This window comes from Oerskovia sp. NPDC060287 (genome assembly GCF_042726775.1).
GTDB classification, from domain to species: domain Bacteria; phylum Actinomycetota; class Actinomycetes; order Actinomycetales; family Cellulomonadaceae; genus Oerskovia; species Oerskovia merdavium.
Map to the genome: position 1 here is coordinate 1 of NZ_JBHXBO010000009.1, position 41,800 is coordinate 41,800.

Genomic DNA, 41,800 nt, shown 5'->3' on the forward strand with positions numbered 1-41,800 from the left:
TTATACCCGCCGGGGGGGGCGGGCCCCCCCCCCCCCCCCACCCCTCCTGTGCGAGAGGACGACCTCCCGGGAACCGTCGAGAAGGACTACTTCTCGACGTCCTCGTCGACCCAGTCGAGGGTCTTGCTGACGGCCTTCTTCCAGTTGCGGTAGAGGCGCTCGCGCTCGCCCTCGTCCATCGACGGGGTCCAGCGCTTGTCCTCGGCCCAGTTCGCGATGACGTCCTGCTCGCCCTGCCAGAACCCGACCGCGATGCCCGCGGCGTACGCGGCGCCGAGCGCGGTGGTCTCGGCGACCTTGGGCCGCACGACGTCCACGCCCAGCTGGTCCGCCTGGAACTGCATGAGCAGCTCGTTCTGGACCATGCCGCCGTCGACGCGCAGCTCGGTGAGGTCGACGCCCGAGTCGGCGTTCATGGCGTCCAGGACCTCGCGGGTCTGGAACGCCACGGCCTCGAGCGCCGCGCGCGCGATGTGGTTCTTGTTGACGTAGCGGGTGAGGCCCACGAGGGCGCCACGCGCGTCGGAGCGCCAGTGCGGCGCGAACAGGCCCGAGAACGCGGGCACGAAGTACGCGCCACCGTTGTCGTCGACCTTGCGGGCGAGCCACTCGACGTCGGGTGCGTCCGAGAACATGCCGAGGTTGTCGCGCAGCCACTGGATGAGCGAGCCCGTGACGGCGATCGAGCCCTCGAGCGCGTAGCGGGCGGGCTGGTCGCCGATCTTGTAGCAGACCGTGGTGAGCAGGCCGTTCTCGCTCATGACCTTCTCGGTGCCCGTGTTGAGCAGCATGAAGTTGCCCGTGCCGTACGTGTTCTTGGCCTGCCCGACCTCGAAGCAGGCCTGGCCGAACGTCGCGGCCTGCTGGTCACCCAGGATGCCCGCGATCGGGACACCCGGGAGAAGCCCGCCGGGGCGTCCCTTCCCGTAGACCTCGGAGGACGACTTGATCTCCGGGAGCATCGAGAGCGGGATGCCCATGTCGGCCGCGATGTCCTCGCGCCAGCTCAGGGTGTCGAGGTCCATGAGCATGGTGCGCGAGGCGTTGGTCACGTCGGTGACGTGCACGCCGCCGTCGACGCCGCCCGTCATGTTCCACAGGACCCAGGTGTCGGTGTTGCCGAACACGAGGTCGCCGGCGTCGGCCGCCTCGCGGGCGCCCTCGACGTTGTCGAGGATCCACTTGACCTTGGGGCCGGAGAAGTACGTCGCGAGGGGCAGACCGACGATCGCCTTGTACTTCTCGGGGCCCGCGTCGCCGCCGAGCTCGTCGGCGATCTTCTGCGTGCGGGTGTCCTGCCAGACGATCGCGTTGTAGACGGGCTTGCCGGTCCTGCGGTTCCACACGACCGCGGTCTCGCGCTGGTTGGTGATGCCCACCGCGGCGATGTCGGTGTAGGTCACGTTCGCGCGGGTCAGCGCGAGGCCCACGGCCTCGCGGACGTTGTTCCAGATCTGCTCGGGGTTGTGCTCGACCCAGCCGGCCCGCGGGAAGATCTGGTCGTGCTCGAGCTGGCCGGAGGAGACGATCTCCCCGGCGTGGTTGAAGACGATGGCCCGGGAGCTGGTGGTTCCCTGGTCGATGGCGAGAACGTAGTCGGCCATGGTGTGTCAGTCCTTCACGTCGGTGTGGTTGAGCGGGTGCCGCGCTGCGCGGCAGGAGTTCACGAGAGGTCGCCGTGCCCGACGGCGGGTGGTCGCGTGACCGGGGCGGGTCGCCCTCGTCCCGGTCACGCGGGTGGAGCCGGTCAGCCCCAGGCTGCCCCGAGGAGGCCGGCGAGCACGCCACCGACGAGGGGACCTGCGACCGGGACCCACGAGTAGGCCCAGTCGCTCGAGCCCTTGCCCTTGATGGGCAGGAGGGCGTGGGCGATGCGCGGGCCGAGGTCACGAGCAGGGTTGATCGCGTACCCGGTGGGACCACCGAGGGACGCGCCGATGCCGACCACGACCAGTGCGACCGCGAGCGGGCCGAGGCCCGAGGGGGTGTTGCCGGAGGCCACGACGAAGAACACGAGCACGAACGTCGCGATGACCTCGGTGATGAAGTTCCAGGCGTACGAGCGGAGCTCGGGGCCGGTCGAGAAGACCGCGAGCTTGGTGGCGGCAGGCGCCTCCTCGTCGAAGTGCTTCTTGTACGCGAGGAACGCGAGCACGGCACCGAGGATCGCACCGATCATCTGCGCGCCGAAGTACATGAACATGTTGCTCACGGTCGGCTCGATGGTCGCGGTGACCATCCCCTCGGGCCCGGTGACCGAGTAGAAGGGCCGGTCTGCGGTGAACAGACCGATCGTCACGGCCGGGTTGAGGTGCGCGCCGGACTTGTAGGCGACGTACACGCCGGTGAAGACGGCAAGGCCCCATCCGAAGTTGATGAGGAGCCAGCCGCCGTTGAAGCCCTTGGTCTTGGGGAGGATCACGTTGGCTACGACGCCGGCGCCCAGCAGGATCAGGGTCGCGGTGCCGAGTATCTCGGACCAGAAGGCGTTGAGGAGGAGTGTGTCCATCAGCTTCTCTCTTTCTTGGTGGACTTCGTTGTCGCAACCACCCCGGCGCATCCGTGCGGCGGGGCCCCGGTGTACGCCGCGAGGTGCGCACCCGTGAGGTTGAGGGGGGTGCCGGCCCCGACGTCGCCCGGCGCGAGCCGAGCGGGCCGGGGACCGGCGGATGAAGTTGTTCTCGGGGAGCCCCTGGGGGCTCCGGTGGTCAGGAGGACAGGTTCGTCAGGAGGCGTCGAGCGGCTTGAGCGGTGCGACGTCGTCGGCCGAGAGGCGCGTGCGCTCGGCCGAGGCGTCGTCGGGCTCCTGCTCGGCGGCCTCCTCGGCTCCGGCGCGTGCCGTGTAGGACGCGATCTCCGCGGCCTTCTGCTCGTCGGTCCAGCCGAGGAGCGGGGCGGCGATGTCGGCGATCTCGGGGAGGGCGCCGAGCCCGCGGTCGAGCACCTCGTAGTTGAGCCGCGTGCGGTGCAGCAGGAGGTCCTCCAGGTGGAGGGCGCCCTCGTGGGTCACGCCGTAGCTGATCTCGGCCCGCAGGTAGGCGGGCGCGTGCTCGAGCGGCTTGGCGAGCGAGGGGTCGGACTGGCACAGCGCGACGATGTCGCGCAGGTTCGAGCCGTAGCGGTGCAGCAGGTGGTCGACCATCTGCGGGGTCCACCCGAACTTCGAGGCCCACGGCCGGGCCTGGCGCCGCACGGCGTCGAGACCGACGGCGCCGAGCAGCGGGATCTTGTCCGTGATCGAGGGGAGGGCCGCGGCGCGCTGACCGATCGCGAAGTCGACCGCGTCCTTGGCCATGACCCGGTACGTCGTGAGCTTGCCGCCCGCGATGACCGTGAGGCCCGGCGTGGGCGACGCCGTGGTGTGCTCGCGCGAGACCTTGGCCGAGCTGGTGCCCTCCTTGGTGCCGGGCTGGAGCAGCGGACGCAGGCCTGCGTAGGTCCCGATGATGTCGTCGCGCGTCAGGGGCTGGGCGAGGACCGCGTTGGCGTGCTCGAGGATGTACTCGATGTCCGCCGAGGTCGCGACCGGGTGCGTGAGCTCCTGCTCCCACGGGGTGTCGGTCGTGCCGATCACCCAGTAGCGGGACCAGGGGATGATGAAGAGGACCGACTTCTCGGTCTGCAGGATCAGGCCGACCTGGCCCTTGATGCGCTCGCGCGGGACGACGATGTGGACGCCCTTCGACGCCAGGACGCGCAGCCCGCCGTCGGTGCCCGCGAGGGCCTCGGTGTCCTCGGTCCACACGCCCGTCGCGTTGATGACGGCGCGGGCGCGGACCGTGATGCGCTTGCCCGTCTCGAGGTCCTCGAGGATCGCGCCGTTGACGGCTCCGGTCGACCCCTTGGTCAGCTCGACGACCTGGGTGCGGGACGCGGCGTGGGCCCCGTAGGAGGCCGCGGTGCGGATCAGGGTGGAGACCAGGCGTGCGTCGTCGACCGAGGCGTCCCAGTACTGGACGGCGCCGATCGCGGCGTCGTGCGCGAGGTCGGGGAACTTGCGCTCCATCTGCTTGCGCGACAGGTGGCGGTGCAGGGGCAGTGCGCGCTTGCCGGGGGCCATGCTCGCGAGCGTGTCGTACAGCGCGATCCCGGCGCCGACGTAGGCCCGCTCCCACACGCGGTGCTCGAGCGGGTACAGGAACGGGACCGGGCGCACGAGGTGGGGGGCGAGGTCCTTGATGAGGAGGTCGCGCTCGGTCAGCGCCTCGTGGACCAGGTGGAAGTCGAGCATCTGCAGGTAGCGCAGCCCGCCGTGCACCAGCTTGCTCGACCGGCTCGAGGTCCCGGAGGCCCAGTCCTGGGCCTCGACGATCGCGGTCGAGAGGCCGCGGGTCACCGAGTCGAGGGCGATGCCGGCTCCGGTCACGCCTCCGCCGATCACGAGGACGTCGAGCTCCTGGTCCGCGCTGGTGCTCGCCTCGAGCGCTGACAGCGCCTGCTGGCGAGACTCTGCGGTGAGTCTGCTGGAAGTCATCCGATGGCCTTCTCTCGTCGTCGAACTGGTGCGTCCCCGGTGGGAGGCGCAGGAGGAGTACCTCCTGTGACATTCCCACGGGTCCGCTTCACGCGCTAGCGGTACGACACGGTTCCCGTCCGGGCACCGTTCCGTGGCACAGCGCTGTTGAAATGCCGCTGCACGTATTAACGTCAACATGTCAGGAACGTTCGCGCAAGCGCAGTGCACAAACGTGCAACAGAGGTGGGAGACCGGCAGATGGCGGATCGGGAGCAGGACGTCCTGCGGGCGGCCTCGATGTACTACCTCCAGGACATGAAGATGGAGGCGATCGCGAAGCACCTGAGGACCTCGCGGTCGACCGTCTCGCGACTGGTCAAGAAGGCCCGTGAGACAGGTCTGGTGGAGATCACGCTCCGGCCAACGCAGAGTCGGGCGCCGGGTCTGGGGGCGCACATCTCGGCCACGTACGGCATCGACGCCTACGTGGTGCCCGTCCCTGACTCGACACAGCAGGTGGACCGGCTCGACCAGGTCGCCCTGACGACCGCACGGCTGCTCGGCTCGTGGTTCGACTCCGACATGATCCTCGGCATCGCCTGGGGAACGACGCTCGCGGCGATCTCCCGGCACCTGAGCCGCAAGCCGACCCGCGGCTCCGCCGTCGTGCAGCTCAACGGGGCGGCGAACACGCGCACCTCGGGCGTCCACTATGCGGGCGACCTGATCGCGGGGTTCGGCGAGGCGTTCGACGCGCACGTGCACCATTTCCCAGTCCCGGCGTTCTTCGACTTCGCCGAGACCAAGCAGGCGATGTGGCGCGAGCGGTCGGTCCGGCGTGTGCTGGACGTCCAACGCAGGGCCGACGTCGCGCTGTTCTCCGTCGGGGCCGTCTCGGGCGGCGTGCCCAGCCACGTGTACTCGGCGGGCTACCTCGAGCCCGAGGACATCGCGGTGCTCGACGCCGAGGGCGTGGTGGGGGACGTGTGCACGGTGTTCCTGCGGGCCGACGGCACGTACCGCGACATCGCGCTCAACGAGCGCGCCACGGGCCCGGGGCCCGACGAGCTCCGGCGGATCCCGCAGCGCATCTGCGCGGTCGCGGGGGACAACAAGGTCGCGCCGCTGCGGGCCGCGCTGCGCGCCGGGGTCGTCACGCACCTGGTCGTCGACGAGATCACGGCGTCGCACCTGATCGAGCAGGAGACGGGGCGGATCTCGGTCGCGCGCACGCGCAATGAGAGTATGCATTCGGGTGCATGATTACGCATCAGGCCGTCTCGCGGCGTAGATTGGGCGCGTGACGAGCACCTCCACCCCCACCCTCACGCTCCGCCCTGCCCTCCCGGCGGACGTGCGGGCCATCCGCGGGCTCGTCGAGCCCTACGCGCAGGCCCGCATCCTCCTGGCCAAGGAGATGGTCGGCTACTACGAGGCCGTCCAGGAGTTCGTCGTCGCTGACGTCGGCGAGCCCGGTGCGCCCGAGGTCGTCGGGTGCGGCGCGCTGCACGTCATGTGGGACGACCTCGCCGAGATCCGCACGCTCGCGGTCGACCAGGCCTGGCGCGGGCACAGGGTCGGGCACCAGCTCGTGGTCGAGCTCCTCGACCGCGCCCGCGCCCTGGGGCTCCAGCGGGTCTTCTGCCTGACGTTCGAGGTCGACTTCTTCCGCGCGCACGGGTTCGAGGCGATCGACGGGACCCCCGTGTCGCCCGACGTCTACGCCGAGCTCCTGCGCTCGCACGACGACGGCGTGGCCGAGTTCCTCGACCTCGCCCGCGTGAAGCCCAACACGCTCGGCAACACGCGCATGCTCATCACGCTCTGAGGAGTCTCGCTCAGGCCGGCAGCCGGTAGACGTCGCCGTCCTGCTCGAGCAGCCCGTCCTCGACGAGGCTCGCGACGCACCGCCCGAGCTGGGCCGCGTCGGGCCACAGCCCCGCGACCACCTCGCGGTGCACGGGGCCGTCCGCCCCGCGCAGCGCGGCCATGACCCGGCCCCGTGCCTGGCGGTCGGTACCCTCCCAGGCCTGGGTCCGTCGTCGGGCGGCGTGCTCGTCCGGCGGGCTGCCCGCAGCCCGCCACGCGCACAGGTCCGCGACCGGGCACTCGCCGCAGCGCGGCGAGCGCGCCGTGCACACGAGCGCGCCCAGCTCCATCGAGGCGGCGGCCCACAGGGCGGCGTCGGCGTCCTCGGGCGGCGCGACCAGCGTCGCGAGCCGGCGCTCGGCCGCGGTGTACGACGGCGCGGGCAGCGCGGTCCCCGACACCGCACGCGCCAGCACGCGCCGCACGTTCGTGTCGACGACGACCGCGCGCCGCCCGTGCGCGAACGCCGTCACGGCCGCGGCCGTGTACTCCCCGACGCCCGGCAGTGCGAGCAGCTCACCCGCGTCCTGCGGCACGAGCCCCGCGTGCCGATCGACGATCGCCCGTGCGCAGTCCTGCAGGCGCAGCGCGCGCCGCGGGTAGCCGAGGCGCCCCCAGGCGCGCAGGACGTCGGCCGTCGAGGCCGCGGCCAGGTCCGCCGGCTCGGGCCAGCGGTCCATCCAGGCGCGCCACGCGGGCTCGACGCGGACCACGGGCGTCTGCTGGAGCATGACCTCGCTGACCAGGACGCCCCAGGGGGAGCAGTCGTCGCGCCGCCACGGCAGGTCGCGTGCACTCCGGGCGAACCACCGCCCGACGGCGTCACGCAGGTCCGCGTGCGGGTCCGGGGCCGGGAGGCTCGCCAGGGCGGTACGGGTGTCGGTGCGAGCGTCGGCGGCGCCGGGCGCGATGGGGGAGAGCGGCATGGTCCGACCATTCTCGCCGATGCGCGAGGGCGCGGTGTGGCAGTGACGGAAGCGTCCCGTCGGGGACGTACCGTTGCCCCAGCGCAGGACTGTCCAGCGCAGACCGTCGAACGGAGCCGCACGTGAGCACGCCGCGAGGCACCCGGCCACCGACCGGGGCGACCCCGGTCCCAGGGCGCCCGGGCGCCGGGTCCGGCGGCGCGTCGTCGGGCAGACCCACGTCCCGGACCCTGCGCGTGCGGCGCATCCTGGCGCTCGTCCTGCTCGCGGTGATCGTCGTGGGCGTCGTGATGCTCGTCAAGGCGGCCATCGCGTTCGGGAGCGGCCTGCTCGCCGACGCACCCGAGGGCAAGGTGGCTCCGCCCCCGCCGCAGGAGGCCGCCGTCGGCGGGTACAAGAAGTGCGAGGTCAAGGACCTCACGCTCGGGCTCACGGCGTCGAAGTCCGCGTACGCCGACGGAGAGAACCCGTCCTTCGCGCTCACGCTCACACACGTCGGACGCCGCCCCTGCTTCGTCGACTCCTCGCCCGCCTCGCTCGAGCTCGTCGTGACCTCGGGACAGGACCGCATCTGGTCGTCGGTCGACTGCCCGCCCGCCAAGAAGGTGCTGCTCATGGCCCCCGGCGATGCGTACCCCCAGACCGTGGACTGGGCGCGTGCACGATCTGCCGCAGAGTGCCCCGCAGACCTGCCCGCACCCGGGGCGGGCGACTACAGCGCGGTCGTGACGTCGACCGAGGTGAGCGGCCTGGCGAGCGCACCCGTGGTGTTCACGCTCCAGGCTCCGCCCCCACCGCCCGTCGAGACGCCGCCCGCGACCGAGGCACCTGCCGACGGGACAGTACCTCCCGCTGAGGGGGACGCAGCCGCCACGGACGAGACGGCTCCCGCCGACGGGGCGGTTCCTCCGGCGGACGGGGCCGAGACCACGACCGACGGCGCGACTCCGTAGACCGAGCCGGGGTCGCCGCTCGGAGGATGCTGCACGTGGGGGTGCTGGACGGGCCCTCGGGCCTAGACGTACCGCTCGAGGATGCTGGACTCCGCGAGCCGTGAGAGCCCCTCACGGACCGCGCGGGCTCGCTGCTCGCCCACGCCGTCGACTGCCATGAGGTCGTCGATGCTGGCTGCGAGGAGCTTCTGCAGCCCGCCGAAGTGCGTGACCAGGCGGTCGATGATGGCGCCCGGCAGGCGGGGGACCTTGGAGAGCAGCCGGTACCCGTGCGGTGCGACCGCGGCGTCGAGCGCCTCGCCGCCTCCGGGGAGCTCGAGGACTCGGCCGATGATCGTGAGATCGAGCAGCTGGGTCTGGTCGAGGGCGGCGAGCGCGTTCTTGACGTCCGCGAGCGAGCGTTCCTTGCGGCTGAGCTCGACGTAGTCGCGGATCACGGACTCGCGGTCCGAGCCGATGCCGCCGATCAGCTCGTCGAGCTGGAGCGCGAGGAGGCGACCGTCGGTGCCGAGCTCCACGACGTAGCCGGCGATCTCCTCGGAGATGCGCCCCACCATCTCGAGGCGCTGGACGACCGCGCACACGTCCCGGACCGTGACGAGGTCCTCGATCTCGAGCGCGGACAGCGTGCCGCTGACCTCGTCGAGGCGGGCGCGGTAGCGCTCGAGCGTCGCGAGAGCCTGGTTGGCGCGCGACAGGATGGTGTCCGAGTCCTCGAGCACGTAGCGCAGGCCGCCGACGTAGAGCGCGACGATCCGCATGGACTGGCTCACCGAGATGACCGGGAAGCCGCTCTGCTTGGCGACGCGCTCGGCGGTGCGGTGACGCGTGCCGGACTCGGTGGTCTCGATCGTGGGGTCCGGGAGGAGCTGGACCGCCGCGCGCAGGATCCGGTTCGCGTCGCGGTCCAGGACCACGGCGCCGTCCATCTTGGAGAGCTCGCGCAGCCGCGTCGCCGAGAAGCCGACGTCCAGCACGAACCCTCCCGAGCACATGGTCTCGACGACCTTGTCCAGGCCCAGCACGATCAGTGCACCCGTGCGACCTCGAAGGATGCGCTCGAGCCCGTCGCGGAGCTCGGTACCGGGGGCCACTGCGGCGAGGGTCTCCCGGAGCAGGTCGTCAGGATGCACAGGGGAGTTGGCCACGTGGGCATCTTACGCTGCCAGGTTGTCTCAGGGGCAGGAAAACGCCGTCCGCGGACAACTGGAGGTCACGATGGGATCACGGTTGACCGACGTCGAACCGGGTGCGCTCCTGCTGCGGGGGCAGGTGGCCGCCGCGGGCGAGCTCGACGGCCTCTCCCAGGTGCTGCGCGGGCAGGACCGTCATGCCCGCAGGCGGTTTGGGAGACGACCCGTGCGGCACCACGGCCCGCGTGAAACCGAGACGGGCGGCCTCGGCGAGCCGCCGGTCCAGCCCGGCGACCGGGCGGATGTCCCCGGCGAGCCCCACCTCCCCGATCGCGATGGTCCCCGGGGGCATGACCTGGTCCTCGCGGGCCGAGAACGTGGCCAGCGCGATGGACAGGTCTGCCGCAGGCTCGCTGACCCGTGCCCCGCCGATCGTCGAGACGTACACGTCCTGGTCGACGAGGCGGACCCCGGCGTGCCGGTGCATGACCGCGAGGATCATCGCGAGCCGGCTCGAGTCGATCCCGCTCGTGGTGCGCCGCGGGTTGGCCAACGAGCTGGGGACCACGAGCGACTGGATCTCGAGGGCGAGCGGCCTGCGGCCCTCGAGGGTCACCGTGATGCACGTGCCGGGGACGCCCGCCCCCGAGTGCGACAGGAACAGCCCGCTGGGGTCCGCGAGCCCCACGATCCCCGTCTCCGAGAGGTCGAAGCAACCCACCTCGTCGGTGGGGCCGTAGCGGTTCTTGATCGCGCGCACGAGGCGCAGGCGCGAGTGACGGTCACCCTCGAACTGGCACACCACGTCGACCAGGTGCTCGAGCGTGCGGGGCCCGGCGACCGAGCCGTCCTTTGTCACGTGCCCGACGAGGATCACGGGCAGGTCGCGCTCCTTGGCCGCGGCGATGAGCGCCGCGGCGACCTCGCGGACCTGGCTGACACCCCCCGGGGCCCCGTCGACCTGAGCCGAGGCGATGGTCTGCACCGAGTCCACGACCAGGAGGTCCGGGTTCGTGGCCTCGATGTGCCCCAGGACCGTCGCGAGGTCCGTCTCGGCAGCGAGCAGCAGGCCGGGGGCCAGCGCTCCCACACGCTCGGCGCGCAGCCTGACCTGCCCGGCGGACTCCTCGCCGGTGACGTACAGGACCGTGCGGGGCCGCGGTGCGGGACGGGGAGCGTCCTCGGGGGAAGCGACCTTGTCGCTCACCCCGGCCGCGACGTTGCTCGCGACCTTGAGCAGGAGCGTCGACTTGCCGACGCCCGGCTCCCCGGCGAGCAGCACCACGGCCCCCGGGACGATCCCACCACCCAGCACACGGTCGAACTCCGCGACCCCCGTGGGGGTGGCCCGTGCGGTCTCCACGTCGATCTCGCCGATGGGGCGCGCCGGGGAGCGTGTGGGCGCGACGGCCGCGGTGCGCGGTCCTGCCGACGCGGCGGCCTCCTCCGTGACGGTGCCCCACTCCTGGCACTCGCCGCAGCGGCCGACCCACTTGGCGGTGGTCCAGCCGCACTCGCCGCAGCGGTAGGCGGGACGGGCCGGGCGCTTGCTCGTGGCGCGGGAGGCCGCGGAGGTCGATGTGGTCACGGGCGCCACGCTAGCGACAGGCACCCACACGTGCCGCGGCCCGGTGCGCCCGTGCCCACAGGCCGGCGCACCCGTGCCGGTACGGTGCTCCGTCCCTCCGGTCGGACCGGTCCCGCTCGCGCGCCGGTGGGCCCTTGTCCATCATGAAGCCATGCGACGGCTCCGGAAGGACAGCCCGTGGTGGACGGTCATCACCACGCTCGGCTCGCTCGCGGCCTGCCTGCTCCTCTTCTACGGCGTGCCGCTCGGTGACGGTGGGCGAGAGTGGGAGCAGATCCTCTTCTTCGTGACCGGGTTCGTCGGACTCTGCTACCTCGTCACGTTCCAGGTGCGCCGCCAGCTCCGTGCCGGCCGAGAGCCGAGCGTGCGGGTCCAGTCCGTCGTCGGGCTCCTGTCGCCGATCATCATCTTCTTCGCGATCGCCTACTACCTCCTGGCCGTCCACAGCGAGGCCGAGTTCGTGGGCATCGAGACCCGCACCGACGCCCTCTACTTCACGGTCGTGACGCTGGGGACCGTCGGGTTCGGCGACATCCACCCCGTGGGGCAGGCGGCGCGGGTCGTGACGATGGTCCAGATCCTCTTCGACCTCGCGGTCATCGGCATCCTCGTCGCGGTCGCCACGCAACGGCTCGAGTCGCGCGCGCGGTGGCGCGAGGAGCACGGTGAGCCGGACGAGGACGACGGGTCGGACGCGCCCGCCTCCGGACCCCACGAGCGCTGACCGAGTCGGCCGAGGCCCACCGAAAAATCGCCCTGAGAAACTTTCGGTGCTGGGCGCCCTGAGACGGCTCGTGCAGAGCGTGATAGCGACATCATCGCAGGTCAACCCGCAGGTACACTCATATGTGAACGCTCATACGAAGCGGCCAGAACCGGACCAATCACCGAAAACCATTGCGTTCCGCGTTTCTGTGTGCCATCTTTCCGGGGACCGAACCATCTCGACGAGGAGAGGTGTACGCCCGTGAAGAAGCGAGCGACCAGACCCCAGCACGTCCCGGGCGGCAGAGCCCGGCTGACGATCGCGAGCACGTTGACCCTTGCCGTGGCCACGACGGGACTCGTCGTCCCCTCGTTGGCCCAGGCCGCTCCCAACGCGGACGTTGGCTACCCCGTCTTCAGCGGCGACGCGAAGCCCGTCCCCGCGGAAGGGACCGGCTACCACGTGCGCAACCAGCTCCAGGCGATCTACGACGCGGACGTCGCGGCAGGTGCCGGGAGCGGGACCGACAAGGACTTCTGGATCGACAAGATGCTCGCGCGCACGGGCAACGCACCGGGCGGTTCCAACGGCGACGCGAACCAGTGGCTGTTCAGCCGTGGCCGCGCGGTCTTCATGAAGACCCACCAGCCCGCCACGCTCGGGTTCGGCGGCGAGGTGGCGTACTGGGAGTCGCTCGCGGGCGGGCAGGGCGCGTACACGATCACCCTGAACGTCAACGGTGCGAACGTCACGCTGACGGAGGACGCGGCAGCCCGGAAGCAGACCCCCAGCTACTGGCGCAGCACGTTCGTCAACACGGCGCAGGGCCTGCGCGTGGTGCAGACCAAGTTCATCACCGACGCCAATGTCGCGGTCACGAACCTCACGGTCTCGAGCACGAACGGCACGGCCAAGCAGGTCAAGGTCTCGGCCGCGTCGTCGTTCGCCAAGACCCCCGAGGGCGACGAGCTCACGGGCTCGGTGCAGGCGTTCAACAAGCTGACCACGGTCTTCCCGCGGCTCTCCGGCGACGGCTTCTCGCCGGCCGACGGTGCGATCACCCGCACCCTGGACGTCCCGGCGACGGGTTCGGCCAGCACCAAGGTCCAGCTCGGGTTCGTCACCGAGGAGATCCCCGAGTCGCGCACCGACTACGACGCGTTCCGCGCGGCGACGCCTGCTGCGGCCTACACGGAGCACGTCAGCGCCTACAACCGGTGGTGGGCCGACAACGTGCCCTACCTGGACACGCCCGAGGACAACATCGACAAGACGCTCTTCTACCGCTGGTGGCTGATGCGCTTCAACTTCCTCGACGCGAACATCCCGGGCAACGACTTCCAGTTCCCCACCTCGATGGAGGGCGTGCTGGGCTACAACAACAACATCGTCCTGACCACGGGCATGTTCATCGACGACCTCAAGTACTTCCGCGACCCCGTCTACTCCTACGGTCCCTGGGTCTCTGCGGGCGAGGTCGCCAAGAGCGGCAAGTACGTCGACAACCCGGGCGATCCCGCGAACTGGTCCAACAGCTACACGCAGTACATCTCCGAGGCCGCGTGGCGCTCGTACCAGCTGCACGGCGGACCGACCGTGATCGCCCAGAACCTCGCGCAGTACGCCGAGCGGGACGTCAAGGACCTGCAGGCGTCGTTCGACAACGACGGCAACGGCCTCATCGAGTACAACTGGGGCGCCATGACGGGCAACGACGCCGACGCGGTGTCGTTCCACTGGCGCGCGGGCAACATGGACCGCACCGAGAACGCCTACCTCTACTCCAACGCCAAGGCGTCGGCCGCGGCGTACCGGACCGCGGGCAACGAGGCCAAGGCGGTCGAGATGGACGCCTTCGCCGAGCAGATCAAGGCGGCCGTCCTCGAGTACCTCTGGGAGCCGGCGCGCGAGACGCCCGACGAGGTGGGCCTGAAGGGCAACCTCCTCAAGCACCGTCACGTCGCGACCGACGCGCTGGTGCCGTGGAAGGAGATCAACAACTACTACCCGTTCAGCGTGGGCCTCATGCCCAAGCCGGGCGACGCGGACTACGACCAGCCGTACGTCGAGGCGCTGCGCCTGTTCGCCGACGACGAGCAGTACCCCGTCTTCCCGTTCTTCACGGCCAACCAGGCGGACCAGGCGGCCTACGGCGGGCCGGGCAGCAACAACTTCTCGGTCATCAACTCGACCGTGTCGTTCCGGATGCTCTCGAGCGTCCTGCGCGACTACCCGAACGACTACGTGGACGCCGAGCTCTACAAGAAGCTCCTCTACTGGAACGCGTGGTCGCACTACCAGAACAACGGCGACAACAGGTACCCGGACCAGAACGAGTTCTGGTCGAACGGCACGGCCGACCCGCAGAACATCGGCTACCGCTCGTGGATCCACCACACGATCCTCGGCACGACGAACTTCACGATGATCGAGGACGCGATGGGCCTGCGCCCACGCTCGGACGACAAGATCGAGCTCGCCCCGATCGACATCGACTGGGACCACTTCACGGTCAACAACGTCCGCTACCGCGACAAGGACCTCACGATCACGTGGGACGCCCCCGGCGGCGAGAAGCACTACGGGGCCGACGTCCCCGAGGGGTACTCGGTCTTCCTCGACGGTGAGCTCGCGTTCACGGTCGACGAGCTCGCGCACGTGACCTACGACCCGTCCACGGGCACGGTCGACGCCCCCGCGGGCGTCACCGTGACCACGGCCGAGGAGCGTCAGGTCCAGGCTCCGCAGGACGTCGTGTTCGCCGCGGACGCCCGCGTCGTGGACATGATGGCCAAGGCGGGCGCCGACGTCTCCCCGGCCTCGGCCGGCTCGACGAACCTCGCGCAGGGCAGGCCCGTCACGGCCTCGTTCTCCGCGAACGGCCGGGGTCCGGCGGGTGCCGTCGACGGCACCACGGTCAACGAGCCCTTCTGGGGCACCGTGGGCTCGCCGAACGCCAAGGACTCGCTCGAGGTCGACCTGGGCTCGGCCCAGAAGGTCGACGACGTGCGCGTCTACTTCTACCGTTCGTCCTCGACCGCGACCGTCTCGGGTTACTCGGCCCCGGCGCTCTACACGGTCGAGTACCTCGACGGGACGCAGTGGAAGCCCGTCCCGGCGCAGTCGCGCGCCCCCCTGTTCCCGCAGGGCAACTTCAACCACGTGCAGTTCCCCGAGGTCACGACCTCGAAGCTGCGCGTGACCGTGACCCACGCGGCGGGCGCCAAGACCGGCATCAAGGAGGTCCAGGCCTTCTCGACCGGGGTCGAGGCCCCTGCCTCGACCAACCAGGCGCCCAAGGCCGACGCGTGGACGGACTCGACCTACAACCAGGCCGGCTCGGCCCGGCTGCTGGGCACCGCCCAGGACGACGGTCTGCCGAACGGTCAGATCACGTCGGGCTGGTCGGTCGAGTCCGCGCCCGAGGGCGGCAGCGCCGTGTTCGACAACCCGAAGGCCACGACCTCGGTCGTGCGCTTCACGAAGTCCGGCGCCTACACGCTGCGCCTGACGGTCTCGGACGGCGAGCTCACCTCGACCAAGGACGTCGTCGTCCAGGCGACGGCGCTCTCGGACGGCGAGATCAACGTCGCCTCGACGGCCACGCCCACCGCGGACTACACCGCGGGCTGGAACAACGTGAACGCCGTCAACGACGGCAAGCCGTCGTTCTTCACGGGAGGCGCCGGCACGGACCTGTGGGGCACCTGGTCGGGCTCTCGCCCGGCGAGCCGGTGGCTGCAGTACGACTTCGAGGCCCCGGTCCGGGTGGACAAGGCGTCGATCGACTTCTGGACCGACACGACCACGGGGGGTGACGGCGTGGCCGTGCCCAAGGCGTGGAAGCTCCAGTACTGGGATGCGGCCGGAGCGGGCTCCTGGAAGGACGTGACGAACCCGTCGACGTACGGCACCGAGCGCCTCAAGACCAACGAGGTGACGTTCGACGCGGTCACGACGAGCAGGCTGCGCGCCGTCTTCACCGCCCTGCCCAACGCCGGGGGCACGAGCAACTCTGCCGTGGGCGTGTCCGAGTGGCGTGTCTTCGCGGCTCCCGCGGTCTCGGCCGCCGACGTGCACGTGCGGACCGCCGTCGGGACCCTGCCCACGCTGCCGGCCACCGTCGCGGTGACCTACGCGGACGGCTCGGTCGTCGAGAACGGCGTCGCCTGGGGTGCGGTCGAACAGGCGCAGGTCGAGCAGATCGGTGACTTCCCGGTCCAGGGATTCGTCGCCGGCACCACGCTCGTGGCCCAGGCGACCGTCTGGGTGCGCGGTCCGGACGCCGTCCAGATCAACACGATCGGCGACACCGCGGTCTCGACCTCGGTCGGTGCCGCACCGGTCCTCCCGGCCACGGTCACGGTCCAGTACAACGACGGTTCCCAGCAGAGCGGGATCGCCGTGACCTGGGACGTGGTCGAGCCCGCGCAGTACGCCGCGGACGGCACGTTCGAGGTCACGGGAGCGGTCGAGGGCACCGACAAGCGGGCCAGGGCGACCGTGACGGTCGGCACCGGTGAGGGCCAGCCCGAGCCGGACGTCGCGGTCACCGTGACCGCGAGGTCGCAGTGCGTCGGCAAGGTCGCGGGGCTCTCGGTCCGTGTCGTGAACGACGAGGAGGTCCCGGTGGACGTCAAGGTCACGACGCCGTTCGGCACCAAGACCTTCGCCGGCGTCGCGCCCGGCAAGTCGGCCAGCCAGACCTTCAGCGCCCGCAAGGACGCGATCGAGGCGGGGACCGTGAGCGTCGTCGCGACCGCGACGGTCGACGGCACCGCGCTCACGACCGAGGTCGAGCAGGCGTACGACGCCGTCAGCTGCGGCTAGACCCGAACGACCGCGGGGGCGGCGGCTGCAAACGTCGCCCCCGTGGTGCCAGACCGCGCACCCCGGGGGAGAGGGAACCCTCGGGGTGCGCGCCCCTCAGCTCCTGCCCGTCCGGGCGGCGGCCACGCAGGACACGCCGACGTGCTCCTCCGGTCGCCCGGCCGGAGCAGGTCGAGCAGACCGGAGAGCACAGTGAGTCCCACCAGACCGTTCCTCGAACCACCACGCCGGACCGCGCGCAGCGGCCCGTCCGTCACGGCGGCAGCGGCCGTCGTCGCGGTCGTCGCCTCGACGACGTTCGCGCTCGGCGCGGGCCAGGCCACCGCGGCCACGCTGCCCGACGGCGCAGCGCCCGCCCCGCAGGTCGTCGCGGCTCCCGCGTCGTACACCTTCACGAGCCCCCACAACCCGATCCTGGGAGACGGCTCGTACTACTCGGCCGACCCCGCGCCGCTCGTCGTCCCCGCAGGGGCGCCGGGCAACGACTCGGCGTCCGACCAGCTCTACGTGTACACGGGCCACGACGAGGCGGGCCCCACGACCAACGACTTCATCATGAACGAGTGGGGCGCGTTCGTGACCGACGACGTCCTGGTCTCGGGGTCGACGGGCGAGTGGACGCACTACCCGTCGCTCATGCGTCCCGAGCAGGTCTTCGCGTGGGCTACGCCCGGACGGGCGTACGCGGGCCAGGTCGTGCCCGGGATCGACGGCCGCTACTACTGGTACGTGCCGGTGCACGAGGCCGCGAGCACCGCGGAGGACAAGTTCGGGATCGGTGTCGCGGTCTCCGACTCGCCGACCGGCCCCTGGACGGACCACGTGGGCGCGCCGATCATCTCGCAGAAGGTGCCCACCGCGAACACGATCCACAACATCGACCCCACGATCCTCGTCGACGGCGAGGGCGCGGCGCAGAAGGTCTACGTCTACTGGGGGAGCTTCGGCAACCTGCGCATGCTCGAGCTCGGGCAGGACATGAAGACCCCGGTGGGCTCGGTCCGGACCGTGAGCGGCCTGACGGGCTTCTTCGAGGGTGCGTGGGCCTTCGAGCGCGACGGGACCTACTACATGGCGTACGCGGGGAACAACGCCGGTGCGACGTCGTCGTGCACCCCGGCGAACTACCACGCGTGCATCGGGTACGCGACGGCCGCCTCGCCCGCCGGCCCGTGGACGTACCGCGGGACGATCCTCGACCCCGTCTCCTCGACCACGAGCCACCCGGGGATCGTCGAGTACGACGGCGAGTGGCGCCTGGTCTACCACACGGCCGACGCCGTGGGCGGGAACCACTTCCGCCGATCGGTCGCGGTCGACACGCTGCGCTTCGACGACAGCCAGACGCCGGCCCGGATCGAGAAGGTCGTGCCGACACCGGCCCGCACGGCCGACCGGACCCCGCGCGCGAACGTCGCGCAGGAGGCTCGGGTCACGGTGTCGAACGACCCCGTCCCCACGCAGTACTGGATCAAGGCGCTCAACGACGAGATCGTGCGCCCGAACCCCCTGCCCCCGGACATGTGGGGCACCTGGACGGGGAACAACCCGGCTCAGCAGTGGGTCCAGTACACGTGGGACTCCCCGGTCCGCGTCGGCGGTTCGCAGATCGACTTCTGGAACGACCAGCCGCAGGGCACGGGCGTGGGCGTCGCGGCTCCGGCCGCATGGCGCATCCAGTACTGGGACGCGACCGCGGGCGCGTGGGCCGACGTCCGGAACCCGAGCGGCTACGGGACCTCGACCAACGGCTTCCAGAGCACGACGTTCGACGCGGTGACCACGACCCAGCTCCGCGCCGTCCTGGACGCCTCGACCAACGGCAGCACGTTCTCGGGCGTGGCGGTCGAGGAGTGGAAGGTGCTCGCGGCCCAGCCCGCTGCGATCGACCGGCCGGCCATGACCGTCGAGATCGGCGAGACGGAGCTGCCGGGCACGGTCGCGGCGACCTACCCCGGTGACCCTGCCGAGACGCTCGCGCTCCCCGTGTTCTGGGACGCGGTCGACCCGTCGTCGGTCGCGCAGGCGGGGACCTTCACGGTCGAGGGCTCGGTCCTCGGCTACGCCGCCGGGCGGGTCACGGGCACCGTGACCGTCGTGGACCCGGCCGACACCGAGGGGGACGACACCGCCCCGGAGGTCGCGTTCTCGGTCAGCGGCTCGGCGGGCACCGGCGGGTGGTTCCGGTCCGACGTCACGGTCCGTGTGTCGGGCGCGGACGACGGCGGGGGTCGGGTCACGCTCGACACGCGGGTCGACGACGGCTCGTGGTCGAGCACGCCGAGCGTCCGGTTCGTCGACGTCGCGGTGAGCGGCGACGGCCGGCACGTCGTGACGGCGCGGGCCACGGACAACGCGGGGAACACCTCGGCCGAGAGCACGCAGACCGTCTCGATCGACCGCACGGCCCCCGTGAGCACGGGGGTGCTCGACGAGACCGCTCGCACGGTCACGGTCACCGCGACCGACGCGACGTCGGGCGTTGCCCGCGTCGAGTACATGGTCGGGACCGGCGCATGGACCGAGTACTCCGGTCCCGTCGCCGCACCGGACTCGAACAAGCACGACGTGTCGTTCCGGGCGATCGACGCGGCGGGCAACGCCGGGACGGCCCAGCGCCTGACGATCGCGGCCGACGTCTCGGGCCCGTTGACCGGCAACGTCGCGCCCATCGCGACGCCGAGCGCGTCCTACACCGCGGGCTGGAACTCGCTGGGCGCCGTCAACGACGGCCTGGTGCCGAGCAGCCCGAGCCAGGGGCAGCTGTGGGGTACCTGGTCGGGTGAGCGGCCCGAGAGCCAGTGGCTCCAGTACGACTGGGCCCGGCCCATCGTGCTCACGGGGGCCGAGATCCAGTTCTGGCAGGACTCGCCCCAGGGGACGGGCAACGGTGTCGCCCAGCCTGCGTCGTGGTCCCTGCAGTACTGGGACGCCTCGGGACCGGGGTCGTGGAAGGACGTCGCGAACCCCTCGGGGTACGGCACGAGCACCACGGCCCTCAACGCCGTGACGTTCGACCGGGTCACGACGTCCCGGCTGCGCGCCGTGATCCACGCGGACTCCGACGGGACGAGCTACTCGGCCGTCGCCGTCTCCGAGCTGCGGGTCATGGCGGACGACCCCGGGGTCGGTACGCCGGAGGACCCCGAGGTCGCCGTGACCGTGACGGTCACCGCGAAGTGCGTGGGCGGGACCGCGCAGATCGCCGTGCGTGTCGTCAACGACGAGCCCGCACCGGTCTCGGTGCAGGTCCGGACGCCGTTCGGCACCAAGTCGTTCGTCGGGGTGGCGCCCGGCAAGTCCGCCGCGCAGACCTTCTCGGCCCGGTCCGCCGGGGCCGAGGCGGGCGTCGTCACGGTGGTCGCGACCGGGCAGGTCGGCGGCCAGGACGCGGCGAGCACCTTCGAGGCGCCGTACGGGGCCGTGGCCTGCGGCTGACGGGTGGTGGTCCGGGCGCGTCGCGTCCGGACCACCGCCGGCCGGGCTCGTCCGCGCGGCCTGCACGGACACTGCGGTGGTACGCAATAGGCTGACGCGAGCAGAGGTCGGATCGAGGGGAGCGCCATGAGCCAGCAGACGGGTCGGCCGCGCCCGACGTCGCGGGACGCCTCCGGGCTGCGTGACAGCAGGCACGGTCGTGCGCCCTCGTCGGCCGTGTACGCCCGACGCCGCCTGGTCGCCCTGGTCGTGCTCCTCGCGCTGCTCGCGGGCGTGGTGGGCTTCGCGGCGCTCGTGTGGCCAGGGTTCGCCCGGGCGGGCGAGGCCGAGGTGCCCGCGGAGGTCACGGTCACCGAGGCGCCGCCGACGCCCACGATCGAACCGGTCGAGCGGTCCGCCTCGACCGAGTTCGCCCAGGCGCTCCCGGACACCGTGCTCCAGTTCGCGCTCCGGTCGGAGGCGCCGACCGACGCGTACGGCGACGCAGGGGCGATCGAGGGGCACGAGCTGGCCTACGCGGACGGCGAGGGCGACGCGGCGAGCAGCGTGGCCGTGCTCGCGGGACAATGGGGGAGCGACGACGAGGCAGAGGTGGCCTATTCCGAGCTGCTCGAGGCCGCGGTGGCCGCGGGGGGAGAACCCACGACCACGGGCGACGTCGAGGTCGACGGCAAGCCCGTGGGAACCTATGCCGTCACACCGGTCGCCGCGGCCGCCGGGACGGCGACCGTCACCTGGCGCAACGGCACGGCCGTGCTGCAGGCGACGGGACCCGTCGACCAGATCGAGAAGTTCTACACAGCGTTCCCGCTGTAGCCGCCGAGAGGCCGCCGCGCCGGACGGTCCGACCGACGGTCAGGCGCGGCGCGCGTCGCTCGCCGGGGCCGCAGCAGGGCAGGCCCGACGGGCCGGGACGCACGACGAGGAAGCAGGAACAACGATGTCCACGACGACCCACCAGGTCGACAGCCCCAGCAGCCACACCCGGCTCGCCGTCCTCGGGACCGGTGTGATGGGCGAGACCGTGCTCGCGGGGGCCCTCCGCGCGGGGTGGCTGCCCACCGACGCGGTCGCGACCGTGCGTCGCGCCGAGCGGGGGCGGGAGCTCGAGGAGCGCCACGGCGTCACCACGACGACGGACAACACCACCGCGGTGCGCGACGCGGGTCTGGTCGTGGTCGCCGTCAAGCCCAAGGACGTCGCGGGGCTGCTCGCGGAGGTGTCGCCCCACCTGGGTGAGGGGACCGTGGTGGTGAGCGTCGTCGTCGGGCTCTCGACGCGCTTCTACGAGGACCGCCTCCCGGCCGGGACGGCCGTGGTGCGCGTCATGCCGAACACGCCCTCGGTCATCGGCTCGGGTGTCAGCGCTGTCAGCGGAGGAGCCGCGGCGAGCGACGACGACGTGACCCTCGTCGAGCGGCTCCTGAGCCGGACCGGGCTCGTGGTCCGGGTCGCGGAGAAGGACCAGAACGCGGTGGCCGCGCTCTCGGGCTCCGGGCCCGCCTACGTCTTCTACGTCGTCGACGCGCTCGCCGAGGCCGGGGTCCTGCTGGGCCTGACCCGCGCCGTGGCGCTCGAGCTCGCGACCGCTACCGTGCTGGGCTCGGCCCGCATGCTCGACGAGACGGGCGAGCACCCGGTCATCCTGCGCGAGAAGGTCTCCTCGCCCGGCGGCACCACGGTCGCGGCGCTGCGAGCGCTCGACGACGGCGGCGTCAGGGCAGCGTTCCTCACGGCGCTCGAGGCCGCTCGTGACCGCTCGGAGGAGCTCGCCGCAGCCTTGGAGGCGCAGGCATGAGCGCCGACGTCGGGCGCACCCGACCTCCCGCGATGTCGGACGTAGCGGAGCTCGCGGGCGTCTCGCACCAGACCGTCTCGCGGGTCCTCAACGATCACCCGAGCGTGCGCCCGCAGACGCGGGAGCGGGTGCTCGACGCGATCGCGACGCTCGGGTACCGGCGCAACAGCGCGGCGCGCGCGCTCGTGACGGCGCGGTCGGGGACCATCGGCGTGGTCACGACGGGCTCGGCGCTGTACGGGCCGACGAGCACCCTCATCGCGGTCGAGGGGGCCGCACGCGAGGAGGGGTACTTCGTCTCGGTCGCGACGATCCGCCGCTACGACGCCGAGACCATGCACACGGTCCTCGAGCACTTCATGGCCCAGGCGGTCGAGGGCATCGTGGTCATCGCGCCCCAGACGGACGTCGCGGCCGCGGTCGACTCGTTCCGGGCGCCCGTCCCGATCATCCTCATCGCGGCCCGGGAGCCGGACGAGGTGCACGCGGGGGCGCCCGGGACGGGGGCCGCGAGCATCCTGCCCATCGCGGTCGACCAGCGGCTCGGCGCGCGCGTCGCGACCGAGCACCTGCTCGACCTGGGGCACCGCTCGGTGATCCACCTCGCGGGCCCGCTCGACTGGTTCGACGCGCGCGAGCGGGCCAAGGGCTGGAACGACGCGCTCGCCGCCAGGGGGGTGCCGGAGATCGACCGCGAGATGATCCGTTGCTCGTGGTCGTCCGACGCGGGCTACGAGGTCGGTCGTGACCTCGCACGCCGGGTGTCGGCGGGGAACGGGCCGACCGCGGTCTTCGCGGGCAACGACCACCTCGCGCTCGGCGTGCTCCAGGCGTTCTGGGAGGCCGGCGTCGTGGTCCCGCGCGACGTGTCCGTCGTCGGGTTCGACGACGTCGAGGGCTCGGCCCACTTCATCCCGCCGCTCACGACGGTCCGCCAGCCCTTCGCCGAGCTGGGTCGGCGGTGCATGGCGCTGCTGCTCGACGCGTTCGCCGGTTCAACGCGCGAGTCCACGCAGATCCCGCCGGACCTGGTGGTCCGGGCGAGCTCGGGACCGCCGAGCGCCTGAGGCAGGCGCGGGGCCCACCGGCAGGTGGTTCCGTCCTGCGCCGCCACGCGGACCCCGTCCGCCCCACGAGGTTGCACCGAGGGGTTGGCCACCACTCCGTGTGAGCGCTAACATTCAGAAGCAGGGCGTAGCCAGGCGCGACGACGCGACGAGGAGAAGACAGCAATGGTGCAGCAGGACAGGGTGGACGACCTCCGCGAGGCGGTCGCCACCGGGAACACCGCGCTCGGGATCGAGCTCGGCTCGACCCGGATCAAGGCGTGCCTCGTCGGCCCGGACGGGACGCCCCTCGCGAGCGGCAGCCACGAGTGGGAGAACGAGTACGTCGACCGCACGTGGACCTACTCGCTCGAGGCCGTGCGCGAGGGCATGCAGCACTGCTACGCCGAGCTGGTCGCCGACGTCGAGCGCCGCTACGGGGTGCGCCCCACGACGTTCGGAGCGATCGGCGTCTCGGCCATGATGCACGGCTACCTCGCGTTCGACGCGCAGGGCGAGCTGCTCGTCCCGTTCCGCACCTGGCGGAACACGACCACGGGCAAGGCGGCCACGGAGCTCTCCGAGCTCTTCGACCACAACATCCCGCTGCGCTGGTCGGTCGCCCACCTGTACCAGGCGATCCTCGACGACGAGCCGCACGTCGCGCAGGTGGCCTCGCTCACGACCCTCGCAGGCTACGTCCACCAGGTCCTGACCGGGCGCTCGGTGCTCGGCGTGGGCGACGCGTCGGGCATGTTCCCCGTCGACCCGACGACGCGGACCTACGACCGTCGCATGCTCGCACAGCTCGACGAGCTCGTCGGGGTGCGACGCCCCGGGCTCGTGGTCGAGTCCCTGCTGCCCGAGGTCCTCGTCGCGGGGCAGGACGCCGGGAGCCTGACGGCAGCGGGCGCGGCCTGGCTCGACCCCAGCGGCGCGCTGCTGCCGGGCGTGCCGCTGTGCCCGCCCGAGGGGGACGCCGGCACGGGCATGGTCGCGACGAGCTCGGTCGCGCCGCGCACGGGCAACGTCAGTGCGGGCACGAGCATCTTCGCGATGGTCGTGCTCGAGCACGCGCTCGCGAACCGCCACCACGAGCTCGACCTGGTCACGACCCCTGCGGGCGACCTCGTCGCGATGGTCCACTGCAACAACGGGGCCAGCGAGCTCGCGGCCTGGGCCGACCTCTTCGGCGAGCTCACGGCCGCGCTCGGGACGCCGGCCGCGGCCGACGACGTGTTCGGTGCGCTGTTCCGCGCAGCGCTCGACGGCGAGGCCGACGGCGGCGGGCTCCTCGCGTACAACTACCTCTCGGGCGAGCCCATCACGGGCCTCGAGGAGGGGCGGCCCCTGTTCGTCCGCACGCCCGGCAGCCGGCTGACCCTCGCCAACTTCATGCGGGCGCAGGTGTACAGCGCGTTCGGCACCCTCGCCCTGGGCATGCGCGTGCTCGCCGGCGAGGGGGTCGCGCTCGACGCCATGTTCGCGCACGGCGGGATCTTCCGGACCGAGGGCGTGGCCCAGCGTCTCCTCGCCGCGGCGATCGGCGCCCCCGTGACCGTGGGGCGGACCGCGGGGGAGGGCGGGGCCTGGGGCATCGCGCTGCTCGCGGCCTATGCCCGCGCCGTGGCCGACGGTGACGAGAAGGACCTCGACACCTACCTCCGCGAGCACGTGTTCGCCACGGCCGAGCTCGACACCGTCGCGCCCGACCCGGACGACGCCGCGGGCTTCGCGGCCTACCTCGACCGCTACGACGCCGGGCTCGCGGTCGAGCGCGCAGCCGTCGACGCGCTCTGACCCCGACGAAGGAGAACCCCATGAGCACCCTTCCTGTGACGACCGAGACCGCTGCGACGACCGGTGGTCCCGGCCGCTCGGTCCCCGCCCACCTGCGCGCCGCGGTCGACGCCGCCAAGGAACGCGTCGCCGCGCTGCACGCCGAGCTCCCGCGCTGGGAGCTCGTGGTGTGGACCGCGGGCAACGTCTCCGAGCGCGTGCGCGCGGGCGCCGAGAGCGCGGACGGCGCCGAGGACCTGCTCGTCATCAAGCCGTCCGGTCTGTCGTACGACGACATCACGCCCGAGTCGATGGTCGTGTGCGACCTCGACGGGAACCTCGTGGAGGGGGACCGGGCGCCGTCGTCGGACACCGCGGCCCACGCCTACGTCTACCGCCACATGCCCGAGGTCGGCGGGGTCGTGCACACGCACTCGACGTACGCCACGGCCTGGGCCGCGCGCGCCGAGCCCGTGCCGTGCGTCCTGACGATGATGGCCGACGAGTTCGGCGGCGACATCCCGGTCGGCCCGTTCGCGCTCATCGGGGACGACTCGATCGGGCGCGGCATCGTCGAGACGCTGCGCGACTCGCGCAGCCCCGCGGTGCTCATGCGCAACCACGGCCCGTTCACGATCGGCAAGGACGCCCGCGCGGCCGTCAAGGCGGCCGTCATGTGCGAGGAGGTCGCCCGGACCGTGCACGTCAGCCGACAGCTCGGCGAGCCGACCCGTATCGGCCAGCCCGACGTCGACTCGCTGTACGCGCGCTACCAGCACGTCTACGGGCAGCAGCCGGCGCACTGACGAGCACCGGCGCACCCTGCACGACCAGCAGCACGGCGGCTCCGCACCGACGCGGAGTCCGCTCCCACCGACACGAAAGATGTGGACCTATGAGCAAGCCCTACGCGGACCGCGAGATCTGGTTCCTGACCGGTAGCCAGGACCTGTACGGCGACGAGACCCTGCGTCAGGTCGCCGAGCAGTCGCAGGAGGTCGCGCGTGCCCTCGACGCGTCGTCCGACGTCCCCGCGAACGTCGTCTGGAAGCCCGTCCTCAAGGACTCGGCCTCGATCCGGCGCGCGATGCTCGACGCCAACGCGGACGACCGCGTGCTCGGCGTCGTGACGTGGATGCACACGTTCAGCCCCGCCAAGATGTGGATCGGCGGTCTCGACGCGCTGCGCAAGCCGCTGCTGCACCTGCACACGCAGGCGAACGTCGAGCTCCCCTGGGACTCGATCGACATGGACTTCATGAACCTCAACCAGGCCGCGCACGGCGACCGCGAGTACGCGTACATGGCGACGCGGCTCGGGGTGGCGCGCACGACCGTCGTGGGGCACGTCTCCAACCCGGCCGTCACGGCACGCGTGGGCTCCTGGGTGCGCGGCGCCGCGGGCTGGGCCGCGACGCACGAGCTGCGCCTGGTCCGCTTCGGCGACAACATGCGCAACGTCGCGGTGACCGAGGGGGACAAGACCGAGGCCGAGCTGCGCTTCGGTGTGAGCGTGAACACGTGGGGCGTCAACGACCTCGTCGAGGCCGTCGACGCGGTGTCCGACGCCGACGTCGACGCCGTCGTGGCCGAGTACGAGAACCTCTACGACGTGGCCCCCGAGCTGCGCAAGGACGGCGACCGGCACGAGTCGCTGCGCTACGCGGCCCGCCAGGAGATCGCGCTCGAGACGTTCCTCGAGTCGGTCGGTGCCAAGGCGTTCACGACCAACTTCGAGGACCTGGGCGACCTGCGCCAGCTCCCCGGCATCGCGGTCCAGCGGCTCATGTCGAAGGGCTACGGGTTCGGCGCCGAGGGCGACTGGAAGACGGCCGTGCTCGTCCGGGCCGCCAAGGTCATGGGCGAGGGGCTGCCCGGCGGGGCCTCGCTCATGGAGGACTACACGTACGACCTCACGCCGGGCAGCGAGAAGATCCTGGGCGCGCACATGCTCGAGGTCTGCCCCTCCCTGACGGCGTCGACCCCGCGCGTGGAGATCCACCCGCTCGGGATCGGCGGCAAGGAGGACCCGGTCCGCATGGTGTTCGACGCCGACCCCGGCGTGGGCGTCGTCGTCTCGCTCGCCGACATGCGCGACCGCTTCCGCCTCACGGCCAACGTGGTCGACGTCGTCCCGGCGAGCGAGCCGCTGCCGAACCTTCCCGTCGCGCGCGCCGTGTGGGAGCCGCGCCCCGACTTCGCGACGTCCGCCGAGGCGTGGCTCACCGCGGGCGGTGCGCACCACACGGTGCTCTCGACCGCAGCGGGCCTCGACGCGTTCGAGGTCTTCGCCGAGATCGCCCGCACCGAGCTGCTCGTGATCGACGAGAGCACGACGCGACGCGGCTTCCGCGACCAGGTGCGCTGGAACCAGGTCTACTTCCGGGTCGCCCAGGGGCTCTGAGCGCCCCCACGGCCCGGCCGTCGGGCCTGCGTGGCCCGACGGCCGCGAGGGGGCCCGGGGCGAGGGCGACGGCTCGCTCCGGGCCGCCGCCGCGAGCTCCGCGGCCGGCGTGCCGTCCTGCCCCTGGGGGGTGCGGGTCGGCGCGCCGGCCGACGGTGGGCCTCCGCGCGGACGGCTCTCCCGGCCGTCCACGCTCGCGCGCTCACGAGGACGCCGTCGGCACCCTGCGGCACCTGCGGGGGCTCCCGTGGTGCTGGGTGTCCGCGGCGTACGACGGCGGAGGGGATCAGACGGCGGAGCAAAGGTCCAGGTCTCGGCGCCCTTTCGAGACCGGCGCCACCTCTCGTGACTGAAACGTGACCCGCAGGGCTTCCAACTTCCGCGTGTGAGCGCTAACATCTCTTCCCAGGGGGTGTGAGCGATCACATCTGAACGTGAGCGGAGCAGCTCGACAACTCAAGACGCACGACCACGAACCAACAGCCCAACGACGGGCCGACGTGGTCCCGGCACGGCGCCGAGGACCGCATCTCAAGGAGGAGAACCATGTTCAACAAGTCCACGGCACGCGTCCGTCTCACGGGCATCCTGGTCGGTGCAGCAGTCCTCGCCCTCGCAGCGTGCAGCGGCGGCGGGACCGACTCGGCCGACAGCACGGACGGCGCAGGCGGCGGCAGCGAGAACATCCGTGTCGGGTTCTCCCAGCTCGGGGCCGAGAGCGGCTGGCGCACGGCCAACACCGAGTCGGTCAAGGCCAACCTGACGGCCGAGAACGGCATCGACCTCACGTTCGTCGACGCGCAGCAGAAGCAGGAGAACCAGATCAAGGCCCTGCGCGACTTCATCGACCAGGACGTCGACGTCATCGCGTTCTCGCCGGTCATCGAGACCGGCTGGGACGAGGTCCTCCAGGAGATCAAGGACGCCGAGATCCCCGTCGTCCTCGTCGACCGCACGGTCGACACCACGGTCGAGGACCCCTTCGTGACCTGGATCGGCGCGGACTTCACCGCCGAGGGCGTCACGGCCGGCGAGTGGGTCGCGGAGAACGCTCCCGACGCCAAGATCTTCGAGCTCCAGGGCACCATGGGCTCGGGCGCGCAGACGAACCGCCAGGAGGGCTTCCGCTCGGTCGTCGAGGACCAGATCGTCGGCCAGGCGACCGGTAACTTCACGCGCGCCGAGGGCAAGGCGGCCACCGAGGCAGCCCTGCAGGCCTACCCCGACCTGAACCTCATCTTCGCCCACAACGACGACATGGGTCTCGGTGCCATCGAGGCCATCGAGGCCGCGGGCAAGGTCCCGGGCAAGGACATCCAGATCGTCACGGTCGACGGCGTGCACGACGGCCTGACCGCTCTCCTCGAGGGCAAGTTCAACTTCGTGGTCGAGTGCAACCCGGCCTTCGGCGACCAGCTCCTCGAGCTCATCAAGCAGGTCGCAGCGGGTGAGGACGTCGAGAAGGAGACCATCGTGGTCGACCAGGCGTTCGACCAGACCATCACGCAGGAGATCATCGACGCCCGCTCGTTCTGACGAGCAGCACCTGACGGCCCGCCCGGTCGCCGCCCCCACGCGGCGCGGTGACCGGGCGGGCCGCACACACCGCGCGCGGGGACCTGCACCACGTCCCTGCCGGCCGGTGCCTGAGCTCCAGCACCTTCCCCAGGACGGAAGAACAACCATGTCAACGACGACCGCCGCCACCGCGGCGCCCGTGGTGGAGATGACCGGGATCACCATCGAGTTCCCAGGCGTCAAGGCCCTCGACGGCGTCGATCTCACCCTCCGCCCCGGTGAGGTCCATGCCCTGATGGGCGAGAACGGCGCCGGCAAGTCCACCCTCATCAAGGCCCTCACGGGGGTCTACCAGATCGACGCGGGTCGCATCGTGGTCTCCGGTGCCGAGCACCGGTTCACGCGGACCCGCGACTCCCAGGACGCGGGCATCAGCACCGTGTACCAGGAGGTCAACCTCTGCTCGAACCTGTCGGTCGCCGAGAACATCATGCTCGGGCACGAGATCCGGTTCGGCCCCTTCATCAACTGGCCCGCGACGCGCCGCAAGGCCCGCGAGTACCTCGCCCTCCTCAACCTGGACATCGACCCCTCGTCGGCCCTGTCCTCCCACTCGATCGCCGTGCAGCAGCTCTGCGCGATCGCCCGGGCCATGGTCGTCGACGCGAAGGTCCTGATCCTCGACGAGCCCACCTCGAGCCTCGACAAGGCCGAGGTCGCAGAGCTCTTCGACGTGATCCGCTCGCTGCGGGACAAGGGCGTCGCGATCCTCTTCGTGTCGCACTTCCTCGACCAGATCTACGAGATCACCGACCGCCTGACGATCCTGCGCAACGGCCGCCTCATCTCCGAGCACCTGACCAAGGAGCTCGGCCGGATGGAGCTCATCTCCGCGATGATCGGCCGGTCGAGCGAAGCCCTCGCCGACGTCGAGGCGCGTGCGCACCGCGTCGCGTCCGAGCACGACGAGGCCCCCCTGCTCCAGGCGGTGGGCCTGGGCCGCGACGGGTCGGTCGAGCCGTTCGACCTCGACGTGTACGCGGGCGAGATCGTCGGTGTGGCGGGCCTGCTCGGCTCGGGCCGCACCGAGGTCGCCCGCCTCCTCTACGGCGCCGACAAGGCGGGCAGCGGGAAGCTGACGTTCGACGGCACGACGCGCGGCGCGGCCCCCCTGACCTCGATCAAGCGAGGCGTCGCGTTCTCCTCGGAGGACCGCAAGAAGGAGGGCATCATCGGGGACCTCACGGTCCGCGAGAACATCGCCCTCGCGATGCAGGCGAGCCGCGGCCCGTGGCGTCCCATCCCGGCCAAGGAGCTGGACGCGGTCGTCGACCGCTACATGAAGGCGCTCAACGTCTACCCGGCGAACCCGAACATGCTCATCAAGAACCTGTCGGGCGGCAACCAGCAGAAGGTCCTCCTGGCCCGCTGGCTCGCGACCGCGCCGCGCCTGATCATCCTCGACGAGCCCACGCGCGGCATCGACGTGGGTGCCAAGGCCGAGATCCAGCGGCTCGTCGCCGAGCTGGCCTCGGACGGGATGGGCGTCGTCTTCATCTCGTCGGAGCTCGACGAGGTGCTGCGCCTGAGCCAGCGCGTCGTCGTGATGCGTGACCGCCAGAAGATCGGCGAGATCACCAACGGGCCCGACGTCACGTCCACCACGATCCTCGAGACGATCGCAGCGAGCGGGAGCGCATCATGAGCACGACCACCACGACTCCGACGACACCGCCGGCGACGCCGCCGGTGTCCGGCAGCCCCGCACCGCGGGGTGCCCAGGGCGTGCTGCGCCGCATCACGCACCACCACCTGTTCTGGCCCGTGGTCGCCCTCGTCGTCATGCTCCTCGCGTGCGGGCTGCGCAGCCCCGGCTTCCTCGACGTGACGATCATGGACGGCCACCTGTTCGGCCAGATCATCGACATCATGCGGGCGAGCGCGACCCCGCTCCTGCTCGGCATCGGCATGTGCCTCGTGATCGCGACGGGCGGGATCGACCTCTCGGTCGGTGCGGTCATGGCGATCTCGCTCGCGGTGTCGCTGACGTACATCGACGCGAGCGGCACGGGGGGCACGCTCAGCACGGCGCTCGCCGCGGTCGCGATCGGCCTCCTGGTCGCCGCGGTGATCGGAGCCTTCAACGGCTTCCTCGTCACGGTCCTGGGCATCCAGCCGTTCATCGCGACCATGATCCTCATGGTCGCGGGGCGCGGCATCGCGATGCTCATCACCAAGGGCCAGATCACCACGACCACGAGCCCGCCCTTCAAGTCGATCGGCTCGGGCTTCGTCCTGGGCATCCCGACCCCCGTGGTCATCGCCGCGGTCGTGTTCGCCCTGGTCGCGCTGCTGGTGCGGCGCACCGCGCTCGGCATGCTGGTCGAGTCGATCGGCATCAACCGCGAGGCCAGCCGTCTCGCGGGCGTCCAGTCGCGCAACATCACGTGGTTCGTCTACCTGCTCTGCGGCCTGCTCGCCGGGCTCGCGGGCATCGTCTACGGAGCCCCGACCATGGCGGCCGACGCGAACAACATCGGCCTCATGAAGGAGCTCGACGCGATCATGGTCGTCGTCCTGGGCGGCACCAAGCTCGACGGCGGCAAGTTCAGCCTCGCGGGCGTCGTCGTCGGCGCCCTGCTGCTCTCGACGCTCGAGCGGGCCGTGGTCATCTTCCACATCAGCTCGCAGATCACGCCGCTGTTCAAGGCGCTCGTGCTGATCGTCGTGTGCATCGCGGCCTCCGAGCGCCTGCGCTCGCTCCTGGCGTCGCGACTACCGAGGAAGCGACCCACCCTGGGTGCGGGCACGGCAGCGACGAGCGCGAAGGGGGCAGCAGCGTGAGCACCGTCCAGACGACGCCCCGTGCGTCGAAGAGCTCGCAGCAGGGCAAGACGCCGCGCGGCGGTCACGACACGGGCTTCGTCGCGCGCCTCATGACCAACCCCGTGGTCCGCAAGCTCTCGGACCGCCGGCTCCTGCCGGTCACGGGCACGCTCGTGGCCCTCGCGGTCATCCTGATCGTGGGCCAGGCGCGCTACAGCACCGACCGCCGCGACTTCCTGAGCATGCGGCTGTTCTCCAACCTGCTGGTCGACAACTCGTACCTGATCGTCCTCGCGATCGGCATGACCTTCGTGATCATCACGGGCGGGATCGACCTGTCGGTCGGCGCCGTGGTGGCGCTCGTGGGCCTGGTCGTGGCCAAGCTCCTGATCGCCGGGGCACCGCTGCCGGTGGTCCTGATCCTGGGCGTGCTGATCGGCACGACGTTCGGCCTGCTGATCGGCGTGATGGTCCAGTACTTCGACATACAACCCTTCATCGCGTCGCTCGCCGCGATGTTCCTCGCGCGCGGCCTGGCCAACGTCGTGAGCGTCCAGTCGCTCGCGATCAAGGACGAGGGCTTCGCGGCCCTGGCCTCGTGGAAGATCAAGTTCGGCGAGGGCCGTGAGGCCTGGAGCATCAACCTCAGCATGGTCATCGCGTTCGTGGTCCTGCTGATCGCGATCTACCTGCTCCACTACACGCGCTTCGGCCGCACGGTCTACGGGCTGGGCACGGGCGACAACGGCGCGGCCGTGAACCTCATGGGCCTCAAGGGCAGCTCGACCAAGGTGTGGGTCTACGTGATCAGCGGCACGTGCGCCGGGATCGCAGGCATCCTGTTCGCCTTCTACACCAAGTCGGGCTTCAACCTCACGGGCATCGGCATGGAGCTCGACGCGATCGCGGCGGTCGTGATCGGCGGCGCGCTCCTGACCGGCGGCGGCGGGTTCGTCCTGGGCTCGGTCGCGGGCGTGCTCGTCTACGGCCTGATCCAGGTGCTCATCGCCCGCGAGGGCCTGGACTCCTGGTGGACCAAGGTCTTCATCGGCGTGGTCCTGCTCGCGTTCGTCCTGCTGCAGCGGGCCATGACATTCCGCCAGGGGCGCGGAAGCGCCACCTAGCGCCCGTCCAGCACCACTGCCTCGCGCGGGTCGGCCCTGGAGCCGGTCCCGTGCGAGGCACCACAGCCCGGTCCGTCGAGGCAGACGGACCGAGAACGGCCCGGAGGTGGCACCCTCCCGGTCGAGCCGGTCCCGGCTGGTACCCGGGGCCGGCTCGGACGACCGGGAGGGCGCACCCGCCGGGTTGACCCGTACAGCAATGGAGCGCACGGGCTGCACCCGGCATCGCTCCTTTCCTCGTTGCAGCAAGGTTGGAGCACTGTGATCATCTCTGATTCCCCTGCCCGCGGTACATCCCGCGGCAGGACGGCACGACCGTGGGCGGCCTCCGTCGCGGTCCTCGCGCTGGCGGCGACGACCGCCCTCGCGGTCACCCCGGCGGCCTTCGCGGCCACCGAGCCGGTCCTCCCTGCGGGCGCCTGGGTCGACCAGTTCGACTCGGGCCGGCTCGGCTCCGCGTGGGACGTCGTCAACCCCGTTCCGTCGGCGTGGTCGCTCGCGACGACGCCCGGGTCGTTGACCCTGACGTCCCAGACGGGCGACACCTACCAGGAGGCGAACACCGCGAAGAACGTCTTCATGGTGGACGTCCCCGTGGGCGACTTCACGGTCGTGACCAAGGTGTCGGCCCCGGTCGGCAAGGTCTACCAGGGCGCGGGCCTCATCGCGTGGAAGGACATGGACAACTACGTCCGCGCCGGTCTGACGTACGTGGGCAGCCTGTCGCCCTCGGCGCGCGCGATCGAGCTCGACAACGAGACGGGCGGGAAGTTCACGGCCGCGTCGTTCACCGACCGCGCGGGCTCGACGGGCGAGACGCTGCGCATGCAGCGCACGGGTGACACGCTCGCGGTGTCCTACTGGGACGCGGCTGCGGGCGACTGGAAGCCCGCAGGCTCGACGACCGTCACGTTCGACGTCACGCAGGTCGGCCTGTACGCCCTCGCGGCCCAGGACGGCTCGACGCACACCGCGACGTTCGACTACGTCGCGGTCGACGCGGCCGAGGGCCAGGACGTCGTCCCGACGGGCACGTTCTCGCTCGTCGGCCCGGCGGAGAGCAAGCACCTGGTCCTGACGGACACGGGTCTGTCGTTCGTCGCGCAGCGCCCGGCCTCGCCGCTGGGCCTGGTGGCCACGGCGGTGGCAGGCGGGCCCGACGGCGCCGCGACCCTCGCGCAGGCGGGCACCGGTCTGCCGGTGGTCGTCGCGGGCGACGGTCGCCTCACGCTCGGGGCCGCGGACGCGACCCCGGCCCAGGTCCGGCTGACCGACGTGGGCGGCGGCAAGCTCGCGCTGCGCGTGCCGGGTGCCGCTGCCGGGGAGTTCGCGGGAGTGCGTGCCGCGGACGGAGCCCTGGTGCTCGGTGCCGAGGAGGCCGCGGTCAGGCTCACGCTCAGCGCGCTGTCGTCGGCCGAGCACACGCTCGCGATCGACGCGGCGGGCGAGACCGTCGAGATGAGCGACGACCTGTACGGGATCTTCTACGAGGACATCAACTACGCGGCGGACGGCGGGCTGTACGCCGAGCTCGTGCGCAACCGCTCGTTCGAGTTCAACTCGTCGGACAACTCGTCGTTCACGGGGCTCACGGCCTGGGAGCGGGTCAACCGCAACGGCGGTACCGCGACCACGACGGTCGTGACCGACGCGCAGCGCCTCAACGACAGCAACCGGTACTACCTCAAGCTCGACGCGACGGCGGCCGGCGCGGGTCTGCGCAACGCGGGCTTCAACACGGGCCTCTTCCTCGAGAAGGGCCAGAAGTACGACTTCTCGGTGTGGGCGCGCTCCGCCGTCGGGCAGGACCTGACCGTGCAGGTCGAGAACGCCGCGGCGGGCACCACCTACGCGACCGGGAAGGTGAGCGTCGCCGGCACCGACACCTGGAAGAAGTACTCGGTGACCCTCACCGCGACCGAGACGACCTCGGCCGGGCGCCTCGCCGTCCTCGCGGGCGCCGCGGGCACCGTGCGCCTCGACATGGTCTCGCTCATGCCGCAGGACACGTGGGTCGGGCCGGTCAACGGCAAGACCCACCTGCGCAAGGACCTCGCCGAGAAGATCGACGCCATGAACCCGCAGTTCCTGCGGTTCCCGGGCGGCTGCGTGACCAACGCGGGCACGTTCGACACCTACCTCGAGAGCAACGGCACCGACCGCCGGCGCACGTACCAGTGGAAGGAGACCATCGGGCCGGTCGAGGAGCGGGCCACGAACTGGAACTTCTGGGGCTACAACCAGTCGTACGGGATCGGGTACTACGAGTACTTCACGTTCGCCGAGGACCTCGGCGCGACGCCTCTGCCCGTCCTGTCCGTCGGGGCCAACGGCTGCGGCAGCACCATCCCCGAGATGAAGGACGACGTCCGGATCCAGCGCTGGGTCCAGGACACGCTCGACCTCATCGAGTTCGCCAACGGTGACGTCACGACCGAGTGGGGCGCGGTGCGCGCCGAGCTCGGCCACCCCGAGCCGTTCGGCCTGAAGTACCTGGGCCTCGGCAACGAGGAGAACACCAAGACGTTCGAGGCGAACTTCCCGAAGTTCAAGGGCGCCGTGCGCGCCGCGTACCCGGACGTCCAGATCATCTCGAACTCGGGTCCGGACGACACGGGCCAGCGGTTCGACGAGCTCTGGGAGTTCAACCGTGCGCAGGAGGTCGACCTGGTCGACGAGCACTACTACAACGACCCGAGCTGGTTCCTCGAGAACGCCGACCGCTACGACGACTACGACCGCGAGGGCCCGCACGTCTTCCTCGGCGAGTACGCGTCGCGCGGCAACACGTTCTTCAACGCGCTGTCCGAGGCCGCCTTCATGACGGGCCTCGAGCGCAACTCCGACGTCGTCGAGCTCGCGTCCTACGCGCCGCTGCTCTCCAACGAGTCGTACGTGCAGTGGTCGCCCGACGCGATCTGGTTCGACAACGACGAGTCGTGGGGCACGCCCAACTACTACGTCCAGGAGCTGTTCGCGAACAACGTGGGCGACGAGGTCGTCCCGTCCGTGCACGGTGCCGACGCCTCCGCAGAGCCCGCGTTGGACGGAGGCGTCTTCCTGTCCACGTGGTCGACCAGCGCGTCGTACGACAACGTCAAGGTCACCGACAACGCGAGCGGCGACGTCCTGTTCCAGGACGGGTTCGACGACGCCACGCAGTGGTCGCCCGTGACCGGGACGTGGGCCGCGCAGGACGGCGTGTACACGCAGTCCTCGACGTCCGTGACCGACGCGCGCTCGATCGTCACGGGTGCGTACGCCAAGGACTGGAAGAACTACACGCTCGAGCTCGACGCCCGCAAGATCGCCGGGTCCGAGGGCTTCCTCGTGGGCTTCGCCGCGGGCGGACCGAACGATTACTACTGGTGGAACATCGGCGGCTGGAACAACACCCGCTCGGTCCTCCAGCGGGCCGACGGCGGCAGCGCCGCCGAGGTCGCCGCGGTCGAGAACAAGCGCGTCGAGACGGGCCAGGGCTACAAGGTCAAGGTCGTCGTCCAGGGCAGCACGATCCAGCTCTACCTGGACGGCCAGCTCCAGATCTCGTACGAGCAGCCCTCCGCGAAGTCGCTCTACCAGGTCGTCACGCGCGACGAGGAGTCGGGCGACCTCGTGGTCAAGGTCGTCAACCCGACCGCGACCGCGGCCGACACGGCCGTGACGGTCGCAGGCCAGGAGATCGCGGCCCAGGCCACGATCACCGAGATGGTCGGCGCGCCCACGGACACCAACACCAAGGCGAACCCGCGGGCGATCGTGCCCGTCGAGCGGACCTGGGACGGGGCGTCCAACGCGTTCGACTACACGTTCCCGGCCTACTCGGTCACGTTCCTGCGCCTGCAGACGGCCGGCGCCGAGGTCGAGCCCGTGGACCTCGCGGTCACGGCCAGGGCGCAGTGCGTCGCGGGCCGGGCGAACCTCACGGTGCGTGCGGTCAACGGTGAGGACGTGGCCGTGACCGTGGCCCTCACGACGCCGTTCGGCACCAAGACGTTCGCGTCGGTGGCGCCGGGCAAGAGCGCGTCGCAGTCGTTCAACAGCCGTGCGGCGGCGGTCCCCGCGGGGACCGCGACGGTCGTGGGCACGATCGGCACGGGGGCCGGGGCCCGCTCGACGACGTTCGACGTCGAGTACCCGGCCACGACCTGCGGCTGACGACCGCACCAGCTCCGCCGGGGTCGCGAGGTCACCTCGCGGCCCCGGCGTGAACCCTCCGGTCCAGACGGGCCGGTGACAGGACCAGCACGACCAGCACGATCAGCACCACAAGGACGCGGGGGACCGGCGGGCCGGCACGACCAGCCCGACGGTCCCCAGCAGGGGGCGCTCAACGACGAGACGGCGGAGGCCACGAACCACATGACCACCCGACACGACCCGGCGCAGACCGCGCCCACGGCCCGACGGAGGGCCCCACGCGGGGCTCGCGCCGCCCTCGGGGGAGCGCTGAGCGTCGCTCTGCTCGCCCCGATGGCGCTGGCGGGCCCGGCAGCGGCCCTGACCTCGGCGCCCGCACGCCCGACGGCGCTCGCCCCGGCGGCGTCGGTCGCCACGCAGACGACTGCCGCAGCGATCCCCACCCCCACGACCGACGGCCTGAAGCTCTGGTACAAGCTCGACGAGCTGAGCGGCACGGTCGCCCACGACGCCTCGGGCTCGGGCCACGACGGCACGCTCGTCGGCGGCGGCGACTGGACCGACGGGCAGGGCCTGACGTTCGGCGGCTCGAGCTACGTCGACCTGCCCGACGACCTCCTCGCGGGGTACTCGGCCGTGACGGTCAGCGCCGACGTGTGGGTCGACACGACCCTGAGCGGCAACTACTTCTTCTACAACCTGGGCAACACCGCGGTCGGCTCGCCCCAGAGCGGCAACGGCTACCTGTTCTCCTCGGGCAACGCGAACTACCGGGCGTCGGTCTCGAACGCCGCGTGGAGCGCCGAGCAGAACACGGCCAAGTCGCCCTCCGCGGCCCTCGCGCGCGGTGTCTGGAAGACCGTGACGTACACGCAGGGCGCCGGCACCGGTCGCCTCTACGAGGACGGCGCGCAGGTCGGGGTCAACACGGCCGTGACCCACACGCCGGGCTCGATCGGCAACGGGAAGACGACCGCCAACTACCTCGGCAAGTCCGCCTATGCGGCCGACAACCTCTTCAAGGGGCGCATCAAGGACTTCCGGCTCTACGACCGTGCGCTCACGGCCGCCGAGGTCGCGGACGTCAGCACCGCGAACGCGGCGGCTTCGGTCTCCGCCGACGCCGGAGCCCTGTCGCTCGGGGACACGAGCGCCGTGGCCAAGAACCTCACGCTGCCCGCGAAGGGCACGGGCGGCTCGACCGTCACCTGGGCGACGTCGGACGCGAGCGTCGTGACGTCGTCGGGCGTCATCACCCAGCCCGTCGGCCAGGCGCACACCGCGACCCTGACCGCGACGCTCTCGCTGCGCGGCCAGAGCGCGACCACGACGTTCGACGTCACCGTGGTGCCCGGCACGGGCGACCAGGGCGTCGTGGACGCCGCTGCCGCCGCGCTCGAGGTCAAGAACCTCGACGACGTGCGCGGCAACCTCACGCTGCCGACCACGGGAGCAGAGGGCACCACGGTCACGTGGGCCACCACGGCACCCACGGTCGTCACGCCGTCGGGCGAGGTCACGCGACCCGCGCACGGCCAGGCCGACCAGACCGTCACGCTGACCGCGACCGTGAGCAAGGGCCAGGCCACCGCGACGCGTGCGTTCGACGCGAAGGTCCCCGCGCTCCCCGAGCCGCAGGACTACGCGGGCTACCTGTTCTCCTACTTCATCGGTGAGGGCTACGCGACCGGCGAGCAGGTCTACTTCGGCCTGAGCAAGGGCAACGACCCGCTCCGGTACCGCAACCTCAACGACAACCAGCCCGTGCTGACGTCGAGCCTGGGGGAGCAGGGCCTGCGCGACCCGTTCGTCATCCGTTCTCCCGAGGGCGACAAGTTCTACCAGATCGCGACCGACCTCAAGATCCACGGCAACGGCAACTGGGACGCGTCCCAGCGCACGGGCTCCAAGTCGATCATGGTGTGGGAGTCGACCGACCTCGTGAACTGGACCGACCAGCGCCTCGTCCAGGTCTCCCCGGAGACCGCGGGCAACACCTGGGCCCCCGAGGCCTACTACGACGCGACGATCGGCGCGTACGTCGTGTTCTGGGCCTCCAAGCTCTACGAGGAGGACGACCCGGGCCACACGGCCAACACGTACAACCGCATGATGTACACCACGACCCGCGACTTCTACACGTTCACCGAGCCGCAGGTGTGGGTCGACCCGGGCTACTCGGTCATCGACTCGACCGTGATCGAGCACGACGGCGAGTTCTACCGCTTCACCAAGGACGAGCGGAACAACACGTCCACGACGCCCTGCTCCAAGTTCGTGCTGGGCGAGAAGGCGAGCGAGCTGCGCTCGCTGAGCTACGACTTCATCACCGACTGCATCGGCAAGGCCAACTCGCTCGGCGGCGGCATCAACCAGGGCGAGGGCCCGACCATCTTCAAGTCGAACACCGAGGAGAAGTGGTACCTGTTCATCGACGAGTTCGGCGGCCGCGGCTACGTGCCCTTCGAGACGACCGACCTGAACGCCGACGAGTGGAAGATGTCCACGGGCTACGAGATGCCCTCGCGCCCGCGCCACGGCACGGTCCTGCCCGTGACGCAGACCGAGTACGACGCGCTGCTCAAGGGCTACCAGCCCGACGCGTTCGTCGAGTCGGCCGAGGACGTCGCGGCCGTCGTGAGCGTCGGTGACGCACCGGTCCTGCCGGCCACGGTCGCCACGCGCACCGCAGCCGGCACGACCACGCAGACCGCGGTCACGTGGGACGCGATCGACCCCGCGAGCTACGCGCAGGCCGGGACCTTCGAGGTCACGGGCTCGCTCGGCGCCGGCGTGAGCGTGCGCGCCAAGGCCGTCGTGACCGTGGTCGAGGGCGACGTCCCCGTCACGGGCCTGGTGGTCTCGCCCACCTCGACGCAGGTCACGGTCGGATCGGCACGCTCGCTCACCGCGACCGTGACCCCCGCCAACGCCACGGCCCGCACCATCACGTGGACGAGCGCCGACCCGTCGGTCGCGACCGTCGTCTCGAACGGGCCCTCCGCGGGCACCGTGCGCGGCGTCGCGGCGGGCAGCACGACCGTGACCGCCACGACCGCGGACGGGTCGCGCACCGCGACCGTCGCGATCGACGTGACGAAGGAGATCCCGGGCCTGGTGGTCCAGTACCGCCTGGACGAGACGAGCGGCACGCAGGCCGTGAACTCGGCGCCGAGCAGCGCCGTCGGGCCCGCGACCGTCGCGGGCGGGGCCGCCCGCAACGGCACGGACGGCGTGCGCCTCGACGGGGTCGACGACCACGTCAAGCTGCCCAACGACGTGCTCAAGGGCCTGACGGAGATCACCGTCTCGCTCGACGTGCGCATCGACACGGCCCAGTCCACGCCCTACTTCATCTACGGCCTGGGCGACACGAGCGGGTCGAGCGGCAACGGCTACCTCTTCACGACGGGGGACGCGTACCGCACGGCCATCGCCTCGGGGAACTACACGACCGAGCAGAACACGACCAAGGGCTCGAACCTCGCCCGCGGCGTGTGGAAGCACCTGACGTACACGCAGTCGGGCACCACCGGCACCCTCTACGAGGACGGGATCCAGGTCGCGCGGAACACCAACGTGACCACGACCCCCGGATCGATCGGTAACGGCACCACGGTCGCGAACTACATCGGCCGCTCGCTCTACTCGGGCGACAAGTACCTCAAGGGCGACGTCCGCGACTTCCGCGTCTACGACCACGCCCTGAGCGCCGACGAGGTCAAGGACCTCGGTCAGGACCACTCGGCCGTCACGGGAGCCGAGCTCGCCGAGCTCAAGGTCGCCGCGATCGTCGACGGCGGGTCCAGCACGGTCACCCTCCCGGTGGTGCCCGGCACCGACCGTTCCGCGCTCGCGCCTCGCCTGGTCGTGTCCGACCGTGCGACCGTGACGCCCGCCAACGGCTCGGTGCAGGACCTCACGCAGCCCGTGACCTACACCGTGACCGGCCCCGACGGGGCCGCGCGCACGTGGACCGTCCAGGCCAAGGAGATGCGCAGCCCGGTCCTGCCGGGCCTGTACGCGGACCCGAACATCGCGGTCTTCGACGGGGTCTACTACATCTACGCGACCACCGACGGCACCCCCGGCTGGGGCGGCAAGGACTTCTACGTGTGGAAGTCGACCGACCTCGCGAGCTGGGAGCGCTCGGCCGAGCCGTTCCTCACGCTCGACGGCGCAGCGGGCGACGTCCCGTGGGCCACGGGCAACGCGTGGGCGCCGACCATCATCGAGCGCGACGGGAAGTACTACTTCTACTTCTCGGGCCACAACCCGACCTACAACCGCAAGACGATCGGTGTCGCGGTCGCGGACAGCCCCGAGGGGCCCTTCACCGCGCAGCCGACGGCCATGATCACCAACGGGGAGGCCGTCACGACGGGGCAGGCGATCGACCCGGCGGCGTTCGAGGACCCGCAGACCGGCAAGTTCTACCTGTTCTGGGGCAACGGCAGCAACGCGCCGCTGTACGCCGAGCTGAACGACGACATGGTCTCGGTCAAGCAGGACACGATCACGAAGTTCGGTGGTCTGACGAACTTCCGCGAGGGCCTGTTCCTCAACTACCGCGAGGGGACCTACCACCTGACCTACTCGATCGACGACACGGGCTCGGAGAACTACCGGGTCGGGTACGCGACGTCGACGAGCATCGACGGGCCGTGGACCTACCGCGGCGTGATCCTCGAGAAGGACGTGTCGCAGGGCATCCTCGGGACCGGGCACAGCTCGATCGTCCAGGTCCCCGGGACCGACGAGTGGTACATCGCCTACCACCGCTTCGCGATCCCCGGCGGTGACGGGAACCACCGCGAGACGACCATCGACCGCCTCACGTTCGGTGAGGACGGGCTCATCCAGAAGGTCGTCCCGACCCTCGAGAGCGTCCCGCCGCTCGACGTGACCGAGCCCGCGCAGGTCGAGGTCGACGTCACGGTCGCGCCCAAGTGCGTGGCCGGGAAGGCCGCGCTCACGGTGCTCGTGAGGAACACCGAGGAGGTGCCCGTCGACGTGGTCGTCGCCACGCCGCTCGGGACCAAGACCTTCCTCCAGGTCGCGCCGGGCAAGCTCGCGTCCCAGACGTTCTCGGCCCGTGCGGTGACGCTCGCGGCCGGGAAGGTCACGGTCACGGCTCAGGCCGTGCTCGACGGCGCACCGGTCACCACGGCCTACGACGTCACCTACGCAGCGACCAGCTGCGGCTGACCCGGCCCGGCCACCACCTCGACGTGAGCAGATGCCCCTCCTGAGGGCCGATCTGGGG

Annotated in this window: 24 protein-coding genes; 18 read left to right on the plus strand and 6 right to left on the minus strand. The window is 71.2% G+C overall.

Features of this window, described 5'->3' with window-relative positions:
* Positions 1–86: 86 nt before the first annotated feature.
* The 3 genes from glpK to ACFWFR_RS01660 form a co-directional block, all read right to left on the minus strand.
* Positions 87–1,604 (minus strand): glycerol kinase GlpK, encoded by a 1,518-nt coding sequence (gene glpK / locus ACFWFR_RS01650; RefSeq protein WP_191804473.1) that lies wholly within the window; start codon positions 1,602–1,604, stop codon positions 87–89.
* A gap of 143 nt (positions 1,605–1,747) precedes the next feature.
* On the minus strand, positions 1,748–2,509 hold the full coding sequence (locus ACFWFR_RS01655) for an MIP/aquaporin family protein (RefSeq protein WP_377620762.1): 762 nt from the start codon (positions 2,507–2,509) through the stop codon (positions 1,748–1,750).
* Positions 2,510–2,725: 216 nt separating this feature from the next.
* Positions 2,726–4,474, minus strand: a complete 1,749-nt coding sequence (locus ACFWFR_RS01660; RefSeq protein WP_377620764.1) for an FAD-dependent oxidoreductase — start codon at positions 4,472–4,474, stop codon at positions 2,726–2,728.
* A 240-nt stretch (positions 4,475–4,714) separates the two neighbouring features.
* Here ACFWFR_RS01660 and ACFWFR_RS01665 point away from each other — a divergent pair, with 240 nt between their 5' ends.
* Both ACFWFR_RS01665 and ACFWFR_RS01670 read left to right on the plus strand, forming a co-directional pair.
* Positions 4,715–5,719: a sugar-binding transcriptional regulator gene (locus ACFWFR_RS01665; protein ID WP_191804479.1), complete on the plus strand. Its 1,005-nt coding sequence runs from the start codon at positions 4,715–4,717 to the stop codon at positions 5,717–5,719.
* Positions 5,720–5,756: 37 nt separating this feature from the next.
* On the plus strand, positions 5,757–6,284 hold the full coding sequence (locus ACFWFR_RS01670; protein WP_354509451.1) for an amino-acid N-acetyltransferase: 528 nt from the start codon (positions 5,757–5,759) through the stop codon (positions 6,282–6,284).
* 10 nt (positions 6,285–6,294) lie between these two features.
* Here the strand turns inward: ACFWFR_RS01670 and ACFWFR_RS01675 are convergent, their stop codons facing one another.
* Positions 6,295–7,251, minus strand: coding sequence for an A/G-specific adenine glycosylase (locus ACFWFR_RS01675; protein ID WP_377620766.1), 957 nt, complete (start codon positions 7,249–7,251; stop codon positions 6,295–6,297).
* A 122-nt stretch (positions 7,252–7,373) separates the two neighbouring features.
* Here ACFWFR_RS01675 and ACFWFR_RS01680 point away from each other — a divergent pair, with 122 nt between their 5' ends.
* Positions 7,374–8,204: a hypothetical protein gene (locus tag ACFWFR_RS01680; protein ID WP_377620768.1), complete on the plus strand. Its 831-nt coding sequence runs from the start codon at positions 7,374–7,376 to the stop codon at positions 8,202–8,204.
* Positions 8,205–8,266: 62 nt separating this feature from the next.
* On the opposite strand, the gene disA is transcribed toward ACFWFR_RS01680, so the two are convergent.
* On the minus strand, positions 8,267–9,352 hold the full coding sequence (gene disA, locus ACFWFR_RS01685) for a DNA integrity scanning diadenylate cyclase DisA (protein ID WP_191804487.1): 1,086 nt from the start codon (positions 9,350–9,352) through the stop codon (positions 8,267–8,269).
* A gap of 76 nt (positions 9,353–9,428) precedes the next feature.
* A complete protein-coding gene (gene radA / locus ACFWFR_RS01690) occupies positions 9,429–10,925 on the minus strand; it encodes a DNA repair protein RadA (RefSeq protein WP_191804489.1) in 1,497 nt (498 codons plus the stop codon).
* 151 nt (positions 10,926–11,076) lie between these two features.
* On the opposite strand from radA, the gene ACFWFR_RS01695 reads away from it, so the two are divergent.
* The 15 genes from ACFWFR_RS01695 (at position 11,077) to ACFWFR_RS01765 (ending at position 41,742) form a co-directional block, all read left to right on the plus strand.
* On the plus strand, positions 11,077–11,649 hold the full coding sequence (locus ACFWFR_RS01695; protein ID WP_377620770.1) for a potassium channel family protein: 573 nt from the start codon (positions 11,077–11,079) through the stop codon (positions 11,647–11,649).
* A 243-nt stretch (positions 11,650–11,892) separates the two neighbouring features.
* Positions 11,893–16,461, plus strand: a complete 4,569-nt coding sequence (locus ACFWFR_RS01700) for an Ig-like domain-containing protein (protein ID WP_377620772.1) — start codon at positions 11,893–11,895, stop codon at positions 16,459–16,461.
* 192 nt (positions 16,462–16,653) lie between these two features.
* Entirely contained in the window at positions 16,654–19,899 is a 3,246-nt protein-coding gene (locus tag ACFWFR_RS01705; protein WP_377620774.1) for an OmpL47-type beta-barrel domain-containing protein, read from the plus strand.
* A 126-nt stretch (positions 19,900–20,025) separates the two neighbouring features.
* Positions 20,026–20,715, plus strand: coding sequence for a hypothetical protein (locus tag ACFWFR_RS01710; protein WP_377620776.1), 690 nt, complete (start codon positions 20,026–20,028; stop codon positions 20,713–20,715).
* A gap of 124 nt (positions 20,716–20,839) precedes the next feature.
* Positions 20,840–21,697 (plus strand): pyrroline-5-carboxylate reductase, encoded by an 858-nt coding sequence (gene proC / locus ACFWFR_RS01715; protein ID WP_191804495.1) that lies wholly within the window; start codon positions 20,840–20,842, stop codon positions 21,695–21,697.
* Entirely contained in the window at positions 21,694–22,764 is a 1,071-nt protein-coding gene (locus tag ACFWFR_RS01720; RefSeq protein WP_225220446.1) for a LacI family DNA-binding transcriptional regulator, read from the plus strand. Before proC ends, ACFWFR_RS01720 begins: the two co-directional genes overlap by 4 nt.
* A gap of 165 nt (positions 22,765–22,929) precedes the next feature.
* The gene (locus tag ACFWFR_RS01725; protein WP_377616230.1) at positions 22,930–24,543 is read left to right on the plus strand and encodes a xylulokinase; all 1,614 of its coding nucleotides are present in this window, start codon (positions 22,930–22,932) and stop codon (positions 24,541–24,543) included.
* Positions 24,544–24,563: 20 nt separating this feature from the next.
* Positions 24,564–25,328 carry an L-ribulose-5-phosphate 4-epimerase gene (locus tag ACFWFR_RS01730; RefSeq protein WP_377620778.1) on the plus strand — a complete coding sequence of 255 codons (765 nt, stop codon included), beginning with the start codon at positions 24,564–24,566 and terminating at the stop codon, positions 25,326–25,328.
* 89 nt (positions 25,329–25,417) lie between these two features.
* The gene (araA, locus tag ACFWFR_RS01735; RefSeq protein ID WP_191804501.1) at positions 25,418–26,926 is read left to right on the plus strand and encodes an L-arabinose isomerase; all 1,509 of its coding nucleotides are present in this window, start codon (positions 25,418–25,420) and stop codon (positions 26,924–26,926) included.
* Positions 26,927–27,472: 546 nt separating this feature from the next.
* A complete protein-coding gene (locus ACFWFR_RS01740) occupies positions 27,473–28,462 on the plus strand; it encodes an ABC transporter substrate-binding protein (protein ID WP_377620780.1) in 990 nt (329 codons plus the stop codon).
* Between the two features lie 148 nt (positions 28,463–28,610).
* Positions 28,611–30,149 carry a sugar ABC transporter ATP-binding protein gene (locus ACFWFR_RS01745; RefSeq protein ID WP_191804505.1) on the plus strand — a complete coding sequence of 513 codons (1,539 nt, stop codon included), beginning with the start codon at positions 28,611–28,613 and terminating at the stop codon, positions 30,147–30,149.
* Entirely contained in the window at positions 30,146–31,288 is a 1,143-nt protein-coding gene (locus ACFWFR_RS01750; RefSeq protein WP_377620781.1) for an ABC transporter permease, read from the plus strand. The genes ACFWFR_RS01745 and ACFWFR_RS01750 overlap by 4 nt, the downstream gene beginning before the upstream one ends.
* The gene (locus ACFWFR_RS01755; protein ID WP_318244568.1) at positions 31,285–32,394 is read left to right on the plus strand and encodes a sugar ABC transporter permease YjfF; all 1,110 of its coding nucleotides are present in this window, start codon (positions 31,285–31,287) and stop codon (positions 32,392–32,394) included. Before ACFWFR_RS01750 ends, ACFWFR_RS01755 begins: the two co-directional genes overlap by 4 nt.
* 261 nt (positions 32,395–32,655) lie before the next feature.
* On the plus strand, positions 32,656–36,552 hold the full coding sequence (locus tag ACFWFR_RS01760) for an alpha-L-arabinofuranosidase C-terminal domain-containing protein (RefSeq protein ID WP_377620783.1): 3,897 nt from the start codon (positions 32,656–32,658) through the stop codon (positions 36,550–36,552).
* 204 nt (positions 36,553–36,756) lie between these two features.
* The gene (locus ACFWFR_RS01765) at positions 36,757–41,742 is read left to right on the plus strand and encodes a family 43 glycosylhydrolase (protein ID WP_377620786.1); all 4,986 of its coding nucleotides are present in this window, start codon (positions 36,757–36,759) and stop codon (positions 41,740–41,742) included.
* The last annotated feature ends 58 nt before the right edge of the window (positions 41,743–41,800 follow it).

Coding starts and splice junctions, on each gene's coding strand:
- ACFWFR_RS01665 (WP_191804479.1), top strand. CDS start 4,715: ATGGCGGATCGGGAGCAGGACGTCCTGCGGGCGGCCTCGATGTACTAC.
- ACFWFR_RS01745 (WP_191804505.1), top strand. CDS start 28,611: ATGTCAACGACGACCGCCGCCACCGCGGCGCCCGTGGTGGAGATGACC.
- ACFWFR_RS01655 (WP_377620762.1), bottom strand. CDS start 2,509: ATGGACACACTCCTCCTCAACGCCTTCTGGTCCGAGATACTCGGCACC.
- ACFWFR_RS01675 (WP_377620766.1), bottom strand. CDS start 7,251: ATGCCGCTCTCCCCCATCGCGCCCGGCGCCGCCGACGCTCGCACCGAC.
- ACFWFR_RS01725 (WP_377616230.1), top strand. CDS start 22,930: ATGGTGCAGCAGGACAGGGTGGACGACCTCCGCGAGGCGGTCGCCACC.
- proC (WP_191804495.1), top strand. CDS start 20,840: ATGTCCACGACGACCCACCAGGTCGACAGCCCCAGCAGCCACACCCGG.
- ACFWFR_RS01765 (WP_377620786.1), top strand. CDS start 36,757: ATGACCACCCGACACGACCCGGCGCAGACCGCGCCCACGGCCCGACGG.
- glpK (WP_191804473.1), bottom strand. CDS start 1,604: ATGGCCGACTACGTTCTCGCCATCGACCAGGGAACCACCAGCTCCCGG.
- ACFWFR_RS01740 (WP_377620780.1), top strand. CDS start 27,473: ATGTTCAACAAGTCCACGGCACGCGTCCGTCTCACGGGCATCCTGGTC.
- ACFWFR_RS01660 (WP_377620764.1), bottom strand. CDS start 4,474: ATGACTTCCAGCAGACTCACCGCAGAGTCTCGCCAGCAGGCGCTGTCA.
- ACFWFR_RS01730 (WP_377620778.1), top strand. CDS start 24,564: ATGAGCACCCTTCCTGTGACGACCGAGACCGCTGCGACGACCGGTGGT.
- ACFWFR_RS01695 (WP_377620770.1), top strand. CDS start 11,077: ATGCGACGGCTCCGGAAGGACAGCCCGTGGTGGACGGTCATCACCACG.
- araA (WP_191804501.1), top strand. CDS start 25,418: ATGAGCAAGCCCTACGCGGACCGCGAGATCTGGTTCCTGACCGGTAGC.
- ACFWFR_RS01750 (WP_377620781.1), top strand. CDS start 30,146: ATGAGCACGACCACCACGACTCCGACGACACCGCCGGCGACGCCGCCG.
- ACFWFR_RS01710 (WP_377620776.1), top strand. CDS start 20,026: ATGAGCCAGCAGACGGGTCGGCCGCGCCCGACGTCGCGGGACGCCTCC.
- ACFWFR_RS01720 (WP_225220446.1), top strand. CDS start 21,694: ATGAGCGCCGACGTCGGGCGCACCCGACCTCCCGCGATGTCGGACGTA.